We start from the raw sequence: 48,287 nt of genomic DNA on the forward strand, positions 1-48,287 counted from the left end.
GACAGAGCTGGATAACATCATCAGGAAGATGCCGAGAAGGCCCAATATGCTGATTATGCCAATGACGAAGGCTGCTATCCCAAGAGCAGATTGCTTGAGCTCGTTATGCTGCTGCTCCTCTGGCTGCCTGTCTGCCTGGTGTTCAGAAATTTCCATCGTTTCGTTGATTCTCCTTTGAGCCTATTGTTCCGCATGTCGCTTGCCTGTCTGTCGACCCTCATTAAGGGCGAGCAGAGCTGTGGAAGTGAAAAGCTTGGGGCAAGCGGCATACCGACGTTTGTAAAATTATACACCAAAGAAAAGGAAGTGCATACCTGTATGATGTCACGATTTGTTGTCTATGGAGCGTTGTACGCGCTGCTTGCCGTCGCGCTGGGCGCGTTCGGCGCACATGGTCTGGAAGGCAAATTGAGCGAGCGAATGCTGGAAAATTACGAGACGGCTGTTCGCTATCAGATGTATCACGCACTGGGGCTGTTGCTGGTAGGGGTACTATCCGACAAGCTTGGGGGCGGGAGACTGCTTGTATGGTCAGGCAGATTGCTGCAGCTTGGTATCCTCCTGTTCTCTGGCAGTCTGTATGTGCTCAGCTTGACTGGCTACACGAAGCTGGGCATTGTTGCACCATTTGGCGGACTGTCCTTCATCGTCGGTTGGGTACTGCTGATGATAGCGGCCTGGAAGCATGGACAACGAAACTGATTAAGGGTTGCCAGTCAGCGAGCCGTGGGACATGCAGCTAGCAGGGGAGCTGACAGCTTCCGGCTGCAGGTATTGGAGAATATTGCTGTCGATAAACGGCGGGAAGACAGAGATAACAAAGAAACTGGATAAAATTAATAAAAATATCGATGACCGGATACCGGTTATCGTTTATAATGAGAGTATTATATAAACAAGACAGGGTAATGCTCGACTTCGCCTGATTCAGTGCCTTCATTGCTAGCTGAATCTATGTGCTCTGCAAGTCTGAATGAGGAAGGATGTTTCGCTTGTGCCGGTAACAGAAATCGCTTCGAGAGAGAGTCGGCGGATGGCATTATCGCTATCCAAAGCCGCTTGGGCCGCAGTTGCGGGCATCATCGTCATCGTTGCAAGCTGGATCATGTATGCGGACAGGCTTCTGGCTCCCCAGCATGCTAAGATTTCCATTGTTGCAGTAAGCATTGCAGGCATGATCGGAATCGTGCTGCTGCTGCACAGACAATTCGCTCGCGATGCCAACCCCAAGCAGGCTTCTGACTTGAGCGCCCAGATTGCGTATTCAATTATTACATACAGCCCGTTCCCGATGCTCATATTGGACGGCGCAGGCCGATTGGTCACCATGAATGAGGCCACCTCGCAACTGTTCGGCTATCGCAAGGCAGAGCTGATGAGTGAAGAATTCCACGTGTTGTTCTCGGCCCCAGACAAGGAGCAGCTCGCAAAGAGCATTGAACTGGTGCTCGGGGGCGCCATGCAGCAGTATTCGGCAACGATTATACATAAGACAGGCTCCGAGCTGGAGGTTCAACTGGTCTGCCTGCCGCTGATTCAGAAAAACACCATCACTGGAGCGGTTGTGATCGGTCAGGATATTAGCGACCGCAAGCGCAATAATGAGCGTATCCGGTATATGGCCTACTATGATGACATGACGGGGCTGCCGAACCGCCGAATGTTTATGACGCATTTCCATGAGGTGCTGGAGCGTTCAGGGGAACAGTTTGTCGGGATGCTTTACCTTGATATTGACCAGTTCAAGCTCATTAATGATTCCTTTGGCCGTGAGTTCGGAGATATGCTGCTGCTGCAGGTAGCGGAGCGGTTCACACGGGGGCTGTCTGGTGAAGATATGGGCGCGCGTATGGAGGGGGATGAATTCGCTGTGCTGTTCGTCTCGCTTCAATCGGAGGCAGAGCTGCTGGAGAAGGCGCAGGAGCTGCTTGCAACGTTGGAGGAGCCGTTCGAGATGCAGGGATTCCCATTTCATGTCACGGCCAGCATCGGCATCGCCACGAATCGCAATGACCGTGATGCCAGCAGTATCATCAAAAAAGCAGATATGGCGCTGAACCGAGTAAAGGAGAAGGGGCGCAATGATATTCTGCTCTATTCCGAGGAATGGAATAGTTCTTCGCTGGAGCGGCTGACTTTGCAGCATGAGCTGCGGCGAGCTATTCAGCGCAATGAATTTGTGTTGTATTATCAACCGCAGTACCATTTGATGACAGGTAGATTGATCGGTCTGGAGGCGCTAATTCGTTGGCAGCATCCAGAGCGCGGCATGGTGTCGCCAGGATATTTTATTCCGTTAGCAGAGGAAAGCGGTATGATCGTCCAGTTGGGAGAATGGGTGCTGGAGGAGGCATGCAGGCAAAATAAGCTTTGGCAGGATGCCGGCTTACCGGCGATCCCTGTATCCGTCAATCTGTCCATTCGTCAGTTCACACAACAGAATCTGGCGGAGAAGGTAGCGGGTGTACTTCACAAGACAGGGATGGCTCCCTGCTATCTGGAGCTGGAGATCACCGAGACGATGACGATGGACGTGCAGCATGCGACCCAATCGCTGCTCGAGCTGACCAAGCTGGGTGTGCGGATTAGCATTGATGATTTTGGGACAGGCTACAGCTCGCTCAACTATCTGAAAAATTTGCCGATCAGCCGCTTGAAGATTGATCGTTCATTTGTACGCGATATTCAGCAGGACCCGGACGATGCTGCGATCGTTACGGCTATTATTGCGATGGCACATAATCTGCATATGCAGGTAATCGCCGAGGGGGTCGAGACGGAGGAGCAGTTGAATTTTTTGAAGCAGCATAACTGTGACGAAATTCAAGGCTACTACTGGAACCCGCCTCTGCCATGTGATCGCATCGCTGATATATTAGCGGAGGAAGGCCGCAAGAATCAGGAGATACCAGGCTAGTACGGTGACGCTATAGTCGCTATAGCATAAGAAATACAACAAACCGGGCTTCAAAGCGGGAGCAGTCATTGCTGCCGTTTTGAAGCCCGGTTTGTATATTGAAGAGAATGCTGGACAATACGGAATACGATGAAATGGTTCGCGATAGGCAGATAGAAGATCGCCGCTTGTGCACTCTGCTGCATGAAGAGAGGCATCAGCCAGATACGAAGGGGAAGTGTGCAGTGCACTTATATGTAACTGCCAGGATGCATTGTCAGCTCGTACTGGTATCAACTTAATAAGAAGCTATTCCACGAAATCATCAATTTCAAACAACGAAAAGGTGTACACCTGTTTTTCATCCACATGATAGACAGTTAACACATGCTTGGTCTGATCGAGGCTAATAATTCGGCAAGGTATGCTGAGTTGCCTGCCCAGGCCTTTGTTGACATAGAGACGAATCAGACGATTTTCCTTGATATATTTGAGAATCCGTGTCGTCACTTCATTTTCCTCTGAGGAGGAGGTCTTCTTGCTTTCTTTGGCTGCGGCAGCCTTGTGCGTCTCCTGTTTCTCCTTAGCCCGAGAGGGGGGAGCAGCGGGTGGTGATGCTAGTGCCGGGCTGGCGGTCAATTGTTCGATGACGCGGCCAAGCTCGACTCCTGAGGTGATGCGAAAATCGATGGCCTCTGATCGGTTCAATATATTCAGAAGCTTCTCGAACGCAATGGAATTGGTTTCTCCCTCGATCAATATTTCGACTTGAAATAAGTGGGCATTAGGTCCCTTGCCTTGAGATAAGGTCATTTTTTTTCGCTCCCTTAACAAAACTACTAATACTATAACACTAAAAATCATTTGTACATAGTCCTATTTGACTAGTCGTGATTAAATGAACATTTTTTAATTTGGTAGGGCTGAGGAACTTGAAACAGGCACAAAAATTGGTGGACAATGGGAACATTTATTCGTATAATAGATTTAGATATGTTCCGTTTAGGAACTTTAGAAGGGGGGATGATGGCGACGATGCTAACCCGAATTGCAGCCTGTACGGTGAGAATCGACAGTGGCCGCAGGCTGCGTACAGTGAGGAGGTGGGGTAATGGATAGAGTTGATATTATGGTAAAGACGGTATCTAGTGTGGCAGCAGGCATTGTGTCGGTATTTACCGGATTGTTCGGGGTTGTATTTACGATATTGCTCGGCTTGATGGCTGTGGATTTTATTACAGGGATTATTGCTGCCTACGTAACTGAAGGGCTCAAGAGCTCCAAAGGCTACAAGGGATTGTTGAAAAAAATCTATACGATGCTGCTCATCTGTGCGGTGCTGATGGTGGAAATGGCTGTACTCAAGAGCAGAGGGGTGATCACAGACAGCATCTCTGGCGCGTTTTGTGTCATTGAACTGATCAGCATCATTGAGAATGGCAACCGGATGGGGCTGCAGCTTGGATTTTTGAATAAGCTTGTTGCTGTGGTGAGGAATAAGACAGCGCTTGGAGAGGAGTCATACGACAGTCAGAAGAGCGGGCGGGAAGGAAAGGGCAGAAGCAAAGGCAAGGAACGTAGCTGATCTGTGCCGTAATTGATCACTGCGAACAGCAACAGGACAGCTACCCACACCGATAACAGCAGTACGCATATGCTGACTTAGGACAGAGAGAGTATGGAGGAGAGCAGCAAGTCGTATGTGCCGATTCGGCTGCCTAACTGAATCAACTAGTCCCTGTCCAGTGGCAGCGGCAGTCAAGGGCGGATATGCCTGAGTCTGTGGATCGCCGAAGGTAGGACAGTCAGCCGTTCATATTGTAAGAAGGAGGATGGAGCTATGATTCGGATGGTTCCGTACACTGTAGGGGACATAACTGTCCTAGGAGTGGAGGTTAAGCTGCCTAAGACGACGCTGTTGACGCTTTCTACGGATCGAGGGTATATCATGTGCGGCGCTCTCGATGTCGGGCTTCTTAACGAACGCTTGAAGGACAGAGGGATTATCGCTGGACGGGCTGTAGGCGTGCGCACACTGGATGAACTGCTGGCTGCGCCGCTGGAGTCTGTAACGGATGCAGCAGAGTCGCTCGGCATCACAGTCGGGATGAAGGGGTATGACGCGCTCATCCTGATGGCGTAGAGTCTCGCTCGCGTGAGTTCGCTGTCTGCACAAGGAACAGGATAAGGCCGTGTCAGGCTAGTGCCGCCATGCTCGATGAACAGGAGCAGCGCAGCCAGGCACGGCCTTATTACTGTGGCGACATGGCTTCGATCATGCGGGCGATGAAGCTGGAGCGCGAAGCCGTGCGCGTGCCCGATGCGGGAACATGCGAGTGGGGCGGCTGTAGTCGATCGCTGCCACAGTCACCGCGCGCTGGGAGCTGCGTGTGGCGATTGATCCTATCTTGTCGTTCCGCTGCCTCAGACGGTCAGGTCAACAGCAGCTTCCCAGCTCGTCCCTGCTGTGCCTGCTCGCGCAGGGCGTCCTGGAAGCAGCTAAGCGGGTAGCTCGCTGCGACTGCTGGCAGGACAAGCCTGCCGGAGCAGATAAGTTCATTCAGCCTGGCGAAGACAAGCTGCCACTCCGCCGGGGATACCGTGGCCAGCCAGTGGCGGAGGTGAAAGCTGCTGTAGTGAAGCCGCCGCCACTGGGCTTCCGCATACCCGGTGAATGGCTTGCCGGACAGCAGGCCGATGCTGACGGCCTGCCCGCCGCAGCGCACATAGCTTAGCAGACGTGCCGCCTCCGCTCCGCCAACGCAGTCGATAGCAGCATCGGCACCGAGCCCGCCGTTCCAATTGCATAGCTCTTGCTCTAGCTCCAGGTCGTCGCCACTGATTATTGTCTGCCAGGCGCCTAATTGAAGCAGCTCCTGCTCGCGCAGCTTCAGCTTGTGCACCGCTTGTTCGTCCATGGTCTGTTCGTCCGCTTCGCTGCCACGCAGGATGCATACGAGCCGAATGCCTAGCTCCCGGGCCAACTGCGCCGCCGTTCTGGCGAAGGACGAGGCGCCGGCATTGAGCAGGAGCAGCGCTCCCGGAGCCAGCCGCAACCGCTCGGTTAACAGCAGCCATGCAGTGACCGGGTTAATGTATAGCTGACAAGCCTCCTCATCGCTTAACAACGAAGGGATGCGCACCGCCCAGCAGGCAGGGGACAGGACAACGTCCTGCCAGGTTCCTTCTCCCCGCAGTGGAAGAACACGCATCCCGAGCCACGATGACGGCACATCCTCGCCTACCGCCTCGACGATTCCTACACCTTCATATCCGGCTATTGCGGGCAGTGCAATCCGGTGAGCATAGGCGCCGCGAACCGGAATCAGGTCGGACGGATTGATCGGACGGGCTAACATCCGCACCGCCAGTTGTCCTCTGCCAGGCGAAGCCGAACGCTTGCGCGTCAATCTCAGCACATCCAGCGGCTCGCCATAGCGATAATAGCTAATTGCGAGATGAGAGGCGGGCTCTATCATGCTCCTGCGGCTCCGCTATTGTTCAAATAGCTTGGCCAGATTCAGATGATAGGGAGGGTAGATGATGCCCTTCTCGGTAATGATGCCGCTCACATAGTCATTCGGCGTAATATCGAAGGCTGGATTGAATACCTTCACACCTACCGGCGCCGTCCGTTTGCCGAAGCCCTCGGTAATCTCCTCATCCGGCCGCTCCTCAATCGGAATCTCTGCGCCAGAAGCGGTATGCAGATCGATCGTAGACAGCGGGCAGGCGACATAGAACGGAATGTTGTGCGCCTTCGCCAGCACCGCGACGCTGTAGGTGCCGATCTTGTTCGCCACATCGCCGTTGGCTGCTACGCGATCGGTACCGACGATGACCGCATCGATCCAGCCCTTGGACATGACCATGCCAGCCATGTTGTCGCAGATCAAGGTGACATCAACGCCCGCCTGCTGCAGCTCGAACGCCGTCAGCCGCGCGCCCTGCAGCACCGGCCTTGTCTCGTCGGCGTAGACGGACAGCTTCATGCCCTTCTCATGCGCCAGATAGATCGGAGCCAGTGCTGTGCCATACTTCGCCGTTGCCAGTCCCCCGGCATTGCAATGCGTAAGCACGCCCATGCCGTCCTTGAACAGCGCGAGCGCATGCTCGCCGATCAAGCGGCAGGTCTCCTCATCCTCGCTCTGGATGGCAATCGCCTCCTCCAGCAGCGCCCGCTTCGCCAGCTCCAGCGTTGTCCCCGCAGCAAGCAGCTCCTCCGCCTTGACCTTCATCCGATCGAGCGCCCAGAACAGGTTGACCGCAGTCGGGCGCGAGGTGGCGAGATAGTCCGCTTGCCGCAGCACAGTCTGATGCCAAGCCTGGAGCGAGTCCGCCTCGTCCCGGCTGCCGAGCACAACACCATATGCGGCGGTCATGCCGATCGCCGGAGCGCCGCGAACCTTGAGGTGGCGAATCGCCTCCCATACCTCCTCAGCCGTCTGTAGTGGAAGATAGACGACCTCGCCCGGCAGCAGGCGCTGGTCAAGCAGATCGAGACGCTCTCCAGCCCAGATGACCGATTGCAACCCGGAATATTCAGTCGTCATCATCTATTCAATTCCTTTCTTCACAATGTCAACCAGGTGGTGAATCGACCCGGCTTGGCGATTGCTCTTAATGAATTGCTTGCCTATAGCGAGCGCCATCCGCTGCGCCCGTTCACGCTTGGCGTCATCCGTAATCGAATCAATGTCGATGACGTGGGACAGGCCGACGATGCGCCGCACCATCTTGCAGCCAGTGTAGCCGATCGTATCCTGCAGCAGACGCTTCATATAGTAATCCTTGTAGCCCGCCGCTGTATTGGCCAGTCGGTCTACGCCATGCTCCTCCCACAGCTTGCGGAATTTGCGCTCGAATTGCTCCCATACGTCAATGACCGTTTGCAGCAGGTAGCTGCGATAGCGCTCGCGCGCTTCATCACTGCTCCACTGCTCCTGACCCGCATAGTTCAGCAGCAGGTTGGAGATTACAGCACCCACATCATAGCCCATCGGCCCGAAGTAAGCGAACTCGGGATCGATCACTTTAGTAGACTCCGCGGTTACGAAGATGCTGCCGGTATGCAGATCGCCATGGAGCAGCGCCTGTCCTTCGGTCAGAAATTTCTGGCGCAGCAGCGCCACCTCGAAATGCAGCTCCTCATCTGTCTGCAGCGCCTTCGCCTCGTCTGCAATCGCCGCTTCGCAGTTATTGTTCGGCGAATCGGTGTACGGATCGTCGAAGATCAGATCCTCGGTAATTTTGCATAGCTCCGGATTAATGAAGCTGCCAGCCAGCCGCTTCTTCTCCTGCTGGTTCATGCCCAGATCGGAGGTATAGAACAGCGTGGCCGACATGAAATCGGATATATCCTCGGCAAACCGCGGATAATGATCCCCGCTCATCAGCCCGCGACGCATAATGGTATGGTCGCTCAGATCCTCCATAATGGTCAGCGCGAGCTCTTGATCATAGTGGTACACTTGCGGGACAAGCCCTGGCGCGAGCCGCCCCTGAATGATCAGCGCCTCGCTCTCGATGCGCGCGCGGTCGAGAGTCAGCGGCCAGGATTCGCCAACCACCTTGGCATAGGGCAGCGCCTGCTTGAGGATCAGCCCCTTGCCGCTGGCTGTATCCTTAATATGAAACACAAGGTTCAGATTGCCATCCCCGATCTCACTGCTGGTCAACTGAGCATCCGGGGCAAAAAAATCCGGTAAGGACCGGGCCATGTCAATCGCTTCTTGTTCGGTTAATGGGTGATAAGACGACACGAATAGTCCACCTCCACAAAATTATAGGGCTTGAAGGCCAAGCCAGCGTCTGTCTCTTGTTGTGAAGTCGACACCCGCCTTGGGGCTTTCATTCTTTCTAGGGCGTGTCTTCAAACCCGCTCAAGGGCATCGTTCACCGCCTTTTCGCTCCGTGCTGCGTTACGTTCTCTTGACGTACCCCGGTACGCCTGCGAGAACGTGCCTTGCCCGGAACGAAAATTCGGCGAAATCTGCTCCCGTCGGAGTTTGAAGACACACCCTAGTATATCGAATATTTTTTCACGTTGGAATACCTGCTTTTGTTATAATAGGACGATAGAACGCGAATAAGGGGGACGAACGATGGCTAAGGGATCAGTCGAGGTGTCGAATGCGATCGCTCTTAGGGATTGGGCGGTGACGATTCAGGCCCTGCTGGATGGAACGCAGATCTTGCTGCTCCGCAAGGGCGGAATTGTCGAGGATACCCGGGATTTTAAGCTGATCAGTCCGCAGTTTTATTTGCTGCCAGCGTATGAGCACCAGAAGCTTCATCTATTGAAGCCAGGCGAGCAGCATCGGCTGGAGAAGGTGCTGGAGCACTGGCGGCAGGGTGGACAGGAGATCGAGCTGGAGGCTTATGGGGAAGTAACGGATGAGATCGGGATTACCGATCAGAAGGTTCTGGAGAGGCTGCGAGATGATCATATATGGACAGATGAGTTCGCCGAGGAGCGGCTGAAGTGGAAGCCGAGGAAGCCGCTGCACTTGCTGCTGGTGCGCGTCTACCGTCTGACAGACAAGGTGGAGCTGCCGATGCGCCCGGAGTATACGGGCTGCAAGTCGTGGGTAACATTGGAAGGCGGGCCTATCGTCCGCCAGGCGGTGCCCGTTTTGAGCGATGAAGAGTACGCCTCTCGCGTCCAAAGCATTAAATCAGCGCTTTCTCTTGCAGGTCATGATTGATTTGTAGCAAGAACTAAGATAGAATGATTATTGAGAATCATTGAGAATCAAATAAAAATCACTTTAAATAACTTTAGCGCTGTGGAAGGAGTCTATAAGAACATGTCTACACAATTTGTCCTGAATAACCTGAAGGCAACGATCGAGGGGAAGGAGATCCTCAAGGGGATCAATCTTGAGATCAAGGGCGGCGAGATTCATGCTATCATGGGTCCGAACGGAACGGGGAAAAGCACGCTGGCTTCCGCGCTGATGGGTCATCCCAAGTACGAAGTGACCGAAGGGGAAGCAACGATTAACGGAGAGGATCTGCTGGAGATGGAAGTGGACGAGCGCGCGCGCGCGGGACTGTTCCTGGCGATGCAGTATCCAAGCGAGATCGCAGGTGTTACGAATTCCGACTTCCTGCGCAGCGCCATCAACGCGCGCCGCGGTGAAGGCAACGAGATTTCCCTCATCAAGTTCATCCGTCAAATGGAAGGCAAGATGAAGGAACTGGACATGAATCCTGAATTTGCCCACCGTTATCTGAATGAAGGCTTCTCCGGCGGCGAGAAGAAGCGCAATGAAATTCTGCAAATGCTGATGCTCGATCCGAAGATTGTCATCCTGGACGAGATTGACTCGGGTCTGGACATCGACGCGCTGAAGATTGTAGCGGCTGGTGTGAACAGCATGCGCGCAGAGGACCGCGGCTTCTTGATTATTACGCACTACCAGCGGCTCCTGAACTATATTACTCCTGACTTTGTCCATGTCATGATGCAGGGCCGCATCGTCAAGTCCGGCGGACCGGAGCTGGCGGAGCGTCTGGAGAACGAAGGCTATGACTGGGTCAAGGAAGAACTCGGCATCATCGACGAGACTGTCGGCCAAGCCTGAGGAGAGAAGGGAGTCTGAGCATAATGAGTACGCAAATGAATTCGCCAGTCAATCAAAGTCTGGCCGAGGCGCTGTCCAGAAGCAAGCAGGAGCCGGCCTGGCTGACTGCGCTGAGGACGGAAGCGGCCGAAGCGGCGGGCACGCTCGAATGGCCGAAGCCCGAGAAGATGAATATTACCCGTTGGGAGCTGGATGCCCTCGGGAATTACAAGGCATCGGATAAGGTCTCGCAAGCAAGCGAGCTGCCTGCGGCAATCCGGGAGCTGGTACCTGCAGAGGCGGAAGCTAATCTGCTCGTTCAGCATAACTCTGGTGTCGTGCTGTCCCAACTGTCTGCGGAGCTGCAGAGCAAGGGCGTTATTTTCACTGATCTGGAGACTGCGGCGCGCGAGCATTCCGAGCTCGTGCAAGCCCATCTGTTCTCGGTCGTGGACAAGAATGAGGATAAATTGACGGCGCTCCATGCGGCGCTATGGAGCGGCGGCGTGTTCGTCTACGTTCCGAAAAATGTCGAGATCGAGCTGCCGCTTCAGGCACTGCTGTACAGCGACGATGCGGAAGCGACGTTTGCCCCGCGTATTCTGATTGTGGCGGATACGCATAGCAAGGTGACGTATGTGGATCATGTCGTGTCCCAATTCGGCGAGGGTGCAGCGCCATCGGTATATCCATCCATTGTGGAGGTGATCGTAAAGCCTGGTGCGCAGGTGCAGTTCGCAACGATTCATCAACTGTCCGCAAATGTGAGCGACCTGTCGCTGCGTCGTGCAGTTGTTGAAAACGATGGACGCATTGAATGGATTATCGGCGATCTGCAGGATGGCAACATCTTGTCCGACACCAAATCGGTGCTGAAGGGCAATGGCTCGACCTCTGACGCCAAGGTGATCAGCATCGGCTCCGGCTCGCAGAAGATGAGCTTGACTACACAGGCTGTCCATTTTGGCAAAAGCTCGGATAGCAACATGGTGACGCGCGCGGTGATGAAGGAGTCTGGCACAGCGATCATTAACGGGATTACGAAGATCGAGAAGGGTGCTACGAAGGCGAACGGCGTGCAGACCGAGAAGGTGCTCATGCTCAGTCCGAAATCGCGCGGAGATGCCAACCCGATCCTCCTGATCGATGAGGATGATGTAACAGCGGGTCACGCAGCGAGCGTAGGGCAAGTGAACCCGGAGCAGGTCTTCTATCTGATGTCGCGCGGCATTAGCCGTACAGACGCGGAGCGGTTGATTATTCGTGGCTTCCTCGCGCCAGTCGTATCCGAGGTGCCGATCGAAGCAGTCAGAGAGCGTCTGAACCAACTGCTGGAGAGGAAGCTGGGATCATGAACGCCCGCGAGCTGCGTGAGCAGTTTCCCATTCTCCATCAGGATATAAACGGCCACCCGCTCGTATATTTGGACAGTGCCGCGACTTCGCAGAAGCCGCGGCAAGTCATTGAGGCGATCACCCGTTATTACGAGCAGGATAACTCGAATGTCCACCGCGGCGTTCATACGCTCGGCTCCCGGGCGACGGATGCTTACGAGGGGGCGCGGGAGAAGGTAGCCCGTTTCCTGAATGCATCCAGTACGAAGGAAATTATCTTTACCAGAGGCACGACGACGGCTCTGAATCTTGTCGCCTCCAGCTACGCGAGAGCGGTCTGTGAGGAGGGGGATGAGATTGTCATCACTCCGATGGAGCATCACAGCAACCTGATTCCATGGCAACAGGTGGCGAAGGCGACAGGAGCCGTCTTGAAATATATTCCACTCCAGTCAGACGGCACAATCCGTCTGGAGGATGTGGAGCAGACGATTACGCCGCGCACGAAGGTGGTATCGGTCGTCTACGCCTCCAATGTGCTGGGGGTCATCAACCCGGTCAAGGAGATCGCAGCGATCGCTCACCGCCACGGCGCGGTGATGGTAGTGGACGGTGCGCAGAGCACGCCTCACATGAAGGTCGATGTGCAGGCGCTGGATTGCGACTTCTACGCCCTCTCTGGACATAAGATGTGTGCCCCGACAGGCATCGGCGCTCTCTACGGCAAGCAGTCGCTGCTGGAGCAGATGGAGCCGATCGAATTCGGCGGCGAGATGATCGACTTCGTCGATTGGCAGGATTCCACCTGGAAGGAGCTGCCGTGGAAGTTCGAGGGCGGCACGCCGATCATTGCCGGCGCTGTCGGTCTGGGGGCAGCGATCGACTTTCTGGAGGAGATCGGCCTGGATGCGATCCATCATCATGAGGAGCAGCTTGCTGCTTATGCATACGATCGCCTGTCGGAGATTGATGGGGTTACGATCTATGGTCCTCGCGAAGGGCGTGTGGGTCTGGTCACCTTCAACCTGGGCGATATTCATCCGCATGATGTCGCGACAGTACTGGATACGCATGGCATTGCTGTACGTGCCGGTCATCATTGCTGTCAACCGCTGATGCGCTGGCTGGAGGTCTCCTCGACAGCAAGAGCGAGCTTCTATCTGTACAATACGGAAGACGATGTCGAACGACTGGTTAGCTCGCTATTACAGACAAAGGAGTTCTTCGGTCATGCAATTGGATGATTTGTATCGCAGAGTCATAATGGATCACTATAAAAACCCGCGCAATCGGGGCACGCTAAGTGAAGAAGCTGTAACGGTCAATCTGAACAATCCGACCTGCGGCGATCGCATCCAGCTCCAACTGGAGCTGGAAGAGGGGATCGTCAAGCAGGCTCGATTTACGGGGGAGGGCTGCTCGATCAGCCTATCATCGGCTTCGATGATGACCGATGCGGTGCGCGGCAAAACCTACGACCAGGCCATCGAAATGGCGGAGAAATTCTCTTCGCTCATGAAGGGTGAGCCGGTGGAGTTCGAGGAATATGAGGACTTGGAAGCACTGTCTGGCGTGAACAAGTTTCCGGCACGGATCAAATGCGCAACGCTTGCGTGGAATGCACTGCGCAAGGGGATCGACAGCAAGTCTTAATTTATGAAATATAGGAGGTAACAAGCCATGGCTAAAAAAATGCCAGAGATGGAGGAGTACAAATACGGCTTTCGCGACGAGCACAAGGCCGTATTCCAGTCCGGTAAAGGTCTGACTCCTGAGATTGTCAGAACAATCTCCGAGATGAAGAACGAGCCGGAGTGGATGCTCGAATTCCGCCTCAAGTCGCTGGAGCAGTTCAACAAGATGCCGATGCCGACATGGGGTGGCAAGCTGGACGACCTGGATTTTGACGACATTCAGTACTATGTTCGTCCGTCCGAGAAGCAGGGCAAGACATGGGAGGAAGTACCAGCCGAGATCAAGGAGACCTTCGACAAGCTGGGCATTCCGGAGGCGGAGCAGAAGTTCCTCGCCGGTGTATCGGCTCAATATGAGTCTGAGGTTGTCTACCACAGCATGCAGGAGGATCTGGAGAAGCAGGGGGTTATCTTCACCGATACAGATACAGCGCTGCGCGAGCATCCAGAGATCTTCAAGGAGTATTTCGGTACGGTCATTCCACCTAACGATAACAAGTTTGCGGCGCTGAACAGCGCGGTCTGGTCGGGCGGTAGCTTCATCTATGTGCCTAAGGGTGTCAAATGTGAAATCCCGTTGCAGGCTTACTTCCGCATCAACTCGGAGAACATGGGTCAATTCGAGCGCACGCTCATTATTGCCGATGAGGACAGCTTCGTTCACTATGTAGAGGGCTGTACCGCTCCGGTATATAGCACGAACTCCCTGCACAGCGCGGTTGTCGAGATTCTCTGCAAGAAGAATGCGCGTGTGCGTTACACGACGATCCAGAACTGGGCGCCTAACATCTACAACCTCGTGACGAAGCGTGCGGTTGCGGATGAAAATGCGACGATGGAATGGGTAGATGGCAACATCGGCTCCAAGCTGACGATGAAATATCCGGCGGTAGTGCTCAGAGGCCGCGGCGCGAAGGGAATGGTACTGTCCATTGCTGTAGCGGGCAAGGGCCAGCATCAGGATGCAGGCGCGAAGATGATTCACCTGGCCCCGGATACGACCTCGACGATCGTATCCAAGTCGATCAGCAAGCACGGAGGCAAGGTGACCTATCGCGGTCTGGCTTCCTTCGGTCGCAACTCGGAAGGCTCCAAGGCAAATATCAAGTGCGATACGCTCATCCTGGATAACGAGTCGACCTCCGATACGATTCCGTACAACGAGATACTGAACGACAACATCGTGCTGGAGCATGAGGCGACGGTATCCAAGGTATCCGAGGATCAACTGTTCTACCTGATGAGCCGCGGCCTCTCGGAAGCGGAAGCGACGCAGATGATCGTCATGGGCTTCATCGAGCCGTTCACCAAGGAGCTGCCGATGGAGTATGCGGTTGAGATGAACCGTCTCATCAAATTTGAGATGGAGGGATCAATCGGGTAACCGTTGATTCTACAGGGGTTTTGAGGAGAAGAGAGCGATTGAAGGTATACCCTGAATAGGGTATGCTTTGCAATAGAAGTAAGGGGCGACCGTGAATCGCCCCCTGCACAACATTATTGGATGGGAAACCTCCAGTCCAAACAAGACTAGAAAATAACCCGCTGCCAGTCGCGAAACTTAGGCGGGTTATTTTCGTTTATTCAGGTAAGTAAGCAGCGCGAGCAAGAACATGCCGAGCATCATTACTTCTGACAACGAAAATTGCATGAGCATTACCTCCGCTCTGGAGGCGATACTTCCCCACCCAAGTCATGTGTACTGAATTGGTAACCAGAACTTCATAGATTGTTCCATAGAGCCGCTCCTTGTGAGCGGCTTATTTTCATCGTATAAACCCTTCGCCTTTGTACATCCTATACTGGTGAGATTACCATATTGTACAAAGGGGAGCACAGGATGAGACGTATAGTGAGCATCATCATTTGTATCATGGTGGCATGGCAGGTGGCTGGCTGCGGAACGCAGACACAGGAGCGAGGACCGAAGCCAAGCCGGGTAGAGAAGTTCAGTGGTGAGCAGCATATTGCCAAGCTTGATGAAGGGCAATCGCCGGTGCCTGTCGTCAAGCTTGATGGGGCGTCCTATGCTGATATTGGCAGGATGGCCGGGCAGATCGGATTTCAGACGCGATGGACGGACAATGGCAACAAGCTGCTGATCGGTGATCATGATGTGGTCTGGTCGATCCAGGCCGAATCCAAGACAGCTTCAGTAGAAGGCAAGAGCATCGTTCTCGATGCGCCTGCGCGCAAGCAGCAGGACGCGATGCTCGTGACGACAGCTACCATCGAACGACTGTTCAAGGATGAAGCAGTCTTCCAGGTAGGCGAGACAGAGATTACGATCTTTCCCGTTCCAGGCTATATCGACCCAGGGGCGAGCCAGGCGGCAGACTTCAAGGATGACCCGCTGGACCCGGCTGTTCGACCGGCACAAGAGCAAGGTGGGGGGACAAGCTCCAAGGCAACTCCGACAAACCCGACAAGTCCGACAAACCCGACAAGTCCGACAAACCCGACAGGTCCGGCTAATCCGAACCCCTCAGCTTCTCCTGCAGCTTCAATGAATTCAACCGAACAGATGCCTCAAGAGAATCGCTCTAATGTCTCTAATGCCCAGGATATTGGCAGCATCCAGAGAACCACAGGCGATGCCCATGAGTCTGCAGGCTTGCAAGGGGACAACAGCCTCTCGGTTGCTGGGGATAGCCGCGCGCTGCCTGCTGCTATGACTGCGCTGAATGCGAGCGGGACGAAGGTGATCGATTCTGCCGAGAAATATATGGGGGTTCCGTACCTGTTCGGGACGGGGCCGTATTCGGAGACGAAGCGCTTTGATTGCTCCTCGTTCGTCCAGTATATTTATGACAAATTCGATCAATCGATGCCGCGAACAGCCCGTGCGCAGGCGACGAAGGGCAGTTATGTGGAGCGCTCATCGCTGCGTGTCGGCGATCTGATGTTTTTCTATGTTCCGGGACGGTTCAAAAGCAATAAGCAAGTGGGGCATGTCGGCATCTACATGGGGAACCAGCAGATGATCCATTCCAGTCCACTGCCGGAGGACGGTGTGCAGGTGACGGATATTAATAAGGAGTACTGGAAGGACACCTTTCTCTACGCCAAGCGTGTTCTCGACTAGGCACAAGCCCTTCCCTCGCTTGCAGAGCTGGTCGGTTCGATCAGACCAGGCCTAACCTGCAGTCAGGCATTGTTCCAGCGGCAGCAGTGGCTAGGGAAGGTCTGATCATCTGGCTCCTGCTGATCTTTGTCGCACTCCGCAGACAACCGTACCCGAATTCCGTTAAAAATGGTATGCTATACAGGTACGCTGCTTGCAGCGCTAATCCACTATAGACCAATGGGGAAAAGGGGAGCGTGCGCATGGACGCCAACATAGAGAAGACGCCGCGTGTCGTGCTGCTTCACAGTAATGATCTTCACAGCCGTCTGGAGCAAGCTGCCCGGATGGCTTCCTTTATCTCTGCGGAACGTGCAGCCTGCGGAGCCGAGGCGCTGCTGGTTGTCGATTGCGGTGATCATATGGACCGAATGCGTGTGGAGACAGAGGGCAGTGACGGACGGGTTAACATTGAGCTGCTGAACGCAGCCGGTTATGATGCGGTAACGCTTGGCAATAACGAAGGTTTGACATATACCAAGGCGGAGCTGGAGTCTGCTTATGCGAGCTATGCCGGATTTGAAGTGCTCTGTGCCAATCTATATGAGCAAGATAGCGGGTTGCGCCCAGAGTGGTTGCACCCTCACACTAAGCTGACCAAGAATGGGATTCGCATAGGCATCACGGCGGTTACTGCGGCATTTGCCGAGTTCTATCGTCTGCTTGGCTGGGAGGCTACCCATCCTTACGAGGAGGTGCGGCGGCAGGTGGAGCAGCTTCGAGGAGAGGTTGATGTGCTGATCGTGCTCTCGCATCTCGGCTTATCTGCAGATGAGCGAATGGCGGAAGATATAGAGGGGATTGATCTCATTCTTGGCGCGCACACCCACCATCTGCTGCTGGAGCCGATTGTGAAGGGAAGCACGACCATCTGTGCGGCCGGGAAATTTGGAGAGTATATGGGGCGGGTAGAGATTGAGCTGGCACCAGACTCGCGCAAGCCCATCATTCGCGGAGGCTGCATCGAGATGGCAGCCGAAGCGCCACAGGAGAGCTGCATCGAGATTATCGCACACTATCTGAAAGAGAGCAGCGGCCGTCTGGCTCGGCAGGTAGCTGAGCTTAGCGAGCCGTTATCCAATCCTCACGAGCAGGATGCGCCGTTGTCGAATCTGCTCGCAGCAGGGCTGAAGAAGCTGACCGGAGCTGAGCTGGGTCTGGTCAATACAGGCCAACTGCTGGGGGGACTGGCGGTTGGCAAGGTCACCGCGGGGCAGCTTCATGCGCTCTGTCCATCGCCTATCAATCCATGCAAAATGAAGCTTTCGGGGGCTGATCTGCTTCAGGCGCTGGAGGAGTCGATGCTGGTTGAATACCGTTCGAAGCCGATCAAGGGCTTTGGCTTTCGCGGAGAGGTGCTCGGGGCGCTTGCTGTGGATGGGATGGAGCTGAGCTATGATGTCAGTCGGCCCCCGTACCATCGTATAGTTAGCGCGCGCATCCACGGAGAGCCGTTGCGGCAGGAGCGCTTGTATACGGTAGGGACGATTGATATGTTTACCTTTGGCGTTGGCTATATGTCCTTAAAGAATGGACAAGAGCTGGAATTCATTCTGCCCGAATTCATTCGGGATGTACTGGCCTCCCAGCTACAGGTGGCTCATGAAAGGGAGCAGTGCCTGAACTGTAGATGGCGCCCCTCGGTCAGTTAAGCGGGAGCTGGATTATTTTTGCTTGAAAATGTCGAATTTTCTCGTAATTTCTGTTGCTCTTTTCATGAAAATACCTTACATTATCAATACAACAGGTAATAAGGCGTCTGAGGGTGTGTATACACGCTCTCAGATAGAATGAAATAGTGGACGGGCAGGGGTGTCGATAGCATGCGTTTGGTGCCCATATCATCGTGCAAGCCGGGAATGAAGCTGGGGAAGCGGATCTTCTCCGAGGAAGGACTCGTTCTGCTGGGGGAGCACGTCGAATTAACAGAGAGACTGATCATGCGTTTGCGAGAGTGCGGCATTAATTTTGTGTATATCGAAGATTCGATGACCTCGGATATTGTCATCCCGGAGATGGTGAGCGAGGAGACCAGACTTCGGGCGCTGGAGACGATCCGGCACAGCTTCAAGGAGATGATGAATTCACCGAAGCAGCGTGGCGGGGCGACTTACCCGTATATTGCCAAGCATTTCAAAAAGGTGATGGCTATGCTGCTGGATGAGCTCGGCGGTCACAAGGATGCTATGACCATGCTGGTGAATATCGGGGTGGTGGACTCCTATCTGTTCCAGCATTCCTTGAATGTATGTATCTATACGACTCTGCTAGGCATGGAGTACGGCTACAATCATGAAGAATTGATGACACTTGGCATGGGAGCGCTCCTTCATGACGTCGGGAAGACGCAGGTTCCCAGCTCGATTCTATTCAAGCCAGACAAGCTGACAGATGAGGAATATGAGCAGATGAAGCGCCATACCGAGTATGGATATTATCTGTTGAAGGACGAAGCGAATATCCCGCTTATTGTGGCGCATTGTGCCTTTCAGCACCATGAACGGTTGGACGGCAGCGGCTATCCGCGCGGCATAACTGGCAATGAGATTCATGATTATGCGAAATGGATCGGTATCGTTGATTCCTATGATGCCATGACAGCCTCGCGTATCTACAGCAAGCCGATGCTGCCGCATCAGGCGATCGAGGCGCTATATGTTGGGACAGGGGCACAATATGAGCAGCGGATGGTGCAGCTATTCCGCGACAAGATCGTCATCTATCCGATCGGGTTGACGGTCAAGCTGAATACAGGGGAAACGGGTGTGGTCGTCGATATGAACTCGGCGTATCCGCAGCGGCCGATCATCCGAATATTGTACAATGAAGCGGGGGAAATCATGTCCATACCCTATGAGGTCGATCTCTCCAAGCAGCTCAGCATTATGATTACCCATGTGATGGATGGAATGGAGATGTCGTCCAGGGGAATGTAAGGTGTGAAGGCCGGGGATTCAGTAAGCAGCAAATATAATGAGTAGCTATAAGCGGCCAGCCGTTTTCCATCCAGAGTACCAATGGGGGAGCGGAGCCGTTTTTTGTGTGTACCCGCAGAGTGCTGCACAGGGCAAGCGGGGAACACGTTCACTCCATCTATTGCAACCCGCAGTATTGTTCATTACAATGATAAAGTATGCTTACCAATCAAAAGGTGTTGATATAAATGAAAGTTTTGCCTCAAAATGCGGTACACCCGCTTCTACAATCTCCCTCCAGCGATCCCTGGGACCCGATCCATTCCTTGCGGCGCTATGGCCGGCATCAACTGACCAGCGTAGAGATGACGGTCTCCAATCTGTGCAATATGCGTTGTGAGCACTGCGCGGTAGGAGATACGCTCGTATATAATGAACCCGGCAAGCTGCCTGTGGAGCAGATGCTGCATCGTCTGGAAGAGATTGATACGCTAGAGACGATCTCGATTACCGGCGGAGAGCCCTCCTTTGCGGCTCAGACGGTGAGAGATTATATCGTGCCGATCCTTCGTTATGCCAAGGAGCGCGGGCTGCGCTCGCAGATGAACTCGAACTTGACATTGGATTATGCCCGCTATGAAATTTTGTTGCCATATTTGGACGTGATGCACATATCCTTTAACTATAGGGATGTCCATGATTTCTGGGAGATCGGCTTTGCGAAGTCGCCGCATCGGACGCCGCTTGCCGCAGCAGCCAAGCTGTACGAGCGGATGATCGACAACGCGCAGCGTCTGAGTGCGGGCGGGATGATCGTCTCGGCGGAATCGATGATTAACTACCGTACCCATCAGCATATTGAGGCGATTCATAAGCTGATTCTGGAGATGGGCTGCCAGCGGCATGAGGTGCATCCGATGTATCCCAGCGCATTTGCCTCTACGCTGCCGATGCTGTCCAAGGCAGAGATGAGGGCGGCCATCGAGCGGCTGCTCGATCATCGCGACCCGAACGTGTGGATGCTCTTCGGAACGTTGCCGTTCTTCGCTTGCAGCGAGGATGAAGCGGAGCGCAAGCTGCTGGCACGGCTGCGCAGCGAGCCTAATGTGACCGTGCGCAACGACCCAGATGGACGCAATCGTCTCAATGTCAATCTGTTCACCGGCGAGGTGTTCGTAACGGACTTCTCCGATGTGCAAGCCTTTGGCAATATGCAGCATGATCGGCTGAGCGACATCTTCGAGAGCTGGCTGGAGCATCCTCTGGCCAGAAGCATTGATTGCCGCTGCCCGGCTGCGGGCTGCTGTGGGCCGAATCTGCTGGTGAAGGATATGTATTACCAGACTACCGATTTTACGACGCGCCGCGCTATTTTGTAGCACGAATGGGTGTCACAAGATAGCCTGCCAAGGAGGCGAAGCATGATCCCATGTCGGTTCGGGCAATGGTAACTGCAGGCGTAGGCTTGGCGCTGCTGTACCTGCTGTTTACAGCGGGAGCGCCCTTCCTGCTGGCCTTGGTCGTCGCCATTTTCTTGGAGCCGCTCGTACAACTGCTCATGCACTCTCTACATCTCAAGCGAGCGGCAGCCGCGACCATTACAAGCACGCTGTTCACGCTCCTGCTGCTCGGCTTGATCGTGCTGCTGGGCGTCAAGGTCATTGCAGAGCTGATCGATTTTTGGAACAAGGTTCCGCATTATATCGGTACAGCTAATATGGTGATGCAGGATACGATCGCCGGTATGGAGCTGTATTATACCCGGCTTACCCCAGACACTCAGTCGCAGTTGCAAAGCTGGCTCTCTACCTTCTCCAACTCCATCTCATCTCTTGTATCAGGCATCTCTGCCTCCTTCGTCTCATTCGCGAAGGGGATTCCCGGCTTATTCATTTTCTTCACGGTGTTTATAGTCGCCGTCTATCTGCTTGGGTACAGTCTGCATACCCTGAAAATCGCCTTTCTCTCCTTCTTCGAGCTCAAATCCAGACAGCAGGTGAATGAAGTTCTGGACAGCCTGCGCCGATCGATCTTCGGCTTCCTCCGTTCCCAGCTTATTCTCAGTATGCTAACTTACATTATGACATTAATCGGGCTGTTGTTTCTGGATCTGAAATACCCGCTTGCGATTGCGCTGCTGATCGTATTTGTCGATCTGCTGCCGATACTAGGGACGGGAGCTGTACTGATCCCGTGGGCTGCTTACCTGCTGGGGACGGGCGATAGCTACACCGGAGCCGGATTGCTGCTGCTGTTCCTGCTCATTACGATCTTCCGGCGTGTCGTGGAGCCGAAGATATTGGGCGATGCCGTCGGGATCAGTGCATTGTCAGCCTTGGTCAGCCTGTACGTCGGCTTTAAGCTGGCAGGAGTGATCGGTGTCTTCATTGGCCCCATGGTTGTCATCATCTTCACGGCAGCGCGTGAGGCTGGGCTGCTGCAGACGAAGATCAAGCTGTAAATCTCTGCATAGAATACGGAACCGGAACCAAGAAGCGCTGCTCTGTCTCCTGTAGTGGAGGACGAGCAGCGCTTGCAGGGTTGTGCGAATATGGTATGTTGGTCTTGCATTTAAGTATACGTGCCATGCCGCGGACAGTTGCGATAAGGGGATGCTAGAACACCTTCTGCTGCTCGCGGTCGGCTTTGATGAGCTCTACCGCTTCCCGGAAGCGGAGGGCATGAATAATCTCTCGCTCTCGCAGAAACTTCAATCCATCCTGTAGATCCACATCATCGGTCATATCGATCAGCCATTGGTACGTGGCGCGAGCCTTCTCCTCGGCAGCAATGTCCTCATACAGATCAGCGAGTGGATCGCCCTTGGCTGCGATATAGGCGGCTGTCCATGGGACACCTGCGGCATTCTCGTAGAACAGCGCACTGTCATGATTGGCGAAGTGCGCGCCTAGCCCGGCTTCCTCCAACTGGAGCGGCGTGGCATCCTTGGTCAGCTTATAGACCATGGTGGCGATCATCTCAAGATGAGCAAATTCTTCGGTACCAATATCTGTTAATAAACCAATGACCTTATCTGGAATCGAATAGCGCTGATTGAGGTAGCGCAGGGCCGCGGCAAGCTCGCCATCGGCGCCGCCATACTGCTCCATCAGAAATTTGGCCATGCGCGGGTCGCACTTGCTCACCCGAACCGGGTATTGCAGCTTCTTGTCATACACCCACATCGTGACACCTCCACTACACGGCTGAGTAGCCGTTCATTGGTTTGAATCCGTGCGCGCTTAGCCACTATACATAAGCAAGGATGTGCACTGGCTTACACCTGCCAAGGCCAGGGAGCCTGCGACCATTGCCAGGGGTAACGGGAATAACTGTGACCATATTGCAGCAGCGGGCCATAATCCATCTCGAAGTTGTAGGCCAACTGCTTGCGTGACTGGGCGGTCTGATTGAATTGCTGAATCGCCTGCATATCGTTGGGATGGGTATCCAGATAGAGGGTCAGCTCCACTAACACAAAATCAAGCTGCTGCAGCTCTTCCAGTCTTCTGTAATATTCTGCATCAAGCATCTCGCTCATTCTTCATGCCCTCCTTCCTTTATCACCTCGCCTCGACGCTTGGAGGTATAGTTGCTGTAGAAGGCAGGCCATAGCGTACCCAGACGCAGCGCCTCGGCAGGGGAGAATTGGGGGAGATTCATCGGCTGGAAGGTAACGAACTGATTCGGCGGCACGACATAGGTTTTCACCCGGATCGGCGGGCAGGGATCGAAGGGACCGATAAACGGGTAGTACTCACGAATCTGGCTGTTCGTTGTTGGATTAACCATCTGACTGTTGGGCATCGGGTTGTTCACAATCATCGCCTCCTTGCTGCTTGCACGATGGCAAGCTGGTCTAAGAGCTAGCCGTCACTCTGTGCTATAGAGACTATATGACAATAGCCCATCCATAGTTCCAGTTTTTTTCAGGGTGAGGTCCTTCCGGAGAGGTAGGAATTACTGTAAATGATTCCTAAATATTTGTTAAAGGGCAAAATTCGACAGTATTCGACTTGTTTAGGTGGTTATACTTAGGGCAGGTAGAGGAGGGACAGATGATCGAAACGGGGAAGAAGTTCAGGGATGCGTACAGGAGTTTTGATTGTATCTGCTTTGATCTATATTTACTAAAGATTCATTAAATGATTAATTTATACAGTAATCGACTGATTTAACAAGCTATACTTTAGAAAATTAAAGGAAGATGAGGGATGAATAATAGAATCGGATAAGAAGAAGCTTAGCGTGACTCCTAAGGGCATCTTGATTACATGTATGCTGCTCTTGAGTATTGCTGTTGGATCGTCTTTTGACTATTTGTTAGTAGGTATGATGCTCAGTTTCCCAGGTTTTGGGGGTGAAAGTAGCGGAGGATGGATCTCTTTTTCCAATCCTGCCGAATTTATAAGGTTGACGATTATTTTTGTCATTCTGATGATGGCATTCGGAGCAGGACTTTATTCATTAAGAAAGGTAATGGGGGGCTACGTCATGCTCTGTGTACTGCTCTTCATTCTGTCTATCGTTTTTACTCCATTTGCAAGCTACTACATCAATACTTATAAAGATTACCCAAAGGCTCCTGGTAGTAAGGCTCAGGCTCAGGCGACTCAAGATATTAAAACCACCATTTTGAAAACCAATCTCCCATACAAGATGGATCTAACAGAGAGCGAAAAATTAACCCGTATGAATAAAAGGATTACTAATGTTGTTCTGAGGACAGTTAAGGGAAATATTCTGAAAGAAGAAATAGACACCTTTATTAAACATGCCAACTTTAATGAGCTTTACTCAAATTTTTATTTAATACTTTATTCCCAAGACAAACGTGAACGTATTGCATTAATTATTAATAAAGATAGCATAGTTTCTTATTGTAGCCCGCTTGAGCAGTGCTTGACAATTAGCTGAGTAACCGATGTCGGTTGCACTCGATCAGTATGCCCGCGATATAACGGCTGCGATTACGGGTGAAATAATGGCGGCGTTGAAAGGCCTTAATCCGGTTGTGCCTGCCCTCGACCGTTGCATTGGTCAAAGGGCCGGATCGTTCGCATCCCATTGCATCGTGCCTTAAGCCAATCGCTTCCGTCACGCCAAGGGGCCGTTGTATTGCGCCCACAAAGCAACATGCAGTTCAACCGCAGCCCGCTCGCCGTGGTAGGGAGCCTACAGGTACAGGCATCTGGCCTATAACGTTAGCGGTTTTGTTTATAATCATCCTTCCTCTGACAAATCAGCCAAGCCTGCGGAGATTGAGCCCAAGCGCCACAGCTCTTCAACAGGATTCCTCAGCAGCCGTCACACTAAAAGCTCTGAAATGCTCTGCTACATTACGCGCTACTCTCCCTTATCTGTGGAGCCTAGCACAGCCTGAATCTGCTTGTTAACAGCAGCCGCGTCGACTCGTCTTAGCACCTCGTCCTGCAGGCTATACCTGGACTTCAGCTTCAAGACCCGATATACACTCTCATCAATCCGTTCCTCGCTGAGCTGGCCAGATTGGGCGCTGGCGCGAAGTGCCTGAAGCACCTGAAGCTGAAGCTGCGTGTCGTGCCCGACCAGTACGATGTCACTGCCTGCCAGGATGGACTGAACAGCCGCCTCGCCGATGTTGTAATGCTTCACGATGCCGCCCATCGTCATATCATCCGTCATGACCACGCCGTCGTAGCCTAGCTTTTCTCGCAGCAATCCAGTGATGACGGCATAAGACAGGGAGGCAGGCAGCTTCTCGTCCAGTGCCGGGATGAGCAGATGGGCCACCATGACCGCATCCGCTTGCTGCTGTATGGCTTCGACGAAGGGAAGCAGCTCGAATGCCTCCAGCTCGTCCAGCGATTTGTTGACAACAGGGAGGTCTAGATGCGAATCGACTGATGTGTCACCGTGGCCAGGGAAGTGCTTCACCACCGCGGCCACGTCCTGGGATTGCAGCCCCTCCATGACGGCGATGCCTGTCTCGATGACAGAGTCAGGCGTGCTGCCATAGGCACGGTCACCGATGACCGGATTATCCGGGTTGCTGTCAATATCCAGTACGGGGGCAAAGTTCATGTTGAAGCCGAGCGAGCCGATCTGGGCGCCGAGCGCTTCTCCAATTCCGTAAGCATAATCCAGATCGGCACGCGCAGCGACCTCGCGAGCAGATGGCAGGCTGATGAACTCCTGCGGCATGCGGCTTACCTTGCCGCCTTCCTGATCGACACTGAGCCAGAGCGGAGCGGGATTGCCGAGGTTGGCGGTTTTCAGCTCATCCAGCAGCTTCACAGTCGCAGAGGCGGATGCGATATTATTTTTATATAGAATAAACCCGCCAATCTTATGCTCCTTGACCATCGCACGCGCGTCCTCCTGCATGCTGGTGCCCTCAAGTCCGACGATCATTAGTTGTCCGAGCTTGTCCTCCAGACTCATTTCCCCTAGCTGCTCCACGATGGGATCTGTCGGTGGCTGCGTGGAAGGGGCGGGCTGTTGTCCGATGTCTACAGGGGGAGCTTGTGGTTCAGGGGCGGGCTGTTGTCCTGTGCTGCAACTGAGCAGGACGAAGGCCATGGCTGCGATCAGCAAGCAGAGCGATAGTTTTTTGGACATGGCGGTTCTCTCCTTTTTTGCACATTATTCATGTTGGCTGGGAACGTCTATTTATAGTATACACCACTTGCTGCTTGTCCCTGCTATCTTTGAAGCCGTACACTAAGCTAATGTTATTATTGCTTATAATATCTAATTTATGTATAATTTAGTAGTGTACCCTATAGACAAACACAGTCTTTTTTTGAAAATGGTAGCGGTTACAAAAGGGGGTGAGCTTTTCTTTTGGAACATGAGCATGACTAGAACGTGTCTGAAAATCTGTTCAAGAGGGCATCTCTCAGCGACTTTTCGCCTCCCGCTGCGTTGCCTTTCGCAGACGTACCCGCGGTACGCCTGCGAAAACGCGCCTTGCCTGGAGAACTCGACAAGCTCTGCTCCGTTCAGCGTTTTCAGACAAGCCTAGAGACTGTGAGTCTATAAAAACATGGTACAGAAAGGAAGCCCTTTATGAAAAAATCCCTTCTATTGCTATTATCCAGTCTGGTTTTAGTGCTTGGATTAAATATTGAGCCTGTTCATGCCGCGCCGATTGTTGTGAATGCCACAATCGTTGTACCCGCGGGCACGACATTTGACGGTCAGGGCAAAACCTATGTTGCCAATCCCAACACATTGGGAGATGGGAGCCAGGCGGAGAATCAGAAGCCGATCTTCAGACTGGAGAACAATGCCACGCTCAAAAATGTGTACATTGGCGCTCCTGGAGCTGATGGGGTGCATGTGTACGGCAATGCTACAGTCAGCAACGTAACCTGGCTGGATGTGGGCGAGGATGCACTGACGCTCAAATCCTCAGGAACAGTCAACATCACTGGTGGAGGCGCTTTCAAGGCGTATGATAAGGTCTTTCAGATTAATGCTGCCGGTACAATCAATATCAAGAACTTCCGCGCAGACGATATCGGCAAGCTTGCTCGTCAGAATGGAGGGACAAGCTTCAAGGTCAACTTCACTTTAGATAATTCCCAGATTTCCAACGTCAAGGACTCTATCTTCCGTACAGATAGCAGCTCGAGCCAAGCCAAAATTACAAATACCCGCTATCATAAGGTACCTACTCTATTCAAAGGCTTTGCTTCCGGCAAAACGAGTCAGTCGGGCAACACGCAATACTGATCGAACACGTAAAAGCACAGGCGCTCAAGGGGACAGTACAGTTCCCACTTGATGCGCCTGTGCTTGCTTTGATTGATGTGCTGCTGCTATCCTATGCCGTCTTAGCTCATACAAGAGAGTTTAAAGCTACGGTGACGGTATGAGGGGGATGACTTCCTGATCCGGCAGACTGTAATGATCTGGCAGAGCTTCAAGGATGGTCATCCAGCTACTGTAGTCAACCGTTAGCTCTGGATGGGCAACCTGCTGTACAAAGAGCCGATTGAATAAATCTCCTGTCACTTGAAATGAATTCATGCTTCGCACCTCTCCTTCAATAGCTTTAAGCTGACAGAGTAACCCTAGCGGAAGCTGACGCCCCTTCGCACTCCTCGCTTCACCCTACGGAGGAAGCCGACTTGTGTTCTAACTCATTTCGAAATGCTCCTGCGTAAAGATGCCTATAACCTGTCCATATTGTTTCACATGCACTTCTACCGTTGCAGCATTCGTGGCCATCGCATTGGTAATCACCCGCAGTTCCAAGGGAACACTTGTAGCTGCCACATCCCTAAACCAATGGCTGAGTCCGGTTACCGTGTAGGGCTGAATGCTGCATAGCCCCCGGTAGATGATGCCTGCATAGCTGCTGACCTCCAGCAGCGCCTCAAAGCTGCGCCCTCCTAAATTTCTCACATTCACATCCAGGCTTTGCGCGTGCTGCATCGACATCAGCGCGTCGATGGATGCGAGGCGGTAGACGGCCATAACAGAATCCCTCCCCTTATAATCCCGATTTCTAGCAGTATATGAAAGATAGTGAACCTACGTACCCGTTGTCCACCTATTTTCTGGCTCTAGCAGGCATATAGCTTATTCCAATATCTACTGGTGAACATAAACTATAAAAAACCAGTAGGGGAGATTCGCTATGAAAGCAATCGTAACAGGAGGCGCTGGATTCATCGGCTCCCATCTTGCTGCTGCGCTGCTGCAGAAGGGCTGGAAGGTTGTCGTACTGGACAATTTGATCACCGGCAAGCAAGACGCAGTGCCTGGGGATGCACAGCTCGTACAATTAGACATTCGCAGTGAGGAAGCCAAGGAGCTGGTCGTTGCGACTAAGGCCGACGTCGTCTTTCATCTTGCGGCCCAGACCGATGTTCAGCATTCGCTACAGCAGCCCCATCACGATGCTGTGGTGAATATTGGCGGCACTGTACGGTTGCTCGAAGGCTGCCGGGAGGCAGGGAGCAAGCTGGTCTTCGCTTCGACCTCAGCAGTCTATGGCAATCTGGAGCGGCCGCTGCTGACAGAGCAAGACCCTGTACATCCGATCTCGTATTATGGCCTATCCAAGCTGGCCGCTGAGCTGTACATTCAGTTGTTTCATCGGCTATACGGTGTTCCGTTCACTATATTGCGCTTCAGTAATGTATACGGCCCTGGCCAGACGGCCAAGGGAGAGGGGGGAGTAGTGGCCGTATTTTTAGAGCGGCTGGCAGCAGGGAGGCCTGTGACGATTCATGGCGATGGCGGCCAAACCCGTGATTTTATATATGTCGGGGATGTTGTGTCGGCATTGGTGTCGGCAGCGTCCAGGGGAGAGGGGGAGCTGCTCCATGTCAGTTCGGCTATCGGCAGCTCTGTGAATTATTTGGCGGAGCTGATCGGGGATATTCATGGGGAGCCACTGGCTCATGTACATGCACCTGCACGCATGGGGGATATTCGCCATAGCCGTCTGGATAATCGCCGTGCGCGCGATGTACTCAGATGGCAGCCTATGGTGGATCTGCGTGCCGGATTGGGGGCGGCATACGCCTCCGTTTTCCATCAGCGGTGAGTCCATCGCCTGTCAACTCTTGGGCTTACAGGGGGGGCGAAGGGGACATGCGGGGCTGTATTACACAGAGGAGGGATACCGATGAGACTGCAAGAGATTAAGGGGAACTATGATGCGATCTATAGCCTGGGCGATCTGTGTCTGGCTTCCATTCAGTTGAAGCGCCATCAGTTGCGAACCTTCGCCGGCGTGATCGACTGGATGGGCTCGCTGGAGCTGGCCAGTGTCAATCGTCTGCTGCTGAACCGATTTGCGGGCTTTATGGAACCGCAACATTTGCGGATTATCGGCTATGCAGGTACGACGCATGTATGTGTATCTGACGATGCCTACAACATTGTCTCGAACCATGACTTTGAGATCGGGCCGAACTCGCTTCATTATTTGGGCACTTACCCGGCCGTCAAGGAGAAATTTGACCGTCGTATTCGCCGGTTTTTGGAGAAAGCCAAGACGTGTAACCGCATGCTATTTGTCCGTACAGAGGGCAGCCTGGAGGAGGCGGCAGAGCTGGAGCGGGTGCTGTCCGGCCTGGTTGTGCATGATTTCCGTGTTCTACTGATTAATCATGCCCCCGTGGGCGGAATGGTGGAATTGGATTGGCCGCTCGAGAAGGTGTGCGCCCTGCAGTTTCCTAATGTGGAGAAATGGGAGGGCAACAACCATCTGTGGCAGCAGGTGCTATCTGGCATCTCTCTCAACTAACGGCGATAACGGGACTCTCCTTACTCAAGCCGGCGACCGATCGGGGCGGTATTTCAGGATAGGAGGAAAAAAGGCATGTTCGAGAACGCAGTCATTTTGGTCACAGGAGGCACAGGATCATGGGGCCGGGAATTGGTCAGGCAATTGCTGGAGCTAAAGACACGGCAGGTGGTGGTCTACTCGCGCAGCGAGGCGGGCCAGGTCAACATGAGATGGGAGATTCATGATCCCAGACTATCTTTTTGCATCGGCGATGTGAGAGACCGCGAGGCATTAATGAGGGCATGCCAAGGGGTCGACTATATCTTTCATCTCGCTGCGCTCAAGCATGTCGATATTTGCGAGGAGCAGCCCTATGAAGCGTTGAAGACGAATGTTGGCGGTACACAGCATGTGATCGAAGCAGCGATCGCCAACAGGGTGCGCAGGGTTATCAATATCTCCACCGATAAGGCGGCTGATGCGGTCAATTTCTATGGCATGACCAAGGCGCTGGCAGAGAAGCTGATTACACATGCTAACTTGCATACGACGGCTACGCGGTTTATGAATGTGCGCGGAGGCAATATTCTGGGCTCCAGCGGCAGTGTGCTGCATCTGTTCCAGGAGCAGCTTGGCCAGGGGAGCCCCATCCGTATTACCGACTGTCGGATGGTACGCTACTTCATGACGCCCCAGATGGCCAGCACCCTGCTGCTGACTGCGGCTAAGAGGGGAGTTGGGGGAGAGACCTTCATCTTGCAGATGCCTGCCTGCAAAATTATTGATTTGGCGCAAGCGTTGCTCTCCGAGGATGACCACCGGACTATGCAGGTGCAGGAAATGGGCTGCCGACCGGGAGAGAAGCTGAGTGAGGTGCTGCTCACACCTTATGAGCGCCTCAATGCCGTTGTCTGTGACGACCGTTATATTGTGGTGCTGCCGTCATCAGGGCACCCGGAGCTGCTACGCCATTATGCGGATTATCCGCGAGTGGCCGATCAGGGGGGGCATGAAGAGGACGCACTATTGTCAATACCCGACATCCGTAAGCTGCTTGCCGCGAGTGGATTCGCGTAAAACAGTGGAGAACTTGTGAGAGGAGGACAACGATGAGGATTTTGCTAGCAACGTATTGGCATGTTCCGCATCTGGGAGGCGTATGGCCGTACATGGAGCAGTTGAAGATGAGGCTGGAGGCGCAGGGGCATCATGTGGATACGCTGGGCTATGGTGATATTCCTGGGAGCTTCGTGCACATGCCCAGTCAGGGCAAGCGCTTCGAGACCCATCATGTGATTCCCCTGCTGGAGGCGAAGCTGAATGCTTCCCTTTACCCGTCGCTCCATTGCAATCCCTTAATGCATTACAACGAATTTCGGCGCTATGCATTTGAACTGGCAGTAGCGGCTATCGGCATTGATAGCTATGACCTCATTCATACCCAGGACGTATTCTCCACGGTAGCCATCAACCGGCTGCGGTCGCCCGGAACGGCGCTGGTGGCCACCATTCACGGCTGCGTGGCTCATGAGATGCGGTATCATATGACAACCGATCTGTACCGATCCCCGACGAACCCTATTGCGCAAGCCTACTATAATCGGATCGAGCAATTGGGGGGATCAGTGGGGGAATATACCGTGCTGGCCAATCAATGGATGAAAACAAACCTCACGCAGGAATTCGGTGTGCCGGCTGCAAACCTGAAGGTCATTCATTATGGTTACGATATTCCGAAGTTTATGGCACAGCTCCATGTGCCAGGCCCTTCCTACCGGCCTCCTGGACAGAAGGTAATTACCTATACCGGGCGACTGACCGAAATCAAAGGGCTTAAGTACCTGTTAGGAGCGCTGGCACGCCTCAGGTACGTTCGACAGGATTGGGTATGCTGGCTTATCGGGGATGGAGATGGTCGTCAAGAGGTGGAGCAGCAATGTCATGCGCTCGGACTGGGCGACAAGGTGTGCTTTTGGGGAGCGCGGGATGACATCCCCAGCATGCTGGCTCAATCGGATCTATTCGTCCTGCCGAGCCTGATCGAGAACCAGCCGATGTCTGTCATTGAAGCACAGCTTGCCGGCAAGGCGATCATTACGTCCGATGCAGGTGGGCTGCCAGAGATGACCCGGCACCGCAAGACCGGGCTGCTGTTCCCTGTTGGCGATGAGGAGAAGCTGCTTCAGGCGTTGCAGGAGCTGCTGGCTGATGACAGGCTAAGGGAGAAGCTGGGGTCTCAAGTTAAGGAGTGGGCGCACAAGCATTGGTCGCTGGATACTATGACACAGTCGATGAGCGAGCTATATGGGAAAGCCGTGGAAAAAAGAAAACGCGCGATGCAGCTTGTCAAGCTATGAGGGTCAGCCATGCAGCTAAGGTTGTTCAATAATTCCCACAATTAAACAGGCTGGGCGATGAAACCACAGGTTTCCGCCCAGCCTGTTGTAAGCTTAATCTGGCTTGAAGCATGGATTCAGAACGATCCGATTACAGTGGGTTGCCGCCTGTAGTCTGCAGCCATTGTGCGCTGCTCCATTGCAGCTTGCCTGCACCCGCGCCCTGGCTCGAGGTGAGGCGGCTAGCCAGTGTCTCTGGCTGAACGGCAATATAGCTGTAAGGCAGTGCGGTAAAGCCGTTCCAGGAGAAGGCAATGATCGGCGCCGGGACAGGCGCGAGCGGACTGCCCGCCGTGTCGCTGCTGCCCTTGAAGCTGCTGCCATTCATGGAATAGAGAGTATTCACCGCCCTGATCTTGCCCGTATATTGCGGCTTGGACGGGTCCTTCTGATTGTTGCGCAGTGGATACTGCACATCAATGAAGCTTGAGCTCTCAACCAATACGGCGCCGTTCTCGGTAGCGATCGCGCCATTGCTGGTGACACCGAACTTGTAGCCCTTGGATGCGAGCGATTGCTTCATGGTATTCGTCAGGATCGCTGATGAAGCATGTGCCTGCGAGCTGTCTGCCACGATGTTGTATACATGGGCATTGCCTCCGCGCAGACGAGGCAGACGATCCATCATATCCTTGTAATAATTATGGTGCAGTGTAATCGTCAGTTGACTGTTGTCAGACGCCAGCTCATTGGCGCCGACCAGATGCCCCTTCTTCTGTCCAGCAGAGAGGGCAATAATATGTTGCGTGGTCAGACCCAGACCCCGCAAATAGTTATACATCGGGTAGGCGCTGCGATTGCTCTCCATGGCGTTGATCTGCTGAGCGACCCAGCCCGTAGCACTGCCGTTATCTCCGCGGAATAGCGACCAGGAGATCGTCACGCCGCTCGTGCCCTTCTTGGAATCGACGACGCCATCGTATGCTTTGTTGAAGGTACAGTGGTCAATCCAGATATTGCTGGATGACTCCAGCGTAATATAGTCCCAATCCTTCTTATCATAGTCGCCCTTGGACAGCTCATCCCATTCCCATAGCTCATCGAACTCCAGGTTGCGGATGACGACATTGTTGCTGCGTTTGATGACGAACGCGGCATGCTTGATCTTGGCCCCGTTGCGAGAGAAGATCGTCAGCCCGTCGAAGCCATCCAGCTCGATTTTACTAACACCGGTCTGCAGCAGGACAGGATGGGTGCTGGGTGCATTATGCGTATAAAAGGGCGCGGTGCGCGCCGCCGAGCTAATCTCGTTCCAGCCCAGATTCAGATCATTCATAATCTCGACAACCTTGACGGGCGAGCGACGCTTCAGAGCGATGCCGAGCTGCTCGGCATTGTACACCTTCACATATCGCGAGTCGCTCTCTGCAATAGTGCCAGCTCCCGTTGTACCGCCTGCCGCTGCAAAGCCGGTCAGATCATATTCGCGCAGAACCGCTGCCGAGGCGGCCGGGCTAACGAGCTCATCGAAATCAGCCGAGCCTGCAGGGAGCGCCGCAGCAGGCAGCGCAGCGCTGCTCGCGAAGCTGTCAGAGGCAGGGAAGCTGGCGCCAATATCCGTCCCCGCAGGGGTGCCTGCACCCTTCAAGCTGCTGCCTGGGGTCAGCTTCAGGAAGTCGCCGAGGACGGGCGTTCCGTTGGCGTCGCGGCTTACTGTTGGTGTCAGACTGATGAAATCCGCTGCAGTTACCTTCAGTAGATTGGCATTGACGCTGCCCTTGGTATTATGCCACCACAGGTTGGAGCCGGCAATGTCGGTGCTGCTGGCGTACTTGTCGCTGGATGAGGCCTGGAACGACAGATTATTGGCAAACTGGTGCGTGCCCTTATCAAAGGCAAAGTTGCTGCCAGACCGCGTGCCGTTATTCCAGCTCGTATTGTTCCTCATCGTAATCGAGCCCGGATTGCTGTTGAAGGTAAAGCCGTGCTTCTTGTTGCCAAACGCGATGTTATTTTCGACAATATGGTTGACGGCAATATTCGAGCCCCCAAGCTTGAAGCCGTTGCCGTCGCTGTTGGAGGTGGAGAGGCCGGAGGAGGTCGCTCCATTGTTATAGGCGATGCTGTTGCGGATCGTGACGGGATCGATCGGGCCGGTCTCGGTTTTGGCGAACAGATCCCAGCCGTCATCCACATTATAAGCGGCGATGCAACTGTCGAATACATTGCCTGGGCCAGAGGTTAGCTTGGCGGCGAAGCCGTCTGCATCCTCTCCATCGTCCGGGTCATAGTTATTGTGCGAGTACACTCGAATAATCTCATTGTAGCTGGGCCATTCATCCCGTGTTGCGGTAGAGGCGTAGCGAGAGATTTGCAGGCCGCTGTCCTTGTTATGATGAGTCTCGACATTCTCAATCCGGTTATAATTGCCTCCGATGAAGATGCCGTTATCGCCTGCTTCCTTCACCTCGATGCCATAGACATGCCAGTAGTGGCCGTTAATCTGCAGTCCGCGGTTCATCGGATCGAAGGCTTGCGCCGAGAAATCCAGTACAGGCTTCTCGTCGTTATAGCTGGCAATGCGCTTGCGCGCCCCCGCCTGTCCGTTATTGCCGCGTTCGATGAGCACCGTGTTGCTGAAGCTGTATGTGCCGCCCCGCATGTAGATCGTCTGGCCAGGCTGGATACGCGCGATGGCGGAGGTCAATGTGGTCGGCTGTGTGAGTGTACCCGGATGGCTGTCCAGTCCGTGTGGAGCGACAATGAGATCGCCCGCTGCCGGCTCAGGAGGCAAGCCCGGATCGGTGCCACTGCCAGGGTCGCCATCCACGCCCCCTGGAGCTGTCCCGCCGCCGTCTGGGTCAGTGCCGCCGCCCCCCGGATTCGTTCCACTGCCGTCTGGGTCAGTGCCGCTCCCTGAATCGCTGCCCGTGTAGACCGTTAAATTATCGATATATTGGCTGATGGCTGGACTATTCTGCGAATAGACCTTCAGACGGTGCACCTGGCTCGCGGAGGAGGAGGCAAAGTCCGCCTGTTGGAGCACCAATTGCCCGTTGACATAGGTATCGACCTTCTTGGTGGTGGTGTTCATGACAAGCTTGAATTGATACCAGGTATCAGCAGCAAAATCGGAGATCAACTGGTGATGCGTCCCTTGAATGCTCTGGGCAACATGGCGTCCGCCATCACGAGTCTGCAGCTCGACGATCGTTGTGGATGAGGATTCTGCAGTCGAGGAAAATATCTTCATCGGGCGGAGCGAGCTTGCACGCGCGCTGCCCTCATGATACCAGTCGAACTCGACCGTCACGATGCCTGTAAGCGGCTGCTCCAGATCGCGAATGAGCTGTGTCTGCGCAGAGGACGAATGGTCTTCCAGGTAGAGTGCATAGCCACTGCGTCCGGGTGCTTCCGAGGCGGTCACCCGGTTGCTGCTCGTTGGCGGATTGGGCGATACGATGTAATCCTGCGGCAGTTGTCCGGCTGTAAGGTCATCATAATTGTCCTGCAGTACATCATTATTGTCAGCGCTTACAACCTGCGCTGCTCCGAAGCCTAGCAAGCTGCCTGGCGGTACTAGCAGCGCCAGAGTCAGCAGTAAGGATAAGAAGGCAATAGACCTTGCTCTTCCTTGTCTCTTCATTGTTCTCCTCTCCTTCTCCACTCGTGTTGTCATGTCTGTCATCATCCTCCTAATAGTTATTGTAGCGCTTACATTTGGGGCTTCCTCCAAGCTACCCCATGCGAGCGCTCCTTAAATTTACATAAATGGCGTCATAACCGCAATAATCATTACCTCATTAATATCGCATATTATCACGGGTTTTCCGATAATCATGGATTATTTTTGGAACAGGTGTAACCTTTGCCGCCTGTTAAACGTGTCTACAGCAAGGGGGAGACGATGAGATCAGAGCTGGATAGCATTTACAAGCAATACATCCAAGATGTATATCGTTATCTTCTCTCCCTGTCCGGTGATCATCATACGGCGGAGGATCTGGTTCAGGATACATTTTACCGTGCTTATCTCTATCTTGAAGGGATAGGAGAGGAGAAGGTCAAGCCGTGGCTGCTGCGGGTGGCGTATAACGCGTTTATTGATTATACGCGCAAGCGTCGACGCAGTGTGCCGAAGGATGATGCATGGCTGCAGCGTGAACTGACGGATTACTGCACGCCAGAGCAATGGGTGCTGCAGCAGGAGCGGCTAGCGGAGCTCAGACAGAAGGTGGAGCTGCTACCGCCGCGCCAGCGGGAGGCGGTGCTGCTGGTGGACTATTATCAGCGAACCTATGAAGAGGCGGCCAATATCATGAAGGTTACCATCGGTCACGTGAAGGTGCTGTTGTTCCGCGGCAGACAACGATTGCGTAACAGCAGGAAGGGAGATAACGATGATGAGTGAAGCATTCAAGGAGAAGCTGAGGAAGTACGCGGCGGGCGAACTGTCTGCGGAGGAACAGTCGGAGCTGGAGCAGGAGCTGGAGAAGCTGGAGGCATACCAGGACTATCTGAATGAGACGATGACGGAGGAGCCGCAGGAGCTGGACGAGGTGGAGAAGGCCGCGGCTTCAGCGGGAGCGGCAGGGTTGCCAGAGCGGCAGGAACAGCGAAGCGGCCTGCTGGAGGAACGGCGAAGCAGTCTGCCGCAGGAACAGCGAAGCAGCCTGCTGGAGGAACGGCGTATTATTCGGCGCAGCAAGTGGAAGGCGCGGCTTGTCAATACGTTGAGCGTGGTGGTCATCGTCATCGTATGCATGATCGCAGGGGGAATCGTAACCTCTACCTATTATGGCTACGGAGACGATTCAAGACTGGATGAGCTGAAGGATGTCGCCCAATCGGCGATTACCCTGACTCATCCGAATACCGTCTTGAGGTCTGAAGCCACTTCTCTAGGCTGGCTGCTGAACGCGGATGTCGAGGGACAGCTCTATAAGCAGGTTGGGGGCGAGAATATTAAGATCGGCAGCCTGTCGGCGACCTTCATATTGAACCGAATCGGCAAGAAGCATATGAGCTGGGATGATACAAAATATATCAGCACTTCTTTTTATCTGCCTGAAGGCGACCAAGTGGAATCGTCCCGGCAATGGGAGAGGCTAAGGAAGCTTCCCGAGGGAACCGTTGCCGAAGCGGCAGTGTCCTTCGACCACTATTATTCGCTGGATGAGGTGCTCAGGTGGCTGGAGGGTCGTAATCTGCGGATAGAGTGGTTCGCCGTTAAGACCGGAGGGAACGCAGAAAAGGAGGGGTGGGTCACTTCGCCAGTCGGGTTCCCTTTCCTGCCGATCTGGCATGCGGACGATTGGGAGGTCATCAGCAAGAGCGAGGAGAAGCTGAACTGGTTTATAAAGACCGGCTCAATGCTAAAAAGTGCGCCTTCTATCGAGGAGTATGGGGACAGCGAGCTGCGCGAGGCCAATTTTATCAAAACGCTGCAGATGCTGAGTCGTCATCCTCAGGTGACAGCCGCTCTGGCGCCATTTCTGAATGTGCAGGAGGTGCTGGATTATATCAGCAGCAACGGCGTGCGGCTCTATGGAGCGGTCGTTACAGGCCCGACCAAGGAGGTGTTGGCGCTGGAGCGGGAGACGATGATCAAGCATATTGAGGTGGGAGAGACAAGATTGTGGAATTGGGATTAGCATCTTGCCAGTCGCCGAGGGTTCCGCTATGCTAGTTGGATAGCAGGATAAGGGAGAGTGGGCAAGTGGTTCAGAGCGAGTTAAAGCAACCGGAAGCGATGATTTTCGATATGGATGGCACCCTGTTTCAGACAGAGAGCTTGCTGGAGCGTGTGCACGAGAGGCTCTTCGCCCAATTGCGAGCTGAAGGGCTGTACATGCAGCCAACGCCGCCGCTGGAGCGGCTGCTTGGCTGTCTCGGCATGCTGCTTGAGGATATATGGAAGCAGGTGATGCCGGACGGCTCGCCTGAGGCGCATCACAGGGCGGATGAGCTGATGCTGCGCTATGAGCTGGAGGATCTGCAAGCGGGGTATGGAGAGCTGTATCCGCAGGTGAAGGAGACGCTGGAGACGCTGCATGCGCGCGGCGTGAAATTGTTCGTAGCCAGCAACGGGCTGGAGGACTATGTGAAGGGAGTCGCACAGCACCTGCATATCGATCATTTGTTTACAGGCTTGTACAGTGCAGGAGAATTCGGAACGGCTACCAAGGTAGAGCTGGTTGCGAAGCTGCTGTCAGATCATCAGTTGCAGAGCGCCTGGATGGTGGGCGATCGCAGCTCGGATGTGGAAGCGGGGGCGGAGAACGGCCTGCCAGTCATCGGCTGCCAATATGCGGGTTTTGGCCGTGGGGAGGAACTGCAGGGGGCGACAGCTCTCATCGCGAGCTTTGATGAATTGCTGGCTGTGGGTTCCGCGTAGTTGCATCTATATACTGAATGAGAATGGGCGATCCCAGGGCATAATGAAGACGGTCGTGTTGGACGTTTTCGGCCTGCCGAAATTTAAGCAAAAAAGATATTGACTATAATTTAAAATGGTACTATACTAAATAAAGTGATCTGATCCGCTACATTTATTAACGAGGCGATCCGGGTCAGAGCGGCCTAGAGCCGTATAGAAATGCTTAATTTAGAAACAACAGACTGAAGGGATGGAATTATATCATGGCAACTGTACTGTACATTACCGCGCATCCACTGGATGCATCGAGCTCCTTTAGCCTTGCAGCAGGCGAAGCGTTCGTGCAAGCATACAAAGCAGCTAATCCTGGGGACGAGGTTGTTCATATCGACCTGTTCAACGAATACGTTCCGAACATCGATGGCGACGTTCTGAGCGGCTGGGGCAAGCTGGGCGCTGGCGAAGCATTCGATTCGCTGTCTGCTGAGCAACAGAAGAAGATTGCTCGTCTTGGCGAGATCAATGCTCAATTCATCGCTGCTGACAAGTATGTATTCGTAACTCCAATGTGGAACTTCTCCTACCCGGCTGTTATGAAATCGTACCTCGATGCGAACTGCGTAGCGGGTAAAACATTCAGATATACAGCAGAAGGTCCGATCGGCCTGCTGGCTGGCAAGAAAGCACTGCATATTCAAGCTCGCGGCGGCATCTACTCTCAAGGTCCTGCTGCTGAGATCGAGTCTGGACATCGTCATATTGGAGCGATCATGGGCTTCTTCGGAATTACAGACTTCCAAGGTCTGTTCATCGAAGGGCACAACGCTGCTCCTGACAAAGCACAAGAGATCAAAGCAGACGGCGTAGCACGCGCTAAAGATCTGGCTCAATCGTTCTAATATAAAGCTCACAAGCAAAGAGGGCGTCCCGACAGTCATTTCTCGATGACAAAGGGGCGACCCTCTTTTTTGTTGCACAGGTATGCTGTTACGCGTGATTCGCGACCAAGGCAGGCAGCCTGGAGCAAGTGAAGGCCGCATAAGGCTGGCTACAATCAACGCGAGCTGCCCGCAGCTTGTGAAGGTCGCATGAAGCTGCTACATCTCTTGGTCGCGAGCCATGCCGATCGTCTTCTGTCTGCGGCGCGACTTCTGTCCATATAACCAGAGCGCGTATTCGAGCGGTCGGATCAGCGCATTGCGGTAGGTTGCCTTCTCTCCGGCTTGGGCGAACACCTCGCGCGCCGGCTTGGGGTTGACCTCCAGCAGAAAGATGTTGCCCCGCTGGTCGATGGCCAGATCCAGCGCCAGCTCGCATAGATGTCCATAGGACTGCTCCAGATGCTTGGCGATCAGGACGCTGATCTCCTCCGCTTCCTGCTCGATAGCTGTGATCTTATCCTCATTCCCGATCCACTGTCCAAGCAATGCGCGCATTCCTGCTGCTCGGCCGCCGCCATGCAGGTTCGATGTTATGCTTCCCTTCGGGCCGATGCGTCCAGCGCAGCCGGTGGGTTCCCATTCGCCATTGCGGTTCTTCTGCACCAGCATCCGATAATCATGTACGCGTCCGTTGGGAAGCTTGAGCTGAATGCCCCGCTGAATAATATAGCGTGTGCCCTTCATCCCCCAGCCAGACAGCTTCTGCTGGAGCGAGGGGAGCGATACCTTCTCCGGGCTAATGATGCGCCGTGAATGGTCCCGCCCTTGAATGAGCCAGGTACGACCCGAGCGGCTGCTGCGCCCAGATTTGCTTCGCGTGCCGGAGCGCTCGATTCGCAATATCCCGCGTCCGCCTGTGCCATTGATCGGCTTGACGTAGAGCAGCGGATACTTCGCTACCATCTCGCTAATATCCCGACTGCTGTCCATCATGCGCGTCTCCGGCAGATAGGGACGGAAGCGGCTGTCCGCATACAGTGTCTTGTAGACCGTCCATTTGTTGCGTAGCGGACGGTTCAGAAAGGTCAGGTGTCCGTATTTGGCTCGGAACCGCTTGAGCTGCTCGAAGCGATGGCTGCGCTGGATGCGGCACCGATCGTAGATCATATGGGGAAAGGCGCACCATCGTCTTGACCAGGCTTTGCTCTGTGTGTCATAGAACATGCCTTGTATGCGATGCTGCTTATAATTCACGTCCTGCGGGGTGAACACGAATACCTCCAGCCCCAGCTTCTTGCCGGCGGCAATCATCTTCTGGTATACGCTTCGTTCCTCCAGGAAACGGTTGTCATTCAGATATAATGTCATAATCCCGAGGACGGGCTTTGCCACCGGGTTCCCTCCTCTTCTAGTGTTGCTATGCGTCGGCTGCCCGGTTGCCAGGCACCCTCCATTCGCAATGTAGGCTTGCCTGTCGGTCCCCTCAGCAGAGCGACAGCCTTCATGCCGCAGCGGAAGCAGGCGGCCAGGCTGGACGTATTATCCAGCGCCACCTCTCCCTGCAGCCAGCCGCATCGTCGCAGCATCGCCTGCAGCAGCAGACTGCCGATGCCGCGACCGCGGTACTGCGGGTGCACTGCAAGCAGGCATGCTTCCTGCCCGTGCTGAAGCGCTGCGGCGAAGCCGACGAGTCGTCCCTGCTCCAGCGCAGCCGCAACGGCATAACCGGGGGCGGCCAATTGGCGAGGCTCCAGTTGGCGCAGTGCGGCTAATGCTGCGACGGTGATACGCTTGTCGCCGACGCGCGCGAGGAAGGCAAGCAATCGCGGCCGCAGCAAGACCCATCTCTCTCCGGTTATAAGCTGAATGCTCAAGCTTGAGGCGTCACCTGCTCCTAGCTGTTCCTTGATCTCATCCATGATGCCCCCTGCGTCATTGTTGCGCCACGGTTAGCCTTCCTGAGCCTGAGCCTGCCGTTTGCGCTTATTGAGATACATTCCATAGTGGTAGATGCGCTCCAGTGATTTTTTGCGAATATGCGGCTCGTCGAACTTCATCGGCTTCGAATTGGCTTCAAAAAACCACACATTGCCCCCGACATCAATGCCAAGATCCATCGACATCTCGCCAAGCGTCGATTTGCTCCCCCGCTCAATCTGCTTGGCAATGAGCAGTGCCGTCTGCTTCACTCGCACGAGGATGCGCCGCGCCTGCTCGGAGCCAAAGGCAGTGACCAGCAGCTTCTCTGGTTCCTCGATGCTGCCGCCGCGCGGGACATGGGTGGTGATGCTGTTGGGACCAGCCACACGCGCGCCGATGCCGGTCAGATCCCATTGCCCGAGCCGGTTCTTCTGCACGAGCGCTCTCAGATCGAAGCGGCGGTCATGGAAGGAGGCAAGCTCGATGCCTTGTTGTGCGATATAGGCTGTGCCGGAGCTCTGCTTCTTGATTCGTGTCCACAGTGTGCTTAGCGTGGAGCAGCGATAAGTGACGCTTTTCTTCTTCGCCTGTACCCGCAGTCTGTAGGGCTTCGGCTTCTCCGGCTGAAGTCGTATCGTCATGATCCCCATGCCCGCCTTGCCGCCGATCGGCTTCAGATAGAGATAGGGGTATTTGGCGAGCATCCGCTTCAGCCCGGCTGCGCTCATCAGCTTGCGGGTGCCGGGAATGAACGGTTGCGTGCTCTTGGACAGCTTCAGCCATTCGAACAGGCTCCATTTATCAAAAAACTTCGGATTGAACAGACGAATCGCCGGATGCTGAGCGATCGCCGCCAGCTTGCGGCGAACAGTCGGCTGAATCTCATCCTCCCGATAGGGAATCCGGTTATAGATAATATCCGGCAGCGGGAACTGGCGCTGATGCCAGGTGTTCGTGTCTTCGGCATAGGCATAGCCTTTCACTCTGCGCTTGTTCAGCAGCAAATCCTTCGTTGTGACGACATAGGTTATGAACCCCAGCTCCTTGCCGGTCTGCAGCAGATCGGCAAAGTTGCTTCGGTTGCCGCGGAAGAGCTGAAGCTCATCTTCAACGGTCAGAATGGCGAGTACAGGTTTGTTGCTGTGAAGCTCGAAGCTGTCCGCCTCCTCGATCCATTTGAGGTTCATCCGTTCTCCCTCCTGCGGAACCGGCTCAGGAACAGGCAGTGCTCCAGGATATAGGTTAGCGAAGCACGCCCCTCCTCTTTGAGTGCAGGATGCTTGAAGATGGAGCGCCCGGGCTTGGCGTTGGCCTCGAACATGTACACCTCGCCATCCCGATCGATGCCAAGATCCAGACCGAGCTCGCCGAGCGTGTGTGGATAATTGCGTTCGATGCACTGGCATAGCTTGACGGCGACCCGCTTGGCATAATCCAGCACCTCGCCCGCGCGCGGGCCGAAGGTGCGGCCCAGTGCATGCTCAGGGGTCATGAGCGAGCCGCCGTTTTTGATGTGGGTGGTCACGCTGCCGCGCCCTGCTTTTTTGGCGCCGATGCCGACAGTCACCCATTCATTTTTGCCGTTCTTGTGCATGTGGAAGCGAAAATCAAGCGGGCAGCCATCAATCTCTACCAGGCGGATGCCCTGCTGAATCACGTAGCGGCTGAGCAATCCGCCATGGCGTGCGGTAAGCATCCGCATCAGGCTCTTGAAATTGTTAAATCGCAGCAGCACATTGCTTCCTCCACGACGATAGCGGGCGAAGTAGCCGCGCTTGGGATGATAGGTGAGCCGATAGATGCCGTTGCCAAGGCTGCCGGCTGTCGGCTTGTAGTAGACGAACTGATGCTTCTCCAGCAGCTCCTTGATTTTCTCGGGTGTGGGATTATTGATGGATTCAGGCATATGCATCTGGGCTTCTGTATCGCCCTCCAGCATTTTGTACACATCGGATTTATTGAAGAAGCTCCAGTTGAAGAACGGAATTTTCTTGCGGATGAACCGCTCCCGCAACGACTGGATCGAGTTCGTCGTCTCGGCCTTGCGGCTGGGCAGACGATTGTATACGACATCGGGCAGCGGCACAATCTTGCGATACCATCCGCCCTGGGCATTGACGAAATGACCGTTGACCGTATCATTTTGCCAATTGATGTCACGCGGCGTGAAGGCGAAGAAGAAGGCTTTCTTCTCACCGAGTCGGAGCAATTGCTTAATGAAGCCTGTTCGAGTGCCGAACGGTCCGGTGGAGCCATAGCCGGAGTCCGTCAGCACGCCGATCAGCGGGCCGAGCTGCACCTCATCCTCTCCCGTGCTGGTTACATAGACGCTGCCTGATTTGGGAATGCGGATCAACTGGCGGACGCCTGAGGAGACATACAGATGATGGCCGGTTTTTTTGATAGGCTTTACCGCGGCGGTGATGACCTCCTTGCCGAGCTTGATCGACACTGTTTTTTTGCCGGTCAGCTTTAGCTGCTTCATGAGCGGCTGGGACAGATAGACGACGCGATTAGGCTTTTGAGAAAAATGAAGATTGCAAAACGTCAAGCTCATGTAGGAACCTCCTGAAAGTTATCCATAGGGAAACTTTAAAGTTACTATATAAGGTCGTAAGTTGAATGGCGTGTAACCGGCTAATAGCTACGCACTGCGTAGTTGTGCCATCCACAGACGATCAGCCGTTTAATCGGCTTCATGATGCGCGATGCAAGGTGAGTAGCGGCTGCAAAGCAACTGCGCATATTGAAGCGGACGCAGATGAGACAGTCTGGCGGCATGCTGGTCGTCGAGAAGCTGGAACAGGGAGCGCCCTGGCTTGGAGTTCGCCTCCAGCAGCCAGATGCGGCCTTCAGGCTCTACGCCAAAGTCCAGACCAAGCTCAAGCAGTCGGCCGAAGCTCCCCTCCAGCGTGCGTGCTGCCTTGAGACTCGCAGCATGCAGCCGCTCCAGGACGCGCTCGGCCTGCTCGCGGCTGCCCAGCAGGCGCTCCATGAAGGGAGCGGCATGCGCCGCGCAGCCCCCGCCGTGCAGATTGGCCGTCAGTGTCCCGGCTTTGCCAAGCCGCACAGCGCTGCCGGTAACGCGCCATCGTCCCGCCTGATCCTTCTGCACCAGTACGCGAATATCGAAGGGGCGCTGCTCCTTGTCGCTCAGCCGGAGATACGGCTGAATCAGATAGGAGCGGCCTGCCAGGAAGCGTTGAAAGCTTGGGAGCCGGCGCTCTGGTCGCTGAAGCGTACAGTTGTAGGGCTCATTGGTCGCGCTGCGTCCCTGTATGCGCAGGCCGTCCGGCTCGCGCCACAGCCGTATAATGCCGCGTCCCTGCATGCCGCTATCCGGCTTGAGCACGACACCGTGCGGCTCGCGCTCCAGCCAGCGCAGCAGTTGTCCGCTGCCGCGATAGGGCATGGAGCGCGGCAGCAGCTCTGCAAGCTCCGGCTCGTTGCGCAGCGCATGGAACACCGCCAGCTTGCCGGGCAGCTCCGCAGCGAGGCGGATCGATGGATGGCGCTGCTGTATGCCCTGGAGCGCAGCCCTGGAGCGCAGCCGCTGCATGCGAGTCGGGTAGAAGCAGCGGTCGTATACAATATCAGGCAGTGGACATGGCATGCGCCGCCAGTTGCCGCCCGTCAGCTTGTAGCCCTGCAGCACGCCCCGTTCCGCATCATAATCGAGAGGCGTGAAGACGTAGACGTTCAGGCCGCATTCCTCTCCGTAGAGGCTCAGCTCCCTGCAGAGCCGATCCTCAGGCATGCGCAGCGGAGACTCTCCCGCCCCTGGCTGCTGCTGCAAGGCCGGGTCGCTCGGCGATGGTGATGCGGTCGGGCCTGCGTCCTGCGCCGATCGGCGGCCGGGCAGAGCGAATATCTCAATGCCCATGTTCCACTGCGGTAAGCTCATATGGTTCTCCTCCTGCGTCAGAATCCGGTAATGTGCCGGGCATATTGAAGCATAAGCCGCACAGAAGGCCGGATTTTCTGGTCATTGCTGTTAAGCGGTGTATTGTCATTTTTGGAGGGCTTGGAATTGACCTCCAGCAGCCAGACACGACCGCTTGTATCGAGTGCGAGATCGATGCCCAGCTCGGCGAAGTGGGCGGGAATATACTTGTCGACCCCTTTGGCAATCTCCAGAGCTGCCCGCTGGAGTCGGACTGCGGCGTCCTTCTTGGCGGCTGCGGACAGATTGGACTTGGCGACGGCCTCCTTGACCGGACTGAGCGTACCGCCTCGTGCCAGATTCGAGACGAAATGCTGGCTCCCGGCAATTCGCGCGACGATGGAGGTGAGACCCCAGGCGCCGCTAGCGTTCTTCTGTACGAGCGCCCGAAAATCGACGGGCCGTCTCTGGATTTCGATGAGCTGCAAGCCTTGCTGAATCTGATAGCGAACGGTCTTCATTTTGCCCGAGAGGCTGGAGAACAGCTTGGTAAGCTGCGGATAATGCTGCTTGCGCGTCCCCATCGGTGTCGTATACAGCGCCTGATAGCCTCCATTCTCGGTGCGGTTGACACGGATGATTCCCTTGCCAAGACTCCCCCGGATCGGCTTGAGGAACACAGTGGCATAGCGCTGGCACATCGCCTTGAGCATCGGATAATTACGGAGCAGATGAGACTCGGGCAGATAGCGGTGCAGCGCCGAATCATTGCGGAGCGCATCGAATACCTCCGATTTGTCCAGAAACTTCTCATTGAATACCTGCGTTTGATAGCGAAGCTTCGCCTCATTCAACAGGCGCTGCACATTGGCATTGTTCTCCAGCTTCCGCGAGGTGAGACGGTTGTTGATGACATCGGCTACGGGCACGGTCATTCTGCGCCAGCCCGAGCCATAGACCCAGCCCTGGACAGAGCTGCTGCTGCTGCCGATCTGGCTGGGGGTGAAGAAGTAGACATGAGCGCCCTGTACCTTGCATGCGTCGACCAGTTCCTTACAGAACAACGTAATGGAACCGAATGGTTTATCCGGTGCGTCTGGATAATCGCGGCTGATGAGCACGCCAATCAGCGGCCCCAGTGCCAGTGTCATGGACGAGGGCCGGTACTGCAGACGCAGTGTCATACTGCCGGGCATGCCGAGGCGTGCAGCCAGATAGTGGCTTATTCGCATGCCTTCGAATTTGGGTACGGGCACCACCTTGACTTGCTGCCTGTAGGAGCCGAATTTGAGGGTAATGGATTGCCCTTGCGGAATTTTCCATTGCTTCAGATAAGTCTCGCCAAGCATGAGCGCATCTTCAGGGAGACTGCCGTTGCTAATCATCTGTACGGCGACTTTCGTTTTGAGCATTATTGATCTCCTTCCACAAGCAGTTGTAACGAGTGTGAAGGTTGGAAGCCTTGCAATTACTTCATCATATGAGGACATCTATCCCTTGGTGATTGGCCAATTTGTTGCATATAAATAAAAGTCCAGGGCATTCGCCGCGACGCAGAGCGAGCCAGTGGGCGCATCGGCAGAGCAGGGGCATCTGTGACGGAGCAGCTTCCTGAAGCGAAGCCAATTGTGACGGGGATGTTCACGCTTCCGCGGGGATTAGCATCACGGAATCGGTTAGAGCTTGGCGGGTTCGCTGTGGAATGGTATGATCAAAAGAAAACGGATGGAGCGAGCAAGTTTGCAGCGCTGATGATGATAATGATGGAGGAGATACGGCATGAAGGTATACGACAGGGCGTATGAGCTGGCTGAAGCATTAAGGCAGAGCCAGGAGGTGATCGATCTGAGGGCTGCTTGGGCGGCGGTCGAGGCTCAGCAGGAGGCCAAGCAGTTGCTCGCTGAGCTGCGAAGCAGGCAGGAAGCGGTGCAGCAGCGAATTATGGCAGGCGAGGAGCCGAGCGAGCAGGAGCTCAATCAGATGGAGGAGCGCTATGAGTCTGTTAGCCAGAATCCGCTCATCGAGCAGCTATTTGAAGCGGAGCGCCGCTTCGCTGTCATCTTCGATGATGTCAATAAAATAATGAATGATGCGCTGAAGGGAATCTACGAGTAAGAGGCTCAGGCTGTCCACATATTTTGCAGGCGCCTATCATACATATGGAAGTAGAGAGGGACGGGGCGGCAACGGGTGCCGCCATCCCTTATGTATGGAAGGAGGCGTTGAACGTGGACAAGAAGAAGCTGCCTAACGCCATATATCTGATTCTTGCGTTAGCCATGGTGCTGATTGCGATCCCCAGACTGGAGCTGGGCGCAGGTGGGACACTATCCACCGTGTTTGGTCTGATCTGGATCGGATTTGCTCTGCTCGTCATTGCTGCCAATCTGTATACGTTGCTTGGAGTCGATGAGGAGACGCGGCAGCAGTTGGATCGCATTCGACTCGCCAAGCGGCGGATGTGGCAGCTCAAGCTGGAGCGCGGCCTTCGCCGCAGCAAGGCGAAGGGGTAGTCACAGGCTGCTGACGAAGACATGATGTGCGGGCTGGCTCCGCAAGCCACAGAAGTTAGGCGGAAAACGATGGTTTCCGCCTAACTTTTTTGAATGGCTTTGTCCGTCAAGGACGGCAAAGCCGTCTACGCTTGAAATAGAACTATGATGCATTCACCTGAATTGTTCACTCAGATACGAGCCGAAGGTAATCTCCTTGAAGGTTTCCTTCCACGGCGAAGCGGCTTCTAATTGCTCGTAGAGCGCTTCCGCTTTTTGCAGGCACACCGATTGAACCACTTGGGAATATTCGATACACCCGGAGGTATGAATCATGTGGAGTAGCTGCTCCTTCTGCGTCAGCAGATCATCTACGGTAATGCTCCCTGCATAATAGTCCTGGAATAGACGAAAGGCATCATCTTCAATGGAGAGCAGATACAGCGCCGGCAAGGTTCGCTTCTTGCTGAGCAGATCGTTCTTCAGATCCCATCGCACCAGATCCTTCCTGTCATTCTCAATCTGATGAATAAGACCGAGGCAGTCGGCCAGATCGTGTAATGTCTCGATCGTCTCCGCTGTACAGTCCAGGGATGCATAGCCCATCAGACAGGCGAAGCGGAATAGGGAGCCG

General features: G+C 54.4%; 47 protein-coding genes and 2 pseudogenes (1 of these 49 running past the window's edge). 28 read left to right on the top strand and 21 right to left on the bottom strand.

From position 1 onward, the window contains the following. Positions 1-156, bottom strand: partial view of a hypothetical protein gene (locus ACY1JZ_RS09840; protein WP_270164893.1) — the start only. It extends 255 nt beyond the left edge of the window; the window shows 156 of its 411 coding nt (coding positions 1-156); it begins with the start codon at positions 154-156; its stop codon lies off the left edge, out of view. Between the two features lie 165 nt (positions 157-321). Here ACY1JZ_RS09840 and ACY1JZ_RS09845 point away from each other — a divergent pair, with 165 nt between their 5' ends. Together ACY1JZ_RS09845 and ACY1JZ_RS09850 are read left to right on the top strand one after the other, a co-directional pair. Further along, the gene (locus ACY1JZ_RS09845; RefSeq protein WP_462629071.1) at positions 322-702 is read left to right on the top strand and encodes a DUF423 domain-containing protein; all 381 of its coding nucleotides are present in this window, start codon (positions 322-324) and stop codon (positions 700-702) included. Between the two features lie 292 nt (positions 703-994). After that, entirely contained in the window at positions 995-2,917 is a 1,923-nt protein-coding gene (locus tag ACY1JZ_RS09850; RefSeq protein ID WP_462629024.1) for a putative bifunctional diguanylate cyclase/phosphodiesterase, read from the top strand. 288 nt (positions 2,918-3,205) lie between these two features. Here ACY1JZ_RS09850 and ACY1JZ_RS09855 read toward each other — a convergent pair whose 3' ends face one another. Beyond that, entirely contained in the window at positions 3,206-3,709 is a 504-nt protein-coding gene (locus ACY1JZ_RS09855) for a hypothetical protein (protein ID WP_270164889.1), read from the bottom strand. Between the two features lie 298 nt (positions 3,710-4,007). Here ACY1JZ_RS09855 and ACY1JZ_RS09860 point away from each other — a divergent pair, with 298 nt between their 5' ends. Both ACY1JZ_RS09860 and ACY1JZ_RS09865 read left to right on the top strand, forming a co-directional pair. Then, positions 4,008-4,481, top strand: a complete 474-nt coding sequence (locus tag ACY1JZ_RS09860) for a phage holin family protein (protein WP_270164887.1) — start codon at positions 4,008-4,010, stop codon at positions 4,479-4,481. A 255-nt stretch (positions 4,482-4,736) separates the two neighbouring features. Further along, entirely contained in the window at positions 4,737-5,039 is a 303-nt protein-coding gene (locus ACY1JZ_RS09865) for a YunC family protein (RefSeq protein WP_462629025.1), read from the top strand. Between the two features lie 289 nt (positions 5,040-5,328). Here the strand turns inward: ACY1JZ_RS09865 and ACY1JZ_RS09870 are convergent, their stop codons facing one another. From ACY1JZ_RS09870 to mtnK, 3 genes are read right to left on the bottom strand one after another with little or no spacing between them, the layout of a single operon-like run. After that, entirely contained in the window at positions 5,329-6,375 is a 1,047-nt protein-coding gene (locus ACY1JZ_RS09870; protein ID WP_462629026.1) for a zinc-dependent alcohol dehydrogenase family protein, read from the bottom strand. A 15-nt stretch (positions 6,376-6,390) separates the two neighbouring features. Then, on the bottom strand, positions 6,391-7,449 hold the full coding sequence (gene mtnA / locus ACY1JZ_RS09875) for an S-methyl-5-thioribose-1-phosphate isomerase (protein WP_270172576.1): 1,059 nt from the start codon (positions 7,447-7,449) through the stop codon (positions 6,391-6,393). A gap of 3 nt (positions 7,450-7,452) precedes the next feature. Continuing rightward, positions 7,453-8,658 (bottom strand): S-methyl-5-thioribose kinase, encoded by a 1,206-nt coding sequence (mtnK, locus tag ACY1JZ_RS09880; RefSeq protein ID WP_462629027.1) that lies wholly within the window; start codon positions 8,656-8,658, stop codon positions 7,453-7,455. A gap of 342 nt (positions 8,659-9,000) precedes the next feature. Between mtnK and ACY1JZ_RS09885 the strand changes: the two genes are divergently transcribed. The 11 genes from ACY1JZ_RS09885 (at position 9,001) to ytvI (ending at position 21,992) form a co-directional block, all read left to right on the top strand. Continuing rightward, positions 9,001-9,603, top strand: a complete 603-nt coding sequence (locus tag ACY1JZ_RS09885; RefSeq protein WP_462629028.1) for a DUF1802 family protein — start codon at positions 9,001-9,003, stop codon at positions 9,601-9,603. 102 nt (positions 9,604-9,705) lie between these two features. After that, complete coding sequence (sufC, locus tag ACY1JZ_RS09890) at positions 9,706-10,485, top strand: Fe-S cluster assembly ATPase SufC (RefSeq protein ID WP_270164877.1); 780 nt, start codon at positions 9,706-9,708, stop codon at positions 10,483-10,485. A 23-nt stretch (positions 10,486-10,508) separates the two neighbouring features. After that, the gene (gene sufD / locus ACY1JZ_RS09895; protein ID WP_270164875.1) at positions 10,509-11,819 is read left to right on the top strand and encodes a Fe-S cluster assembly protein SufD; all 1,311 of its coding nucleotides are present in this window, start codon (positions 10,509-10,511) and stop codon (positions 11,817-11,819) included. After that, positions 11,816-13,042 (top strand): cysteine desulfurase, encoded by a 1,227-nt coding sequence (locus ACY1JZ_RS09900; RefSeq protein ID WP_270164873.1) that lies wholly within the window; start codon positions 11,816-11,818, stop codon positions 13,040-13,042. The genes sufD and ACY1JZ_RS09900 overlap by 4 nt, the downstream gene beginning before the upstream one ends. Beyond that, positions 13,029-13,451 carry a Fe-S cluster assembly sulfur transfer protein SufU gene (sufU, locus tag ACY1JZ_RS09905; RefSeq protein ID WP_462629029.1) on the top strand — a complete coding sequence of 141 codons (423 nt, stop codon included), beginning with the start codon at positions 13,029-13,031 and terminating at the stop codon, positions 13,449-13,451. Before ACY1JZ_RS09900 ends, sufU begins: the two co-directional genes overlap by 14 nt. Positions 13,452-13,478: 27 nt before the next feature. Further along, positions 13,479-14,876: a Fe-S cluster assembly protein SufB gene (sufB, locus tag ACY1JZ_RS09910; RefSeq protein WP_462629030.1), complete on the top strand. Its 1,398-nt coding sequence runs from the start codon at positions 13,479-13,481 to the stop codon at positions 14,874-14,876. 456 nt (positions 14,877-15,332) lie between these two features. Continuing rightward, the gene (locus ACY1JZ_RS09915) at positions 15,333-16,577 is read left to right on the top strand and encodes a C40 family peptidase (protein WP_462629032.1); all 1,245 of its coding nucleotides are present in this window, start codon (positions 15,333-15,335) and stop codon (positions 16,575-16,577) included. A 242-nt stretch (positions 16,578-16,819) separates the two neighbouring features. Beyond that, on the top strand, positions 16,820-18,268 hold the full coding sequence (locus ACY1JZ_RS09920; protein ID WP_462629034.1) for a bifunctional metallophosphatase/5'-nucleotidase: 1,449 nt from the start codon (positions 16,820-16,822) through the stop codon (positions 18,266-18,268). Between the two features lie 171 nt (positions 18,269-18,439). Continuing rightward, complete coding sequence (locus ACY1JZ_RS09925; RefSeq protein WP_270164851.1) at positions 18,440-19,552, top strand: HD-GYP domain-containing protein; 1,113 nt, start codon at positions 18,440-18,442, stop codon at positions 19,550-19,552. Positions 19,553-19,779: 227 nt separating this feature from the next. Next, positions 19,780-20,910, top strand: a complete 1,131-nt coding sequence (gene yfkAB, locus ACY1JZ_RS09930) for a radical SAM/CxCxxxxC motif protein YfkAB (RefSeq protein WP_462629035.1) — start codon at positions 19,780-19,782, stop codon at positions 20,908-20,910. Between the two features lie 50 nt (positions 20,911-20,960). Next, positions 20,961-21,992, top strand: a complete 1,032-nt coding sequence (ytvI, locus tag ACY1JZ_RS09935; protein WP_462629036.1) for a sporulation integral membrane protein YtvI — start codon at positions 20,961-20,963, stop codon at positions 21,990-21,992. A gap of 154 nt (positions 21,993-22,146) precedes the next feature. Here the strand turns inward: ytvI and ACY1JZ_RS09940 are convergent, their stop codons facing one another. The 3 genes from ACY1JZ_RS09940 to ACY1JZ_RS09950 form a co-directional block, all read right to left on the bottom strand. Next, entirely contained in the window at positions 22,147-22,716 is a 570-nt protein-coding gene (locus tag ACY1JZ_RS09940; protein ID WP_270164845.1) for a manganese catalase family protein, read from the bottom strand. A 92-nt stretch (positions 22,717-22,808) separates the two neighbouring features. Beyond that, a complete protein-coding gene (locus tag ACY1JZ_RS09945; RefSeq protein ID WP_270164843.1) occupies positions 22,809-23,072 on the bottom strand; it encodes a spore coat protein CotJB in 264 nt (87 codons plus the stop codon). Further along, positions 23,069-23,323 carry a spore coat associated protein CotJA gene (locus ACY1JZ_RS09950; RefSeq protein ID WP_462629072.1) on the bottom strand — a complete coding sequence of 85 codons (255 nt, stop codon included), beginning with the start codon at positions 23,321-23,323 and terminating at the stop codon, positions 23,069-23,071. The genes ACY1JZ_RS09945 and ACY1JZ_RS09950 overlap by 4 nt, the downstream gene beginning before the upstream one ends. A 456-nt stretch (positions 23,324-23,779) precedes the next feature. Here ACY1JZ_RS09950 and ACY1JZ_RS09955 point away from each other — a divergent pair, with 456 nt between their 5' ends. Beyond that, the gene (locus ACY1JZ_RS09955) at positions 23,780-24,448 is read left to right on the top strand and encodes a hypothetical protein (RefSeq protein WP_462629037.1); all 669 of its coding nucleotides are present in this window, start codon (positions 23,780-23,782) and stop codon (positions 24,446-24,448) included. Here the strand turns inward: ACY1JZ_RS09955 and ACY1JZ_RS09960 are convergent. Both ACY1JZ_RS09960 and nagZ read right to left on the bottom strand, forming a co-directional pair. Beyond that, positions 24,441-24,572 (bottom strand): annotated as a pseudogene (locus ACY1JZ_RS09960) (ISL3 family transposase); the annotation flags it as partial. The gene ACY1JZ_RS09955 and the pseudogene ACY1JZ_RS09960 sit on opposite strands and share 8 nt — an antisense overlap. A gap of 305 nt (positions 24,573-24,877) precedes the next feature. Continuing rightward, on the bottom strand, positions 24,878-26,131 hold the full coding sequence (gene nagZ / locus ACY1JZ_RS09965; RefSeq protein ID WP_462629038.1) for a beta-N-acetylhexosaminidase: 1,254 nt from the start codon (positions 26,129-26,131) through the stop codon (positions 24,878-24,880). A gap of 450 nt (positions 26,132-26,581) precedes the next feature. Here nagZ and ACY1JZ_RS09970 point away from each other — a divergent pair, with 450 nt between their 5' ends. Continuing rightward, complete coding sequence (locus ACY1JZ_RS09970) at positions 26,582-27,250, top strand: pectate lyase (protein ID WP_462629039.1); 669 nt, start codon at positions 26,582-26,584, stop codon at positions 27,248-27,250. A 126-nt stretch (positions 27,251-27,376) separates the two neighbouring features. On the opposite strand, the gene ACY1JZ_RS09975 is transcribed toward ACY1JZ_RS09970, so the two are convergent. Both ACY1JZ_RS09975 and ACY1JZ_RS09980 read right to left on the bottom strand, forming a co-directional pair. Then, complete coding sequence (locus ACY1JZ_RS09975) at positions 27,377-27,547, bottom strand: hypothetical protein (RefSeq protein ID WP_462629040.1); 171 nt, start codon at positions 27,545-27,547, stop codon at positions 27,377-27,379. Positions 27,548-27,655: 108 nt separating this feature from the next. After that, positions 27,656-27,997: a hypothetical protein gene (locus ACY1JZ_RS09980; protein ID WP_270164835.1), complete on the bottom strand. Its 342-nt coding sequence runs from the start codon at positions 27,995-27,997 to the stop codon at positions 27,656-27,658. A gap of 163 nt (positions 27,998-28,160) precedes the next feature. On the opposite strand from ACY1JZ_RS09980, the gene ACY1JZ_RS09985 reads away from it, so the two are divergent. The 4 genes from ACY1JZ_RS09985 (at position 28,161) to ACY1JZ_RS10000 (ending at position 32,119) form a co-directional block, all read left to right on the top strand. Continuing rightward, positions 28,161-29,075 (top strand): NAD-dependent epimerase/dehydratase family protein, encoded by a 915-nt coding sequence (locus ACY1JZ_RS09985; RefSeq protein ID WP_462629041.1) that lies wholly within the window; start codon positions 28,161-28,163, stop codon positions 29,073-29,075. Positions 29,076-29,156: 81 nt separating this feature from the next. Further along, positions 29,157-29,780: a DUF1796 family putative cysteine peptidase gene (locus ACY1JZ_RS09990; RefSeq protein ID WP_462629042.1), complete on the top strand. Its 624-nt coding sequence runs from the start codon at positions 29,157-29,159 to the stop codon at positions 29,778-29,780. Positions 29,781-29,855: 75 nt separating this feature from the next. Then, on the top strand, positions 29,856-30,839 hold the full coding sequence (locus tag ACY1JZ_RS09995) for an SDR family NAD(P)-dependent oxidoreductase (protein WP_462629043.1): 984 nt from the start codon (positions 29,856-29,858) through the stop codon (positions 30,837-30,839). Between the two features lie 32 nt (positions 30,840-30,871). Continuing rightward, positions 30,872-32,119 (top strand): glycosyltransferase family 4 protein, encoded by a 1,248-nt coding sequence (locus ACY1JZ_RS10000; protein ID WP_462629044.1) that lies wholly within the window; start codon positions 30,872-30,874, stop codon positions 32,117-32,119. A 130-nt stretch (positions 32,120-32,249) separates the two neighbouring features. Here ACY1JZ_RS10000 and ACY1JZ_RS10005 read toward each other — a convergent pair whose 3' ends face one another. Then, positions 32,250-33,665: a pectate lyase family protein gene (locus ACY1JZ_RS10005; protein ID WP_462629073.1), complete on the bottom strand. Its 1,416-nt coding sequence runs from the start codon at positions 33,663-33,665 to the stop codon at positions 32,250-32,252. Positions 33,666-34,052: 387 nt separating this feature from the next. Then, positions 34,053-35,789: pseudogene (locus ACY1JZ_RS10010) on the bottom strand (right-handed parallel beta-helix repeat-containing protein); the annotation flags it as partial. 216 nt (positions 35,790-36,005) lie between these two features. Between ACY1JZ_RS10010 and ACY1JZ_RS10015 the strand changes: the two are divergent. The 4 genes from ACY1JZ_RS10015 to ACY1JZ_RS10030 all read left to right on the top strand — a co-directional run bounded on the left by ACY1JZ_RS10015 (position 36,006) and on the right by ACY1JZ_RS10030 (position 39,376). Next, positions 36,006-36,509 carry a sigma-70 family RNA polymerase sigma factor gene (locus tag ACY1JZ_RS10015; protein WP_462629045.1) on the top strand — a complete coding sequence of 168 codons (504 nt, stop codon included), beginning with the start codon at positions 36,006-36,008 and terminating at the stop codon, positions 36,507-36,509. Next, positions 36,499-37,752: an anti-sigma factor gene (locus ACY1JZ_RS10020; protein WP_462629046.1), complete on the top strand. Its 1,254-nt coding sequence runs from the start codon at positions 36,499-36,501 to the stop codon at positions 37,750-37,752. Before ACY1JZ_RS10015 ends, ACY1JZ_RS10020 begins: the two co-directional genes overlap by 11 nt. Positions 37,753-37,850: 98 nt before the next feature. After that, a complete protein-coding gene (locus ACY1JZ_RS10025; protein WP_270172572.1) occupies positions 37,851-38,495 on the top strand; it encodes an HAD family hydrolase in 645 nt (214 codons plus the stop codon). A gap of 245 nt (positions 38,496-38,740) precedes the next feature. Continuing rightward, positions 38,741-39,376: an FMN-dependent NADH-azoreductase gene (locus tag ACY1JZ_RS10030; RefSeq protein WP_270164821.1), complete on the top strand. Its 636-nt coding sequence runs from the start codon at positions 38,741-38,743 to the stop codon at positions 39,374-39,376. Between the two features lie 198 nt (positions 39,377-39,574). On the opposite strand, the gene ACY1JZ_RS10035 is transcribed toward ACY1JZ_RS10030, so the two are convergent. The 6 genes from ACY1JZ_RS10035 to ACY1JZ_RS10060 all read right to left on the bottom strand — a co-directional run bounded on the left by ACY1JZ_RS10035 (position 39,575) and on the right by ACY1JZ_RS10060 (position 46,573). Next, complete coding sequence (locus ACY1JZ_RS10035; RefSeq protein WP_270164819.1) at positions 39,575-40,750, bottom strand: YheC/YheD family endospore coat-associated protein; 1,176 nt, start codon at positions 40,748-40,750, stop codon at positions 39,575-39,577. Beyond that, on the bottom strand, positions 40,723-41,277 hold the full coding sequence (locus ACY1JZ_RS10040) for a GNAT family N-acetyltransferase (protein WP_270164817.1): 555 nt from the start codon (positions 41,275-41,277) through the stop codon (positions 40,723-40,725). The genes ACY1JZ_RS10035 and ACY1JZ_RS10040 overlap by 28 nt, the downstream gene beginning before the upstream one ends. A 30-nt stretch (positions 41,278-41,307) precedes the next feature. After that, the gene (locus tag ACY1JZ_RS10045) at positions 41,308-42,465 is read right to left on the bottom strand and encodes a YheC/YheD family endospore coat-associated protein (RefSeq protein WP_462629047.1); all 1,158 of its coding nucleotides are present in this window, start codon (positions 42,463-42,465) and stop codon (positions 41,308-41,310) included. Next, positions 42,462-43,835 carry a YheC/YheD family endospore coat-associated protein gene (locus tag ACY1JZ_RS10050; protein WP_462629048.1) on the bottom strand — a complete coding sequence of 458 codons (1,374 nt, stop codon included), beginning with the start codon at positions 43,833-43,835 and terminating at the stop codon, positions 42,462-42,464. Before ACY1JZ_RS10050 ends, ACY1JZ_RS10045 begins: the two co-directional genes overlap by 4 nt. A 129-nt stretch (positions 43,836-43,964) precedes the next feature. After that, positions 43,965-45,182, bottom strand: a complete 1,218-nt coding sequence (locus tag ACY1JZ_RS10055; protein WP_462629049.1) for a YheC/YheD family endospore coat-associated protein — start codon at positions 45,180-45,182, stop codon at positions 43,965-43,967. Between the two features lie 17 nt (positions 45,183-45,199). Beyond that, entirely contained in the window at positions 45,200-46,573 is a 1,374-nt protein-coding gene (locus ACY1JZ_RS10060; protein WP_462629050.1) for a YheC/YheD family endospore coat-associated protein, read from the bottom strand. A gap of 183 nt (positions 46,574-46,756) precedes the next feature. Here ACY1JZ_RS10060 and ACY1JZ_RS10065 point away from each other — a divergent pair, with 183 nt between their 5' ends. From ACY1JZ_RS10065 to ACY1JZ_RS10075, 3 genes are read left to right on the top strand one after another with little or no spacing between them, the layout of a single operon-like run. After that, positions 46,757-46,966, top strand: coding sequence for a hypothetical protein (locus ACY1JZ_RS10065; RefSeq protein WP_462629051.1), 210 nt, complete (start codon positions 46,757-46,759; stop codon positions 46,964-46,966). After that, positions 46,941-47,276, top strand: a complete 336-nt coding sequence (locus ACY1JZ_RS10070; protein ID WP_270164806.1) for a YlbF family regulator — start codon at positions 46,941-46,943, stop codon at positions 47,274-47,276. The genes ACY1JZ_RS10065 and ACY1JZ_RS10070 overlap by 26 nt, the downstream gene beginning before the upstream one ends. Positions 47,277-47,320: 44 nt before the next feature. After that, entirely contained in the window at positions 47,321-47,674 is a 354-nt protein-coding gene (locus ACY1JZ_RS10075) for a hypothetical protein (RefSeq protein ID WP_462629052.1), read from the top strand. A gap of 153 nt (positions 47,675-47,827) precedes the next feature. Here ACY1JZ_RS10075 and ACY1JZ_RS10080 read toward each other — a convergent pair. Beyond that, on the bottom strand, positions 47,828-48,287 hold a 460-nt coding region (locus tag ACY1JZ_RS10080; RefSeq protein WP_462629053.1), incomplete at its 5' end, for a polyprenyl synthetase family protein.

It is taken from the genome of Paenibacillus sp. J5, from assembly GCF_054955055.1.

What these genes read in the sequence shown, in the direction of transcription:
- ACY1JZ_RS10025 (WP_270172572.1), top strand. Translation starts at nt 37,851, where the DNA reads ATGATTTTCGATATGGATGGCACCCTGTTTCAGACAGAGAGCTTGCTG.
- ACY1JZ_RS09945 (WP_270164843.1), bottom strand. Translation starts at nt 23,072, where the DNA reads ATGAGCGAGATGCTTGATGCAGAATATTACAGAAGACTGGAAGAGCTG.
- ACY1JZ_RS09885 (WP_462629028.1), top strand. Translation starts at nt 9,001, where the DNA reads ATGGCTAAGGGATCAGTCGAGGTGTCGAATGCGATCGCTCTTAGGGAT.
- ACY1JZ_RS09985 (WP_462629041.1), top strand. Translation starts at nt 28,161, where the DNA reads ATGAAAGCAATCGTAACAGGAGGCGCTGGATTCATCGGCTCCCATCTT.
- ACY1JZ_RS09920 (WP_462629034.1), top strand. Translation starts at nt 16,820, where the DNA reads ATGGACGCCAACATAGAGAAGACGCCGCGTGTCGTGCTGCTTCACAGT.
- nagZ (WP_462629038.1), bottom strand. Translation starts at nt 26,131, where the DNA reads ATGTCCAAAAAACTATCGCTCTGCTTGCTGATCGCAGCCATGGCCTTC.
- ACY1JZ_RS09995 (WP_462629043.1), top strand. Translation starts at nt 29,856, where the DNA reads ATGTTCGAGAACGCAGTCATTTTGGTCACAGGAGGCACAGGATCATGG.
- ACY1JZ_RS09970 (WP_462629039.1), top strand. Translation starts at nt 26,582, where the DNA reads ATGAAAAAATCCCTTCTATTGCTATTATCCAGTCTGGTTTTAGTGCTT.
- ACY1JZ_RS10030 (WP_270164821.1), top strand. Translation starts at nt 38,741, where the DNA reads ATGGCAACTGTACTGTACATTACCGCGCATCCACTGGATGCATCGAGC.
- mtnA (WP_270172576.1), bottom strand. Translation starts at nt 7,449, where the DNA reads ATGACGACTGAATATTCCGGGTTGCAATCGGTCATCTGGGCTGGAGAG.
- ACY1JZ_RS10000 (WP_462629044.1), top strand. Translation starts at nt 30,872, where the DNA reads ATGAGGATTTTGCTAGCAACGTATTGGCATGTTCCGCATCTGGGAGGC.
- ACY1JZ_RS10015 (WP_462629045.1), top strand. Translation starts at nt 36,006, where the DNA reads ATGAGATCAGAGCTGGATAGCATTTACAAGCAATACATCCAAGATGTA.
- ACY1JZ_RS10050 (WP_462629048.1), bottom strand. Translation starts at nt 43,835, where the DNA reads ATGAGCTTGACGTTTTGCAATCTTCATTTTTCTCAAAAGCCTAATCGC.
- ACY1JZ_RS09925 (WP_270164851.1), top strand. Translation starts at nt 18,440, where the DNA reads ATGCGTTTGGTGCCCATATCATCGTGCAAGCCGGGAATGAAGCTGGGG.
- ACY1JZ_RS09865 (WP_462629025.1), top strand. Translation starts at nt 4,737, where the DNA reads ATGATTCGGATGGTTCCGTACACTGTAGGGGACATAACTGTCCTAGGA.
- yfkAB (WP_462629035.1), top strand. Translation starts at nt 19,780, where the DNA reads ATGAAAGTTTTGCCTCAAAATGCGGTACACCCGCTTCTACAATCTCCC.
- ACY1JZ_RS09845 (WP_462629071.1), top strand. Translation starts at nt 322, where the DNA reads ATGTCACGATTTGTTGTCTATGGAGCGTTGTACGCGCTGCTTGCCGTC.
- ytvI (WP_462629036.1), top strand. Translation starts at nt 20,961, where the DNA reads ATGTCGGTTCGGGCAATGGTAACTGCAGGCGTAGGCTTGGCGCTGCTG.
- ACY1JZ_RS10070 (WP_270164806.1), top strand. Translation starts at nt 46,941, where the DNA reads ATGAAGGTATACGACAGGGCGTATGAGCTGGCTGAAGCATTAAGGCAG.
- ACY1JZ_RS09975 (WP_462629040.1), bottom strand. Translation starts at nt 27,547, where the DNA reads ATGAATTCATTTCAAGTGACAGGAGATTTATTCAATCGGCTCTTTGTA.
- ACY1JZ_RS10040 (WP_270164817.1), bottom strand. Translation starts at nt 41,277, where the DNA reads ATGGATGAGATCAAGGAACAGCTAGGAGCAGGTGACGCCTCAAGCTTG.
- ACY1JZ_RS09980 (WP_270164835.1), bottom strand. Translation starts at nt 27,997, where the DNA reads ATGGCCGTCTACCGCCTCGCATCCATCGACGCGCTGATGTCGATGCAG.
- ACY1JZ_RS09870 (WP_462629026.1), bottom strand. Translation starts at nt 6,375, where the DNA reads ATGATAGAGCCCGCCTCTCATCTCGCAATTAGCTATTATCGCTATGGC.
- ACY1JZ_RS09950 (WP_462629072.1), bottom strand. Translation starts at nt 23,323, where the DNA reads ATGGTTAATCCAACAACGAACAGCCAGATTCGTGAGTACTACCCGTTT.
- sufB (WP_462629030.1), top strand. Translation starts at nt 13,479, where the DNA reads ATGGCTAAAAAAATGCCAGAGATGGAGGAGTACAAATACGGCTTTCGC.
- sufD (WP_270164875.1), top strand. Translation starts at nt 10,509, where the DNA reads ATGAGTACGCAAATGAATTCGCCAGTCAATCAAAGTCTGGCCGAGGCG.
- ACY1JZ_RS09990 (WP_462629042.1), top strand. Translation starts at nt 29,157, where the DNA reads ATGAGACTGCAAGAGATTAAGGGGAACTATGATGCGATCTATAGCCTG.
- ACY1JZ_RS09915 (WP_462629032.1), top strand. Translation starts at nt 15,333, where the DNA reads ATGAGACGTATAGTGAGCATCATCATTTGTATCATGGTGGCATGGCAG.
- ACY1JZ_RS10055 (WP_462629049.1), bottom strand. Translation starts at nt 45,182, where the DNA reads ATGAGCTTACCGCAGTGGAACATGGGCATTGAGATATTCGCTCTGCCC.
- ACY1JZ_RS10020 (WP_462629046.1), top strand. Translation starts at nt 36,499, where the DNA reads ATGATGAGTGAAGCATTCAAGGAGAAGCTGAGGAAGTACGCGGCGGGC.
- ACY1JZ_RS09860 (WP_270164887.1), top strand. Translation starts at nt 4,008, where the DNA reads ATGGATAGAGTTGATATTATGGTAAAGACGGTATCTAGTGTGGCAGCA.
- ACY1JZ_RS09855 (WP_270164889.1), bottom strand. Translation starts at nt 3,709, where the DNA reads ATGACCTTATCTCAAGGCAAGGGACCTAATGCCCACTTATTTCAAGTC.
- ACY1JZ_RS10060 (WP_462629050.1), bottom strand. Translation starts at nt 46,573, where the DNA reads ATGCTCAAAACGAAAGTCGCCGTACAGATGATTAGCAACGGCAGTCTC.
- sufU (WP_462629029.1), top strand. Translation starts at nt 13,029, where the DNA reads ATGCAATTGGATGATTTGTATCGCAGAGTCATAATGGATCACTATAAA.
- ACY1JZ_RS09900 (WP_270164873.1), top strand. Translation starts at nt 11,816, where the DNA reads ATGAACGCCCGCGAGCTGCGTGAGCAGTTTCCCATTCTCCATCAGGAT.
- ACY1JZ_RS10045 (WP_462629047.1), bottom strand. Translation starts at nt 42,465, where the DNA reads ATGAACCTCAAATGGATCGAGGAGGCGGACAGCTTCGAGCTTCACAGC.
- ACY1JZ_RS10075 (WP_462629052.1), top strand. Translation starts at nt 47,321, where the DNA reads ATGGAAGTAGAGAGGGACGGGGCGGCAACGGGTGCCGCCATCCCTTAT.
- sufC (WP_270164877.1), top strand. Translation starts at nt 9,706, where the DNA reads ATGTCTACACAATTTGTCCTGAATAACCTGAAGGCAACGATCGAGGGG.
- ACY1JZ_RS09940 (WP_270164845.1), bottom strand. Translation starts at nt 22,716, where the DNA reads ATGTGGGTGTATGACAAGAAGCTGCAATACCCGGTTCGGGTGAGCAAG.